Source organism: Falsiroseomonas sp. CW058, from assembly GCF_050563535.1.
In the GTDB taxonomy this organism is placed as follows: Bacteria; Pseudomonadota; Alphaproteobacteria; order Acetobacterales; family Acetobacteraceae; genus Falsiroseomonas.
The window spans coordinates 270,155-318,160 of sequence record NZ_JBNXUO010000002.1 but is presented as its reverse complement, the minus strand read 5'-3'; the positions used below and the strand labels follow the sequence as shown (position 1 = coordinate 318,160).

General features: G+C 74.6%; 42 protein-coding genes (1 of these 42 running past the window's edge). 24 read left to right on the top strand and 18 right to left on the bottom strand.

The genetic code is table 11. The features are described from left to right. The 4 genes from ACK8OX_RS03360 to ACK8OX_RS03345 form a co-directional block, all read right to left on the bottom strand. A partial coding sequence (locus ACK8OX_RS03360; protein ID WP_430662507.1) for a Bug family tripartite tricarboxylate transporter substrate binding protein occupies positions 1 to 833 on the bottom strand: 833 nt, incomplete at its 3' end. Positions 834 to 853: 20 nt separating this feature from the next. Beyond that, positions 854 to 1,654 carry an HpcH/HpaI aldolase family protein gene (locus ACK8OX_RS03355; RefSeq protein ID WP_430662506.1) on the bottom strand — a complete coding sequence of 267 codons (801 nt, stop codon included), beginning with the start codon at positions 1,652 to 1,654 and terminating at the stop codon, positions 854 to 856. Positions 1,655 to 1,696: 42 nt separating this feature from the next. Further along, on the bottom strand, positions 1,697 to 2,239 hold the full coding sequence (locus tag ACK8OX_RS03350; protein WP_430662505.1) for a carboxymuconolactone decarboxylase family protein: 543 nt from the start codon (positions 2,237 to 2,239) through the stop codon (positions 1,697 to 1,699). A 22-nt stretch (positions 2,240 to 2,261) separates the two neighbouring features. Beyond that, the gene (locus ACK8OX_RS03345) at positions 2,262 to 3,428 is read right to left on the bottom strand and encodes an amidohydrolase family protein (RefSeq protein WP_430662504.1); all 1,167 of its coding nucleotides are present in this window, start codon (positions 3,426 to 3,428) and stop codon (positions 2,262 to 2,264) included. Positions 3,429 to 3,535: 107 nt separating this feature from the next. Between ACK8OX_RS03345 and ACK8OX_RS03340 the strand changes: the two genes are divergently transcribed. From ACK8OX_RS03340 to ACK8OX_RS03320, 5 genes are read left to right on the top strand one after another with little or no spacing between them, the layout of a single operon-like run. Then, a complete protein-coding gene (locus ACK8OX_RS03340; protein WP_430662503.1) occupies positions 3,536 to 4,396 on the top strand; it encodes a transporter substrate-binding domain-containing protein in 861 nt (286 codons plus the stop codon). A gap of 22 nt (positions 4,397 to 4,418) precedes the next feature. Further along, entirely contained in the window at positions 4,419 to 5,087 is a 669-nt protein-coding gene (locus ACK8OX_RS03335) for an amino acid ABC transporter permease (RefSeq protein WP_430662502.1), read from the top strand. Next, positions 5,087 to 5,755 (top strand): amino acid ABC transporter permease, encoded by a 669-nt coding sequence (locus ACK8OX_RS03330; RefSeq protein WP_430662501.1) that lies wholly within the window; start codon positions 5,087 to 5,089, stop codon positions 5,753 to 5,755. The genes ACK8OX_RS03335 and ACK8OX_RS03330 overlap by 1 nt, the downstream gene beginning before the upstream one ends. A gap of 2 nt (positions 5,756 to 5,757) precedes the next feature. Continuing rightward, on the top strand, positions 5,758 to 6,528 hold the full coding sequence (locus tag ACK8OX_RS03325) for an amino acid ABC transporter ATP-binding protein (RefSeq protein ID WP_430662500.1): 771 nt from the start codon (positions 5,758 to 5,760) through the stop codon (positions 6,526 to 6,528). A gap of 13 nt (positions 6,529 to 6,541) precedes the next feature. Continuing rightward, the gene (locus tag ACK8OX_RS03320) at positions 6,542 to 7,456 is read left to right on the top strand and encodes an aminotransferase class IV (protein ID WP_430662499.1); all 915 of its coding nucleotides are present in this window, start codon (positions 6,542 to 6,544) and stop codon (positions 7,454 to 7,456) included. Between the two features lie 21 nt (positions 7,457 to 7,477). Here the strand turns inward: ACK8OX_RS03320 and ACK8OX_RS03315 are convergent, their stop codons facing one another. Next, positions 7,478 to 8,455 (bottom strand): Bug family tripartite tricarboxylate transporter substrate binding protein, encoded by a 978-nt coding sequence (locus ACK8OX_RS03315; protein ID WP_430662498.1) that lies wholly within the window; start codon positions 8,453 to 8,455, stop codon positions 7,478 to 7,480. 90 nt (positions 8,456 to 8,545) lie between these two features. Between ACK8OX_RS03315 and ACK8OX_RS03310 the strand changes: the two genes are divergently transcribed. After that, on the top strand, positions 8,546 to 9,613 hold the full coding sequence (locus ACK8OX_RS03310) for a mandelate racemase/muconate lactonizing enzyme family protein (RefSeq protein WP_430662497.1): 1,068 nt from the start codon (positions 8,546 to 8,548) through the stop codon (positions 9,611 to 9,613). Positions 9,614 to 9,731: 118 nt separating this feature from the next. Beyond that, positions 9,732 to 10,751 (top strand): amino acid ABC transporter substrate-binding protein, encoded by a 1,020-nt coding sequence (locus ACK8OX_RS03305; protein ID WP_430662496.1) that lies wholly within the window; start codon positions 9,732 to 9,734, stop codon positions 10,749 to 10,751. 34 nt (positions 10,752 to 10,785) lie between these two features. Here the strand turns inward: ACK8OX_RS03305 and ACK8OX_RS03300 are convergent, their stop codons facing one another. The 5 genes from ACK8OX_RS03300 to ACK8OX_RS03280 are packed head-to-tail and all read right to left on the bottom strand — an operon-like array spanning position 10,786 to position 26,972. Next, the gene (locus tag ACK8OX_RS03300; protein WP_430662495.1) at positions 10,786 to 12,576 is read right to left on the bottom strand and encodes a hypothetical protein; all 1,791 of its coding nucleotides are present in this window, start codon (positions 12,574 to 12,576) and stop codon (positions 10,786 to 10,788) included. Positions 12,577 to 12,579: 3 nt separating this feature from the next. Further along, on the bottom strand, positions 12,580 to 17,328 hold the full coding sequence (locus ACK8OX_RS03295) for a hypothetical protein (protein ID WP_430662494.1): 4,749 nt from the start codon (positions 17,326 to 17,328) through the stop codon (positions 12,580 to 12,582). Between the two features lie 14 nt (positions 17,329 to 17,342). Then, the gene (locus ACK8OX_RS03290) at positions 17,343 to 20,741 is read right to left on the bottom strand and encodes a hypothetical protein (RefSeq protein ID WP_430662493.1); all 3,399 of its coding nucleotides are present in this window, start codon (positions 20,739 to 20,741) and stop codon (positions 17,343 to 17,345) included. Positions 20,742 to 20,748: 7 nt separating this feature from the next. Next, positions 20,749 to 24,282: a DUF6603 domain-containing protein gene (locus tag ACK8OX_RS03285; RefSeq protein ID WP_430662492.1), complete on the bottom strand. Its 3,534-nt coding sequence runs from the start codon at positions 24,280 to 24,282 to the stop codon at positions 20,749 to 20,751. Next, a complete protein-coding gene (locus ACK8OX_RS03280; protein ID WP_430662491.1) occupies positions 24,282 to 26,972 on the bottom strand; it encodes a hypothetical protein in 2,691 nt (896 codons plus the stop codon). The genes ACK8OX_RS03285 and ACK8OX_RS03280 overlap by 1 nt, the downstream gene beginning before the upstream one ends. A 350-nt stretch (positions 26,973 to 27,322) precedes the next feature. On the opposite strand from ACK8OX_RS03280, the gene ACK8OX_RS03275 reads away from it, so the two are divergent. From ACK8OX_RS03275 to ACK8OX_RS03215, 13 genes are all read left to right on the top strand, one after another. Next, complete coding sequence (locus ACK8OX_RS03275) at positions 27,323 to 27,793, top strand: PTS sugar transporter subunit IIA (RefSeq protein WP_430662490.1); 471 nt, start codon at positions 27,323 to 27,325, stop codon at positions 27,791 to 27,793. Positions 27,794 to 27,802: 9 nt separating this feature from the next. Then, the gene (locus tag ACK8OX_RS03270) at positions 27,803 to 30,760 is read left to right on the top strand and encodes a monovalent cation/H+ antiporter subunit A (RefSeq protein ID WP_430662489.1); all 2,958 of its coding nucleotides are present in this window, start codon (positions 27,803 to 27,805) and stop codon (positions 30,758 to 30,760) included. Then, entirely contained in the window at positions 30,760 to 31,104 is a 345-nt protein-coding gene (locus ACK8OX_RS03265; RefSeq protein WP_430662488.1) for a Na+/H+ antiporter subunit C, read from the top strand. The genes ACK8OX_RS03270 and ACK8OX_RS03265 overlap by 1 nt, the downstream gene beginning before the upstream one ends. Further along, positions 31,101 to 32,696: a monovalent cation/H+ antiporter subunit D gene (locus tag ACK8OX_RS03260; RefSeq protein WP_430662487.1), complete on the top strand. Its 1,596-nt coding sequence runs from the start codon at positions 31,101 to 31,103 to the stop codon at positions 32,694 to 32,696. The genes ACK8OX_RS03265 and ACK8OX_RS03260 overlap by 4 nt, the downstream gene beginning before the upstream one ends. After that, positions 32,693 to 33,181 (top strand): Na+/H+ antiporter subunit E, encoded by a 489-nt coding sequence (locus ACK8OX_RS03255; protein WP_430662486.1) that lies wholly within the window; start codon positions 32,693 to 32,695, stop codon positions 33,179 to 33,181. The genes ACK8OX_RS03260 and ACK8OX_RS03255 overlap by 4 nt, the downstream gene beginning before the upstream one ends. Then, positions 33,178 to 33,459: a K+/H+ antiporter subunit F gene (locus tag ACK8OX_RS03250; protein WP_430662485.1), complete on the top strand. Its 282-nt coding sequence runs from the start codon at positions 33,178 to 33,180 to the stop codon at positions 33,457 to 33,459. The genes ACK8OX_RS03255 and ACK8OX_RS03250 overlap by 4 nt, the downstream gene beginning before the upstream one ends. Beyond that, complete coding sequence (mnhG, locus tag ACK8OX_RS03245) at positions 33,456 to 33,833, top strand: monovalent cation/H(+) antiporter subunit G (RefSeq protein WP_430662484.1); 378 nt, start codon at positions 33,456 to 33,458, stop codon at positions 33,831 to 33,833. Before ACK8OX_RS03250 ends, mnhG begins: the two co-directional genes overlap by 4 nt. Positions 33,834 to 33,934: 101 nt before the next feature. After that, the gene (locus tag ACK8OX_RS03240; protein ID WP_430662483.1) at positions 33,935 to 34,354 is read left to right on the top strand and encodes a CopG family transcriptional regulator; all 420 of its coding nucleotides are present in this window, start codon (positions 33,935 to 33,937) and stop codon (positions 34,352 to 34,354) included. A gap of 88 nt (positions 34,355 to 34,442) precedes the next feature. Beyond that, positions 34,443 to 35,585 carry an extracellular catalytic domain type 1 short-chain-length polyhydroxyalkanoate depolymerase gene (locus ACK8OX_RS03235; RefSeq protein WP_430662482.1) on the top strand — a complete coding sequence of 381 codons (1,143 nt, stop codon included), beginning with the start codon at positions 34,443 to 34,445 and terminating at the stop codon, positions 35,583 to 35,585. A 175-nt stretch (positions 35,586 to 35,760) separates the two neighbouring features. Further along, entirely contained in the window at positions 35,761 to 36,129 is a 369-nt protein-coding gene (locus ACK8OX_RS03230; protein WP_430662481.1) for a hypothetical protein, read from the top strand. Positions 36,130 to 36,283: 154 nt separating this feature from the next. Next, positions 36,284 to 37,987: a DUF2491 family protein gene (locus tag ACK8OX_RS03225; protein ID WP_430662480.1), complete on the top strand. Its 1,704-nt coding sequence runs from the start codon at positions 36,284 to 36,286 to the stop codon at positions 37,985 to 37,987. 30 nt (positions 37,988 to 38,017) lie between these two features. Continuing rightward, positions 38,018 to 38,431 (top strand): DUF350 domain-containing protein, encoded by a 414-nt coding sequence (locus tag ACK8OX_RS03220; RefSeq protein ID WP_430662479.1) that lies wholly within the window; start codon positions 38,018 to 38,020, stop codon positions 38,429 to 38,431. 30 nt (positions 38,432 to 38,461) lie between these two features. After that, positions 38,462 to 39,274: a hypothetical protein gene (locus ACK8OX_RS03215; protein ID WP_430662478.1), complete on the top strand. Its 813-nt coding sequence runs from the start codon at positions 38,462 to 38,464 to the stop codon at positions 39,272 to 39,274. Between the two features lie 76 nt (positions 39,275 to 39,350). On the opposite strand, the gene ACK8OX_RS03210 is transcribed toward ACK8OX_RS03215, so the two are convergent. The 3 genes from ACK8OX_RS03210 to ACK8OX_RS03200 are packed head-to-tail and all read right to left on the bottom strand — an operon-like array spanning position 39,351 to position 40,432. Continuing rightward, positions 39,351 to 39,512 carry a hypothetical protein gene (locus ACK8OX_RS03210; protein ID WP_430662477.1) on the bottom strand — a complete coding sequence of 54 codons (162 nt, stop codon included), beginning with the start codon at positions 39,510 to 39,512 and terminating at the stop codon, positions 39,351 to 39,353. A gap of 57 nt (positions 39,513 to 39,569) precedes the next feature. Continuing rightward, complete coding sequence (locus ACK8OX_RS03205; protein WP_430662476.1) at positions 39,570 to 39,824, bottom strand: hypothetical protein; 255 nt, start codon at positions 39,822 to 39,824, stop codon at positions 39,570 to 39,572. Then, a complete protein-coding gene (locus ACK8OX_RS03200) occupies positions 39,818 to 40,432 on the bottom strand; it encodes a sigma-70 family RNA polymerase sigma factor (RefSeq protein WP_430662475.1) in 615 nt (204 codons plus the stop codon). The genes ACK8OX_RS03205 and ACK8OX_RS03200 overlap by 7 nt, the downstream gene beginning before the upstream one ends. 274 nt (positions 40,433 to 40,706) lie before the next feature. On the opposite strand from ACK8OX_RS03200, the gene ACK8OX_RS03195 reads away from it, so the two are divergent. After that, complete coding sequence (locus ACK8OX_RS03195) at positions 40,707 to 40,892, top strand: hypothetical protein (protein ID WP_430662474.1); 186 nt, start codon at positions 40,707 to 40,709, stop codon at positions 40,890 to 40,892. A gap of 34 nt (positions 40,893 to 40,926) precedes the next feature. On the opposite strand, the gene ACK8OX_RS03190 is transcribed toward ACK8OX_RS03195, so the two are convergent. Genes ACK8OX_RS03190 through ACK8OX_RS03170 form a run of 5 tightly spaced genes read right to left on the bottom strand, consistent with a single transcriptional unit; the run spans position 40,927 to position 45,844 of the window. Continuing rightward, on the bottom strand, positions 40,927 to 41,958 hold the full coding sequence (locus ACK8OX_RS03190) for an L-idonate 5-dehydrogenase (RefSeq protein WP_430662473.1): 1,032 nt from the start codon (positions 41,956 to 41,958) through the stop codon (positions 40,927 to 40,929). Positions 41,959 to 41,971: 13 nt separating this feature from the next. Beyond that, positions 41,972 to 42,928, bottom strand: a complete 957-nt coding sequence (locus ACK8OX_RS03185; RefSeq protein ID WP_430662472.1) for a 2-hydroxyacid dehydrogenase — start codon at positions 42,926 to 42,928, stop codon at positions 41,972 to 41,974. 26 nt (positions 42,929 to 42,954) lie between these two features. Continuing rightward, a complete protein-coding gene (locus ACK8OX_RS03180; protein ID WP_430662471.1) occupies positions 42,955 to 43,722 on the bottom strand; it encodes an SDR family oxidoreductase in 768 nt (255 codons plus the stop codon). A 2-nt stretch (positions 43,723 to 43,724) separates the two neighbouring features. Further along, positions 43,725 to 44,588 (bottom strand): isocitrate lyase/PEP mutase family protein, encoded by an 864-nt coding sequence (locus tag ACK8OX_RS03175; protein WP_430662470.1) that lies wholly within the window; start codon positions 44,586 to 44,588, stop codon positions 43,725 to 43,727. Between the two features lie 29 nt (positions 44,589 to 44,617). Continuing rightward, positions 44,618 to 45,844 (bottom strand): aspartate transaminase, encoded by a 1,227-nt coding sequence (locus tag ACK8OX_RS03170; protein ID WP_430662469.1) that lies wholly within the window; start codon positions 45,842 to 45,844, stop codon positions 44,618 to 44,620. Positions 45,845 to 45,979: 135 nt separating this feature from the next. Between ACK8OX_RS03170 and nac the strand changes: the two genes are divergently transcribed. The 3 genes from nac to accC all read left to right on the top strand — a co-directional run. Beyond that, positions 45,980 to 46,915: a nitrogen assimilation transcriptional regulator NAC gene (nac, locus tag ACK8OX_RS03165; RefSeq protein ID WP_430662468.1), complete on the top strand. Its 936-nt coding sequence runs from the start codon at positions 45,980 to 45,982 to the stop codon at positions 46,913 to 46,915. Positions 46,916 to 47,004: 89 nt separating this feature from the next. Further along, positions 47,005 to 47,448 carry an acetyl-CoA carboxylase biotin carboxyl carrier protein gene (locus ACK8OX_RS03160; protein ID WP_430662467.1) on the top strand — a complete coding sequence of 148 codons (444 nt, stop codon included), beginning with the start codon at positions 47,005 to 47,007 and terminating at the stop codon, positions 47,446 to 47,448. 5 nt (positions 47,449 to 47,453) lie between these two features. Further along, positions 47,454 to 48,006, top strand: partial view of an acetyl-CoA carboxylase biotin carboxylase subunit gene (gene accC / locus ACK8OX_RS03155; protein ID WP_430662466.1) — the 5' end (the start) only. 791 nt of this gene lie beyond the right edge of the window; 553 of the gene's 1,344 nt are visible here — the first part of the coding sequence; it begins with the start codon at positions 47,454 to 47,456; its stop codon lies beyond the right edge, outside the window.

Below are 48,006 nucleotides of genomic sequence, written 5' to 3'. Positions count from 1 at the left end.
GCCAGCATGGCGCGGGCCGCCGCATCCAGCCGCTCCACCACCGCCGGCGGCGTGCCGGCCGGCACGAACAGGCCGGTCCATCCGTTCAGCTCGAAGCCGGGCAGCAGTTCCGCCACGGCCGGCAGGTCGGGGAATTCGGGCAGGCGCGTGGGCGAGGTGATGGCGAGCATCCGCAGCCTGCCTTCCCGCACCAGGGCGCGGGTGGCGACCAGCGTGTCCACCATCACCTGCACCTGCCCGCCCGCCAGCGCGACGGTTGCCGCGGTCGGCGCGCGGAAGGGAACGTGGACGATGTCGAGCCCGGCCATGTGCTTCAGCATCTCGGCCGCCAGGTGCGTGGTCGTGCCATGCCCGCCGGAGCCGTAGTTGAGCTCCCCGGGCCTGGCCTTCACATGGGCGATGAACCCCTGCAGGTCCGCGACCGGCAGCGAGGGATGCACCACCACCGCGCTGACCCCGCCCGAAAGCCGCGTCACCGGGATGAAGTCGCGCAGCGGATCATAGGTGAGCCGCGCGCCGTAGAGGGGCACGTTCATCGCATGCGTGCTGATCGTGCCGATCAGCAACGTGTGGCCGTCCGGCGTGCTGCGGGCCGCGCCCTCCACGCCGATGATGCCGGCCGCGCCCGCGCGGTTCTCCACCACGAAGGGCTGGCCGAAGACCTGCGCGAAGCGGTCGGCGAGCAGCCGGCCCATCACGTCGGTCGAGCCCCCGGGCGCGAAGGGCACGATCACCCGCACCGGGCGCGTCGGCCAGTCCCGTCCCTGCGCCAGCGCCGGATGCGCGGCGATTGCCGCGGTGCCGGCCAGGACCAGGTTCCTTCGCGTCGTCATCCGTCCCTCTCCCTTGCCTCTCATCGTGCCAGCGCGTGGACTTCGCGCGCCTTCGCCGCGCAGGCGGCGGCGAGGAAGCCGAGATCGGTCCCGGTCGAGACGTAGCGTGCGCCCATGCGCACGAACTCCGCCACCAGGTCCGGCCGGCCGGCCAGCCCGCCGATGCCGACATGCTTCCCCGCGCCGCGCGCGGCGGCGATGATGCGCGCATAGGCGTCGCGCACGCGCGGATGGTCGTATTCGCCGGGGATGCCCATCTCCGCCGTCAGGTCGTTCGTGCCGACCAGCAGCATGTCGACGCCCTCCACCGCGACGATCTCCTCCACCGCCGCAAGCGCCTCCAGCGTCTCCACCATCGGGACCACCATGGTCGCGGCATCCAGCGCCGGGTTGGCAAGGGCGGCCGGCAGGCTGCGGAAGCCGAACTGCGGCAGGTGCCCGGCGGCGGAGCGGGTGCCGAGCGGCGGGAACTTCGCCATCCGCACCACGCTGCGCGCCTCCTCGGCCGAATGGACATGCGGCGCGATGATGCCGAGCGAGCCGGCATCCAGCACGCGGCCGACGAATTCCGGCGTCAGCGCCGGCACGCGCACCAGCGGCGTGATGCCGGCGGCCAGGGCCGCCATGCAGATCTGGCCGGTGACGTCGATGGTCAGCGGCCCGTGCTCGAGATCGACATAGAGGCTGTCGAAGCCTGCGCTGGCCGCGATCTGCGCCACCTCCACCCCGCGCACCAGCCGCGCGGTCATGGAGGCGACAACCTCGTCGCGGGCCAGCTTCTCCCGCACGCGGTTGCGCAGCAGGGGGGCGTCATCGGCCATGGGTCGGGCTCCGGTCGGCTGGGGCGTGGCGCCGCGCGTCGGTCACGGCAGCGGGTGGGCGTCGAGCATCGGCTGGTAGTCGGGCTCGACCTCGACCTCCAGCGTCGCGAGCAGGCGGACCACGCCGCAGTAGAAGGCGATGGTGGCCACCAGGTCGGTCAGGCATTCGGCGTCGAGATGCGGGCGCAGCGCATCGAAGGTGGCGGCACGCATCGCACCCTCGTACATCTCCCGCGCGCCGCGCAGCACGAGCCGCGCCGCGGGCTCCAGGGCGGAGGCGCCGCCCGCGCTCTCGGTCGCGATGGCGCGGATGTCGGCCTCCGTGCAGCCGCAGTCCAGGCCGATGCGGACATGGTGCGACCACTCGTAGGGGCTGCGCGCCAGCCAGCCGACCTGGAGGATCGCCAGCTGCCGCAACCGGGGGTCGAGCCGGCTGCGGTGGCGGATGAACATCGCGAAGTCCGTCACGGCCCGCGCGGCACCCGGGCTGTTGGCCAGCACGCGGTTCAGCCAGATGTCGCGGGCGAGGACGTCGCGGTGTTCCGGCGCCAGTTCGTCGCGCGTCAGATAGGGCAGCCTGGCCAATCCCGTCTCCCCTCCGTCCGTGTCACGCGATCCGGTAGAAGCGCGCGGCGGTGTCGTGGAACAGCGCCGCGCGTTCCGCCGCGGACCATCCTGCGGTGATACGCTTGAAGGTGTTCCACAGCGTCGTGTAGCCGGTGCCGGCCTTGTCCACCGGGAAGTTGCTCTCGAACATGCAGCGCGCGGGGCCGAAGGCGTCGACGCAGGTCTCCACCATCGGGCGCCACGCCGCGGCCAGCTCCTCCGACCCCGGGGGTGTCGCCCTCTCATGCGCGCCGAAGCCGAACAGCCGCATGCCGAAGCCGCCGATCTTCAGGTACAGGTTCGGGCAGCGCGCCAGGTCCCGCAGCGCCGCGCCCCAGGCCGCGCGCACATGGCGCCCGCGCCCCGCATAGGGCCCGATGCCGATCGCGCCGCCGACATGGTTCAGCACGATCCGCGTGTCGGGGAAGGCATCCGCCAGGTCGCGCAGTTCCGCCAGCTGCGTGTGGTACATCCAGGCGTCGAAGCCGAGGCCGAGCGGCGCGAGCTGCGCGAAGCCCTCGCGGAAGGCGGGGGCGAGCAGCACCATCGGCGCGGGGGTCGCGAGCGACCCGCGCGCCGCCGGGTCCGGGTGCCAGGCGGAGATGAAGCGCACCCCGCGCAGCCGCCCCCGCCCCGCCTCCAGCTGCGCCTCCAGCACCGGGCGGATGGCGGCGCCCACGGCCAGGTCGGCGAAGCCCACGACCGCCGCGGCCACGCGCGGCCCGCCCAGCGCATCGGCCCGTTCGCCGGCGGCGACGGCGAATTCGGTCTCGCCAAGCGGCCGTAACAGCGGGTCCCCGCCGGTCCGGTAATGGGTCCGGCATTCGACGAAGACGCTGGCGCGCAGGTCGTGCCCGCCGCCGGCATCGGCCAGGAAGTCCTCAAGCAGATAGGGCTGGTGCGGGGCGCCCCACAGGTGGTGATGCGCGTCGATGATCGGCAGCGCGGGCTCCAGCGCCGCCTCCCTGCGTTGCGCGAGCCAGTCGGGCCGCACCGGCGGGTGCGGCGGCGGCGCGGGCTGGCCCGGCGGTGCCGGGGGCGTGGCCTCGGTCAGCGTTTCCTCCTTCCCCGTCGCGCGGCGCGGGGTCTCGTTGCGCGAGCCTAGGTCAGCCCCGCCGCGCCTGTCGACGCCCGCCCGCCGCGCGGCGGCGATGCGGCGCGCGGGCACCTTCGCGAATTGACGCGCCCGGGGCCGCACGCGAATGTGCCGCCCCGGCATCGCCCGCGGGCCTTCCCGGCCCCGCCCGGCGCGGCGCCAGGTGGTGGAGGGCGACGATGGCAGCGAAGGATTCCGGCCGGAGGGCCATGCTGGGCGGCGGCGCCGCGATGCTCGCGGCCGCGCCGGCCCTGCCGGCCGCCGCGCAGGGCGCGGGCGCGAACACGCTCCAGGCGATCCGCGACCGCGGCGAGCTGCGGATCGGCGTCGCGCCCGGCGAGCCCTGGTTCTTCCGCGACCAGCGCAGCAACGAATGGCACGGCATCGGCTGGGGCGTCGGCGTCGCCCTCGCCCGTGAACTCGGCGTGCGTCCGGTTCCGGTCGAGACCACCTGGGGCAACGCGGTGGCGGGGCTGCAGGCAAACCAGTTCGACGTGATGTTCGTCCTCGACGCCACGCCGCAGCGCGCGCTGGCGATCGACTTCCCCTCGCAGCCCATGTTCTTCTACGCGCAGGGCCTGCTGGTCCGCCCGGGCCTGACCATCCGCACCTGGGAAGACGCGAACAAGCCGGAGCTGCGCATCGGCGTCGTGCTCGGCACCTCGCCGGACCGGGACGTGACGGCGCGCCTGCCGCGCGCGCAGATCGAACGCTTCCCCTCGGCCGACGAGACGGCGGCGGCGTTCCAGGCCGGGCGGGTCGATGCCATCTCCCTGTTCCACCCGGCGCTGGTCATGCTGCGCGCCCGCGTCCGCCGCGGGACGGTGCTGCTGCCCGAGCCCTTCCGCGCCGCCGCGACCTCTGCCGGCGTGCGGCGAGAGGCCGACAAGTCCTGGCGGGACTGGCTCGGCCTCGCCATGGCGCACATGTACACCACCGGGGAGACGCAGAAGATCTACGAGGACTACCTGACCTTCCGCGGGATCGAGCCGGGCAGCGCGCCTCCGGTCACGCGGGAGACGTGGCAGAACCGCGGCTGATCCCGCGGCGGCGGACCGGGGGATGAGCTACCAGTGGGACTTCTCCCCGGTCTGGCGCGACGCCGGGCCGCTGCTGGAAGGGCTCGGCAATACGCTGTGGCTGTCGGCCTGGTCGATCCTGCTCGGCCTCGGGCTCGGGCTGGCGCTGGCGCTGCTGCGGCTGTCGCGCTCGCGCCTGGTCTCGCTGCCGGCGCTGGCGGTGATCGAGTTCTACCGGAACACGCCGCCGCTGGTGCATTTCTTCTGGTACTTCTTCGGCCTGCCCATCCTGATCGGCGTCAGCATGAGCCCCTTCGCCGCCGCGCTGCTGGCCCTGTCCGTCCAGTCCGGCGCCTTCTTCGCCGAGATCTTCCGCGGCGGCATCGTCTCGGTCGAGCGGGGGCAATGGGAAGCCGGCCGCGCGCTCGGGATGAGCGAGGCGCGGCTGATGCGGCGCATCATACTGCCGCAGGCGGTGCGCCGCATGATCCCGCCGCTGATGGAGCGCAGCTTCGAGCTGGTGAAGACCACCGCGCTTGCCGCAACGCTCGCCTACGGCGAGCTGCTGTACCGCGCGATGGTCATCGCCTCCCGCAGCTTCCGCCCGCTCGAGACCTACACGGCGGTGGCGGTGCTGTTCTTCCTCGTTCTCTTCGCCGCCAGCCTCGGCATGCGCTACGTGGAAGCGGTGCTGCGCCGCGGCCACCGGTGATGGAATACGAGTTCGACTTCGCGGAGATCCTCTCCAACTCCGACCTGCTGCTGCGCGGGGTGCGGCTGACCGCCGCGCTATGGGCCATCGCCTTCGTCATGGCGATGGCCGCGGGCCTGTTCCTCGGCATCGCGCGCGGGTCGCGGCGGCGCTGGCTGAACTGGCCGGCCACCGCCTATATCGAGGTGTTCCGCAACACGCCGGTGCTGGTGCAGCTGGTCTGGTTCTACTACGCCTTCCCGGTGCTGACGGGCATCCAGGTCTCGCCCTTCGTCGCCGCCAGCCTCGGCCTCTGCCTCAACACCACCGCCTACTGCGCGGAGATCTACCGCGGCGGGCTGCAATCCATCACGGCGGGGCAGTGGGAAGCGGGGCGCGCGCTCGGCATGTCCTACTGGACGCTGATGCGGCGCATCATCCTGCCGCAAGCGGTGCGCCGGATGGTGCCCGCCTTCACCAACCGCGCGGTGGAGCTTGCGAAGATGACCTCCATCGCCTCCGTCATCACCGTGCACGAACTGATGCACGAGGCGCGCACGCTCAGCACGCAGAGCTTCCTCCCGCTCGAGACCTTCACGGTTGTGGCGGTGATCTACTTCGTCCTGATCTATCCCGGCACGCTGGCCGCGCTGCTGCTGGAACGCCGCCTGGCCGCGAGGGGAAGCTGACGATGGCCGAGGAGGTGCTGCGGCTGGAGGGCTTGCGGAAAAGCTTCGGCACGCATGAGGTGCTGGCCGGCATCGACCTGACCGTGGCGCGCGGCGAACGCATCGCCATCCTCGGGTCCTCCGGCTCTGGCAAGAGCACGCTGCTCCGCTGCATCAACTTCATGGAGCTGCCGACCGCCGGGCGGGTGGTGCTGGACGGGGAGCCGGTGGGGGAGGCGACGCGCTCCGGCATCCGCTACCGCGAGGCGGCGCTCTGCCGCCTGCGGACGCGGATCGGGATGATCTTCCAGCAGTTCAACCTCTTTCCCCACATGACGGCGGCGGAGAACGTGGCGGAGGGCCCGGTCTCCGTGCTCGGCCTGCCGCGGCGGGAGGCGGCGGAACGTGCCGCGCGGCACCTGTCCAGGGTCGGGCTTGCGGACAAGGCCGGGCAGTATCCCTCCCGCCTCTCCGGCGGCCAGCAGCAGCGCGTCGCCATCGCCCGCGCCCTGGCGATGGAGCCGGAGATGCTTCTGTTCGACGAGCCGACCTCCGCCCTCGACCCCGAGCTGGTGGGCGAGGTGCTGGACGCCATCCTGGCGCTGTCGCGCGAAGGCCGCACCATGCTCCTCGTCACGCATGAGCTGGGCTTCGCCTACCACTTCGCCACGCGCGTCCTGTTCCTGCATGACGGCCGCATCCACGAGGAAGGCACGCCCGAGCAGGTGCTGAAGCATCCGCGGCAGGAACGCACGCGGGCCTTCATCGGCCGCCATTCCACCTTCGCCTTCTGAAAGGACGCAGCCCATGGAGAGCAAGGGCGCGCAGACCCCGGCCGAGGACCCGCGCAACGCGCAGGTCCGCATCTGGCTGAATGGCCGGCTGGTCCCGCGGGAACAGGCCGTCGTCTCCATCTTCGATGCCGGCTTCGGCCTCGGCGACGGCGTGTGGGAGGGGATACGCCTCAGCCACGGGCGGCTCGTCCTCGTCGACGAACACCTGAAGCGGCTCTACGAGGGCGCGCGCGCCATCGCGCTCGACATCGGCGTGGAGCCGGCCGGCATGCGCCGCATCCTGGAGGAGACCTGCGCCGGCAACGGGATGACGCATGGCGCGCATCTCCGCCTGATGGTGACGCGGGGCGAGAAGAAGACGGTCCACCAGGACCCGCGCAACGCGCTCGGCCGCCCGACCATCGTAGTGACGGCCGAGTACAAGATGCCGGACCCCGGGCTGAAGCGCGCGGGGCTGAAGCTGTTCACCTCCACCTTCCGCTGCTCGCAGCCCGACGTCTTCGACCTGCGGCTCAACTCGCACAGCCGCCTCAACCTCATCCAGCCGCTGCTCCAGGCCATCCAGGCCGGCGCGCATGAGGCGCTGATGCTGGACCCGCTGGGCTTCGTGGCGAGCTGCAACAGCACCAATTTCTTCATCGTGCGCGACGGCGCCGTGGTGACCTCGACGGGGCGCTTCAACTTCAAGGGCATCACCCGCGCCAAGGTGATCGCACTCTGCGCCGCCCACGGCATCCCCTGCCGGCAGGAGGACTTCACCCTGGCTGAGGTCTATTCGGCCGAGGAAGCCTTCGTCACCGGCACCTTCGGCGGGGTGACGCGGGTGGCGATGGTGGATGGCCACCGCCTGCCCGGGGATGCCCCGGGCCCGGTCACCGCGCAGCTGTCCGACCTCTACGATCGCAGCTTCCTCGGCGCCCCGGACTGAAGGGGCGGCGGGCGCGGCGCGTCAGTCGGCGGTGATGTTGTTCCGCCGGATCACCTCGCCCCACTTGCGGTTCTCGGCCGCGATGAAGGCGCCGAACTCCTCCGGCGCGTTGCCGCCGGGGATGGCGCCCTGCGCGTCGAGCAGGCGCCGCACCTCGGCATCCTGCAACGCGGCGATGGCGGCGCGGCGCAGCTGGTCGAGCGGGCCGGCCGGCACGCGCGACGAGGTGACGAGCCCGTGCCAGTTGCTCGCATCCACTGAAGGCAGGCCGGCCTCGATGAAGGTCGGCACATCCGGCAGCCAGGACAGGCGCTGCGCGGTGCCGACGGCCAGCGCGCGAAGCGATCCCGCCTGGATGTTCGCCAGCAGCACCGGCAGGTCCGCGAAGCCCAGCTGCACCTCGTTCCGCAGTATCGCGGTGGCGAGCTGCCCGCCGCTGTTGTACGAGACATGCACGATGTCGATCCCGGCCGCGGCGCGCAGCTGTTCCGCCGCCAGGTGCGGCATGCTGCCGTTGCCGGTCGACCCGAAGTTCAGCCCGCCCGGCCGGGCCCGCGCGCCGGCCACCAGGTCCTGCAAGGTCCGGAAGGGGGATGCGGCGGGCACCACCACCGGTTCCGGCACCAGCACGCCGAGCGTGATCGGCGCCAGGTCGCGCAGCGGGTCATAGGGCGTGCCGCGGCCGAGATTGGGCGAGATCGCCAGTGCTCCGGCGCTGCCGATGGCGAAGGTGTAGCCGTCCGGCGCGGCCTTCGCGGTCAGGTCCACGCCGGTGACGCCGCCGGCCCCCGCGCGGTTCTCCACCACGACCGGCTGGCCGAGCGTGGCGGCCATGCGCGGCGCCATGATGCGCGCGACGATGTCGCTCGGCCCGCCCGCGGCGAAGGGCACGACGAAGCGGACCGGCCGGTTCGGGAAGGCGTCCTGCGCGGCGGCGGGCAGCACCGCGAGCGTGGCGAGCAGGCAGGCGGCGGCGATGCGCTTCGGCAGTATCGGCATGGTGTCCCCTCCCCGCCGGCTTCTGCGCGCCGCGCGGCGGTGCCAGTATCGGCGAAGCCGGCGGGCGGCGGAAGCGGAGGGTCGGCACGCATGAGGATCGCGCGCATCGAATGCCGGCTGCACCGCACCGGCTTCCGCCACGCCGCGGGCGCCGCCTCGACTGGCGGCAATCTCGGCCTGCGCGGGATGGAAACGCTGCTCGTCCGCGTCGAGACCGAGGACGGGCTGCATGGCTGGGGCGAGGGCTTCGGCTTCAGCCTGGCCCGCACGACGCAGGACGCGGTGGAACGGCTGGTCGCGCCGGCCTGCATCGGGCAGGATTCGCGCGACATCGACGGCATCGGCCGGATGCTGCGCCGGCGGCTGCACAACTACGGCCGCAACGGGCCGGTGACCTTCGGCATCTCCGCCATCGACATCGCGCTGTGGGACATCGCGGGCCGCCGCGCCGGCCGGCCGCTGCACGCGCTGCTGGGCCGCGCGGCGCGCGGCCGCGTGCCGGCCTATGCCAGCCTGCTGCGCTACGGCGTGGCGGAGGACGTGGCGCGCAACGCGGCCGAGGCGGTGCGCCGCGGCTATCGCGCCATAAAGCTGCACGAGATCGACCCGGACTGCATCCTCGCGGCGCGGCGGGCGGCGCCCGGGTTGCCGCTGATGCTCGACATCAACTGCGCCTGGGACGATCCGGAGGACGCGATCCGCTTCTGCGACTCCGTCGCGCCGCTCGGGATCCGCTGGGTGGAGGAACCGACCTGGCCGCCGGAGGCGTTGGACGGCATGGCACGCGTGCGCGCCGCCGCGCGCTGTCCCATCGCGGCGGGCGAGAACCTCGGCGGGGTCGAGGATTTCCGGCGCCTGTTCGCCGCCGGCGCGGTCGATGTCGCGCAGCCGAGCGCCACCAAGCATGGCGGCGTCTCCGCGCTGGTCGCGGTGGCGGCCCTGGCGCGCGACGCGGGCTGCGCGGTGGTGCCCCATTCCCCCTATTTCGGCCCCGGCCTGCTGGCGACGCTGCACGTCCTGGCCGCGGCGGAGGCGGAGCAACCGATCGAGGTCTATTTCGCCGACCTCGACCACCCGCCCTACGGCACGGCGCTGGCGGTGCGGGACGGCTGCATGGACCTGCCCGCAGGACCGGGCCTCGGGCTCGAGCCGTCCTGACGCGGCACCGACCCGGGGAACGCTGGCGCGGCGACGGACGGGGGCGCTGACGCGCCGGCGCGCGATGCTGTAGCGTCGTCCCAGCCGAACCAACGGCCACCGCTGAAGGAAACCAGACATGTTCCGACGAATGCTCGCCGCCGCGGCCGCGGCGCTCCTGTGCTGGGGCGGCACCGCCCAGGCGGGCGCGACGCTGGACGGCGTGCGCCAGCGCGGCATCCTCGCCTGCGGGGTGAATGTCGGCATCGCCGGCTTCTCCCTGCCGGACAGCCAGGGCGTCTGGCGCGGCATGGACGCCGATCTCTGCCGCGCCGTCGCCGCGGCCGTGCTGGGCGACGCCAACAAGGTGCGCTTCGTGCCGCTGACCGCGGTGCAGCGCTTCACCGCGCTGCAATCGGGCGAGATCGACGTGCTGATCCGCCAGACCACCCTGACCATGACGCGCGACACCAATATCGGCCTGCGCATGGTGGGCGTGAACCTGTACGACGGCCACGGCTTCATGGTGCGGCGCGATGCCGGCGTGCGCGACCTGCGCGGGATGGACGGCATGACCGTCTGCCTGTCGCCCGGCACCACGAACGAGCTGGTGACGACGGACGCATTCCGCGCCGCCGGCATCCGCTTCACGCCGGTCCTGCAGGAGAGGATGCAGGACAACGCGCAGGCCCTGCAGGCCGGCCGCTGCGACGCCATCGGCACCGACGCCACGCAGCTCGCCGCGCTGCGCAGCCAGTTCGCCAGCCCGAACGACTACGTGATCCTGGAGCAGCGCTTCTCGAAGGAGCCCTACGGCCCCGTCGTGCGGCGCGACGACCAGGAATGGTTCGACGTGGTGCGCTGGGTGCTGTTCGGCCTGATCGAGGCGGAGGAGCTCGGCGTCACCAGCCAGAACGCCGAGCAGCTGCGCGCCACCAGCCAGAACCCGCAGATCCGCCGCCTGCTCGGCACGATCCCGGATCTCGGCCAGGCCATCAAGCTCCAGCCGAGCTGGCTCTACGACGCGATCCGCGCTGTCGGCAACTATGGCGAGCTCTATGAGCGCACCATCGGCCCGAACACGCCGATCGGCCTGCCGCGCGGCGCGAACGACCTCTGGACCCGCGGCGGCCTGATGTATTCCTGGCCGCTGCGCTGAGCCGCCGGGGCGGCGGGATGCGGGCGCGGCGCCTTCATCCCGCCGGCCGGCGCACGGGGTCGAGCAGGTCGAAGGCCAGCCCGCTCGCCCCCTCACCCCGGCCGGTGCGCCTGCGCCGGCCGAGCCACAGGAAGCGCGCACCATCCGGCCCGCGCGCGTACTGGAAGGACCGCGTCAGGATCAGGCCGGCGCGCGGCACTTCCTGTTCCGGCAGCGCGAAGCCGCCCTCCTCCCCCCGCAGCAGGGCGGCGCGCGGCGTCTCCTCGTTCACGCGCAGCAGCAGGGCGCGTTCCGCATCCGGCCCGGCGGCATCGGACGGCGCCGCCACCACCCGGCGCAGCCTGCGCAGCCGCAGCAGGACGCCGCCGCCGCGTTCGGGGTCCGCTTCCGGCACCAGCGGGAACCAGCGCAGCGGCACCGGGCTCTGCAGGCGATAGATCGCGGCCGCCTCCAGCTCCGCCTCTCCCTCCGGCCGCTGCCACAGCAGCGCGCCTTCCGGCGCCGCCAGCGCCTTGCCGTCGAGCGGCACCGCGGTGAGGCCCGGCAGCCTGCGCTCCACCGCCCAGGCAAGGTTCGCCGCCTCGTCACGGAACAGCGTCACCTCCTCGATCGGGTCGCCTTCCAGCGTGCCGGCAGTGACAGAGGGCAGCAGGAACAGGGGCTCCTCCGCGCCGTCCCGCAGCGTCGGGTCGAACATCGCCCAGCCGCCGGTGCCCGTCCCTGCCCGGCCGACCGCCTGGACGATGCCGAAGCAGTCGGTGACGGTCAGGCCGGTGACGCGGCAGGCGGTGCCATAGGGCAGGCGCAGCGGCAGCTGGAACCAGTCATTGCCGGAGATCAGCATGAATTCCAGTGCCAGCATCGTCGCGATGCCGGCCGGGCCGGCCGACACGCCCGAAAGCGGCGCGCCGCCCAGCTCCATCTCCCAGTAGCGGTCGGCCGGCATCCCCGCGAAGGTCACCGGCGCCGGCAGCCGTGTGACGCTGCGCGCCGCCGCACCGCCGCCGCCGGCGCCGGCCGCCTGGTCGAAGGACCACCAGTCCAGCCGGCCATCCGCATAGGCATCGGCCGGCAACGGCGTGACCCGGCCATCCGGCTCGGTCGTCTCCAGCGCGAAGCGATAGGCCAGGGCCGCCGCTTCCCAGCGCGCGGTCCCGTCCGGGTCGACGAACAGCGTCGCCCAATGGGCGCGCCAGGCGGTGGCGGCGCGCAGCACCGCGTTCTGCATCCCGTCCGGCAGCGTCACCGCCGCGGGCAGCGCCGGGCCGCCCGCGCCTGCCTCGGCCTCGGCCAGTGCCGCCGCCAGCAGCGCGCCGTCCAGCGCCCCGCCCGCCGCCAGGGCGCGGAAGCGCCGCCCCGCCAGGTCCCGCGCCCCGGCCTCGCCGGGGTCTGGCAACGCGAAGGGGAATGCGGCGCGGAAGAGCGGCAGCACCTCCGCCGCGCCTTCCAGCGCCAGGGCGCGGCCGAAATCGATCCCCGCCTCCGCCGCCAGCGCGGCATAGGCGGCGCGCGCCGGCTCGGCCTCCACCCGCGGCTCGATGGGTGCAGCCCCGTCCACCGCGCCCCCGCCCGCGACCGACAGCGGCCCCGACTGCCAGGCGAGGGTCGCCGATACCGGCGTGCCCGCGTCGTTGCCCAGCAGCTCCGCGAACTGCCACTGCCGGCCAACCATCCAGAGCGGGTCGGCGATCCGCGCATCGAGGCCCGGCGCCATGTCCAGGGCGGCGGGCGACACCTCCAGCCGCTGCCAACGGGTGATGCTGGGCTCGATCGCGAACAGCCGTGCATCCACCACCGCCTCGGTGGCGGCGACCCAGACCGGCATGGCTCAGTCCCTCCCCGCGATGAAGGCGGCCTGCGCGGCCGAGATGTGCCCGAGCTTCGTCACGAGGTCTGAGGAGGCCGACTGCCCCGCCAGGTTGCGCGGCACCAGCGTGGTCGGCAGCACCGCGCCGTGCCCGGCGATGTCCTCCGGCATCAGCAGCCGCAGCCGGGCCAGGTCGAACGCTTCCCGCACCGCGGCCAGCAGCGCCTCGGTGGACCAGCCGGCGGCGCCGAGCCCGGGGTCGAGCGCCAGCAGCACCGATTGCGGCGGGCGCGCGCCGGGCGCGTCGTGGTGGAAGGCGACGGAGGTGGTGACGCGCCGCTCCGGCACCGCCTCCACCCAGGAATCGATGGACACCCCCGCGAGCGGCGCGCCGAGCGGTGGCGCGGTGCCGAGCAGCACGGCCGCCAGCAGCGTGGCGCGCGGCGGCCGGTCCGGGTCGGCGAAGGGCAGCGCGACCCATCGCTGCCCGGGCTGCAAGGGCAGTTGCACCACCGCCGCGCCCGCCCCCGCCTCGTGCCCCGTCAGGCTCGCGCCGTCGAGCGCGGCGACAAGCGCGCGGATGCGAGGGCGCACCATCGCCATCGCGCGCTGCCAGCGCACCACCTCGAAGCCGCCGCCGGGCCCGAGCAGCTCGGCGCGGGCGCCGAGACTCGCCTCGCAGGCCGCGGCGTCGGCGGGCGGCAGGACGAAGGGCGGCAGCACGGGGAAGCCGGCGCCGAAGACGTGGCGGATCGTCTCCGCATCCGCCGCCAGCGCCTCGGCGTCGGAGCCATCGGCGGGCGGCGCGGCGCAGCGCCGGCGCAGAGACTCGAGCGAGGCGCGCGCCGCCGCGGCGGCGGTCGCCACCGCCTCGTCCGGCATGCGCGCCGGCGGGGGATCGGCATGGACCAGCGCCGGCACCTCGGCGAGTGCGGAGGCGCCGCGCAGCGCCTCCAGCATCGCCGCGCGGTCCGCCGCGGCGTCGATCGCGCCGATCGCCGCGGCCAGCCGCGCCTCCAGCGCCGCGATCCGCGGTCGCAGCGCATCCCGCGCCGCGCCATCCGCCACGGGCCCGCGCGGCGGCACCAGGTCCCGGCAGGTGGCGGCCGGGCGGTCGTGCAGCGCCTCGCGCACGGCGGTCAGCAGCGCGAGCAGCGGATCGAGGCCCAGCGCCTCGGCCCCGGCGGGCGGGCCGGGCAGCAGGCGCAGGCGGCCCGTGGCCGGCAGCAGGCCCGCTTCCGTCGCGCGGCGCTCCAGCACCGCCGCCACCCGCGCCTCCAGCCGCGACATGGCGCCACCCGGCTCCTCCTCCGCCAGGCGCAGCAGCGCCAGCGGCGACAGGCCGAGTTCGGTCGGCGGCAGGCCCGGCAGCGGCGTCGCCGCGCCGTCATCCCCCACCACCTCCCCGCCGAGGAGGAAACGGCCGGGCGGGCCGATGAGGTCGGCGGCGATGGCGTTGCCGACCGGCTCGGCCTCCGCCGCCACATCCAGCGGCCACCCCTCGGCCACCGCATCGGCGGGGCGAAGCCAGAGCAGCTTCTGCGTGTAGCCCCAGGCCTCCCGCGGGGTCCGCACGGCCTGGGCCTCCGGCGGGGCCGCCTGGCGGTCGGTCACCGCCATCGCGGCCGCGGCGCGGTCGAGGTTGCCGGAGGCGAGGTGGTGCACCGCCTCGAAGGACCACAGGTCGGCGAAGCCGTCGGCCAGGCCCAGCAGCGCGTCGAGATGCGTGCCGAGCGCGGCGAGGTCCGGGCCGCTGGGCTCGAAGCCGGCATGGGGGCGCAGCTTCGCGTGGAAGGCGGCGTCGGTGCCGCGATCCTGCCACAGCATCGCGAGGGCGAGGCCATCCACCACCCCCGCGGGCGGGATCGCCTCCGTCGCCTCCGGCACCGGCGCGACGACGGGCGGGGCGCCGGGAAGCGGGCAGAGCCGGCGCAGCGGGCCGATGAACTTCGCCCGGGGCCTGTCCTGCAGCAGCCGCTTCTCCAGCCGGTAGCCGAGCAGCGCGCCGGGCGGCTGCCCCTGCGCCACGCCCTCGGACAGGGCGATCGCGTCGCGCACCCGCGCGGAGTCGAGCCGCACCGCGAAGGCCTCCGGCTCGTCGTCGCGGTTGGCCATGTGCGCCGCGCGCATCACCGCCGCCGCCGCCCCGTGGCGCAGGGTCGGCACCTGGACGAAGCCCTCGCTCGCCTCGCCAGCCGGGTCCGGGCGCAGGTCGTGCACGATGCCCCAGCCGCCCAGGTGCAGCCCGCCCGGTGCCGCGCGGCGCTGCGCGTCGAGGCGGCGCGCGGCGAGCGAGGTGATCCAGGCATCCAGCCGGTGCGACCCGCAGTCGAGCAGCCCGCGCATCGCATGGTCCACCTCCGCTGCCGGCCGGGCGCCGAGCAGCGTCGCGGCGACGCGCTGCGCATGGAGGTCGCGGAACCCCGACTCCGGCGCGACATCGAGCACCGGCAGGTCGCGCAGGACCTCCAGCTCCGCATGGACGTCCTGCGCGAAGCTCGTCGCCGCCCCGGCCCGCCTGAGGCCGAGCGCCTGCGACGGCGTCTCGACCATCAGCGCGCGCGCCATCGCAGGCTGGGCTTCCATCCCCGCCATCTCGGCCGCGAAGCGCCCGCCCCCGCCGCCCGCCGCCGGCGCGGGCATGCGCAGCAGCAGCTTCAGGATCACCTCCTCCACCTCATGCGCGGCGGAGACGAGCAGCAGCGATTCGTAGAGCGTGTCCACCTCGTCCGCCGCCTCGGCGAGCACCGTGCGGATCGCCTCCTCGTTGCCGAAATGCAGGCGGCCGAGCCGGGCGGCGAGCCTTTCCGCCGCGCGCTTCGGCACGTCCGACCCGGCGAGGTCGGCAGCGACCCAGGGCAGTCCCCGCATCGGCGTCGCCCGGCGCTCCGGCAGGATGCGCGGCAGGGTGGTGCGTTCCGACACCATCAGCCGTTCCTGCGACAGGCCGAGATGCGCGAAGATGGCGCCCACCATCGCCGCGTGATGCCGCGCAGCCTCGGTCCTGGCGGCCGTGGAATGCAGGCGGCTCCATTCGCCGATGGTCAGGCGGATCGCGCCGGACGCGGCCAGCGGCCCCTGCTTCAGGATGCGCGCCAGGATGTCGGGCGTGTCCTCGCCCCGCGGCACCGCCGCCATGCAGGGCAGCGCGTCCAGCGGGGCGGTGCCCGCGGCGCCGGGCAGCGACGGCGCCTCCACCCAGGCGCGGATGCGGCCCAGCATGCGCCCCAGCCCCGCCTCGAAGGCCGGCCAGGCGGCGAAGGACGCCTCCCCCTCCCGGCGAAGCGGCAGGCCGAGGACCGGCAGCACGCCATAGGGCTGCCGCCCGATGCGCAGCGCCGGCAGCGGCCCCGCAGGGCGCAGGTGGTCGCGCACATGCCACCGCAGCGCGTCCAGCATCGGCGGCGGGACCATGCCATCGACCAGTTCGGCGAAGAAGAAGCCGAAGACGGCGCCCCACAGCGCGGTGTTCAACTCCCGCGCCGTGACCTCGCGGTCCGCGAGGCCGCCCGGAAAGCGCGCGAGCGCCGTCCCCGCCGCGGTGCCGAGGCCGAGCGCGGCGGCAAGCCGCGCGGCGTCCGTCTCCGCGCCCGGCGCGCCGCCCGCCAGCGCCGCCGGATCGGCCGGGAAGGCCTTCGCGCGTTCCGCGCGGCCTTCCAGCCCGCCGCTGCGGGCGTTGGTTGGCGTGCCTGGCGCGAGGAATTCCAGCCCCTGCGCGAAGCCCTGCGCGCACAACTGGTCCGCCAGGCGTCCCGCCGCTTCCTCCGGCCCCATCGTCCAGTCCACGCCGAGGACGACCAGCCGCGGCACGCCCGCACCGAGATCGCGCCCGCCAAGCTCGGCGCGCCGGATGGTCACCGCCATGCCGGCCGCCTCCGCGCGCGCGAAGTCCGTCACCCAGGCGAAATCCTCCGCATCGCCCGGCCCGGCCCCGTCCTCCCCGGCGGCGGGCGCCTCGTCGTCGCCGTCCTCCGGGTCGGGCGCCTCCGCCTCCCCGGGCTCCAGCATGGCGTCGCCGAAGGGGGCGACGGCGAGGCTGTCGGGGATCGGCTCGCCCCAGCACCGGTGGAACTCCCGCCACTCGGCGTCGAACAGCGCGACGAGCCAGCGCGTCGGCAGCAGGCGCGCCTGGGCCGGGGCCGGCCCGGCGGCGGCGATCTCCTCCACCTCCGGGAAGTCCGGGGCGTCGGGCGCGGCGTTGCGCGGCCGCAGCGCATCCGCGACGAAGGCCGCGCGCTCCGGCGTGGCGGCGGCATCGACCAGCGCGTCCCAGGCCTCGGCCGGGGCGCCCGGGTTGGCGCGCAGCGCCGTCCAGTATGCCCGGCCCGCGGCGGCTTCGGCCGGGGTCAGAAAGGGGCGGTGCTGGTGCAGGTGGATCTGGTCGGGGAAGATGCGGACCCGGAGCGCCTCCACCGCGCCCGCTGCGTCGCGGTCGAACCGCGTCTCGATCCGCACCGGCAGCAGCGCGACGGGATGCGCGGCCGACAGCGTGCCGACCAGCAGTTCCGCCTGGCGCTCCATCCCGCCGAGCAGGCCCGCCACCTCGGCGCCATGTTCCGCGCGCAGGCGGATCGCCTCCGCGCGGCGGGCACGCAGCTCCGCCGCCTCCCGCTCCCGCGCCTCGGCGCCCGCGGCGTCGCCTGCCGCGCGCGCGCGCAGCGCGGCGCGTTCGGCCGCGGCGGCCCGCAGGCCGGACGCCTCCGCCTCCCGCGTGGCGGCGGCGGCGGCCTCGCGGGCGGTGCGGAAGCTATCGAGCTCGAGCGGCGGCATGGCGGCTCCTGCGGTCAGCTCTTGGGAAGCAGGGTGGCGGCGGGGATCAGCACGCGCACGGGGCGCTGCAGCAGCAGGTTGGCCAGCCCCGCCGCGCTGCCCTCCACCCCGCCCCCCGGCACGCGCAGCGGGTCGAGATGGGCGCCCGGCTCCGTGCCGGTCTGGGTCCAGTTCAGGTCGTTGGCCACCGCCTGGCCGCGGAAGCCGCGCCGGCGCCCGCCGCGCGGCGTCTCCGGCGCGTCCAGCCCGAAGCGCGGCTCGGTGACGGGTTCCTGCAGCACGAAGTGCCAGCGCGGATCGGCGTCGAGGTCGGCTTCCGTGATGTCGAGGCCGACGACGGTGATGTCGGGCTCGATGCGGAGCCTGAACAGGGTTCCGCGCGGCGCATCGGCCGGGCGGGCCGGGTCCACCGGCATCGGCTTGCCGCCCTCCACCTTCCAGGCCAGCACCTGCGTGCCGGGATAGCGCCGCAGCAGGTTGCCCCGCAGCACCAGCGCGATGCGCGCCCCGCCGGAGGAGAGCCGCGCCGAGAGCGGCCCGGCGGCGGGCCAGGCGTGGATCGGGCCGCAGTCGTTACGCGCCGGGTCGCGCCAGTTCCAGAACCGCGTGAGCGCGGTGGCCCGCCCGTCGGTCGGGTAGGTCCGCCACAGCAGTTCCCGGTTCATCTCGTGGTTCGCGCCGACCATGAAGGCGGCGATGAAGCGCGGGTTGGTCTTCAGCGCCGCCACCCCGTCCGGCGGCAGCGTCAGCTCCCGCGGGAGCATCTGGTCCGGCGCGAAGGCGGACAGCATGTCGGCCAGCGGCGCGCGCAGCTCCGGCGCGGCCATGATGGGGTCGAGCGGGGCTCGGCCGCCGCCGAGCCAGGGCGGGATGTCGATCTGCGCGCCGAGCCGGCGGCCGATCACCCGCGGCGGGTGGATCGCGGCGCGCAGCTGCGCGGCCAGCGCCGGCAGCCCGTCCCGCGGTGTCACCAGCACCGCCGTGGGGGCGAGCGGCGGCAGCGCGAGCCGGTCGAAGGCAAGCTCCACCCGCGCGACCATCGCCGGGTCGCGGTCCGGCAGGGCCAGCACCGCGCTGAACAGCGGCGTCGCATCCGTGCCGAGGTCGAGCACCGGCGGGTCGGCCCGCGCCTCCACGCCGCGCCCGCGCGGGACGGTGTCGGACGCCCCTCCCCATGGGATCGTCACGTCCCGCGTGCGGGACCGCAGGCGCGTGCGGAACAGGTCGCGCCCCTCGTTGCGGGCCTGGGGCGCCGGCGGGTCGGTCAGGCGAAGCCGCAGCACCGCCTGGCCGCCCTCCAAGCGCTCCGCCACGGTGGCGCGGCGCCCCTGCCGCACGGCGTCGAGCAGGCCGCGCGTCGCGCCGCGCGCCAGATCCACCGCCTGCCCCACGTCGCGAAGGCCGGCGCCCGCCGCGGTCAGCAGGTCCTGCCGCCGTCCCGCCCCGTCGACGATCGACAGCACCGTCCCGCCGGGCGCCTCGGTCGCCTCCAGCGCCACCAGCCGCCGCGTGCCGCCTTCGTCCTGCAGCGCCACCGCGGCGGCGCGCGGCGCCGCGGCGCGCATCGCCTCCACCTGCGCCACCGCCTCCGCCAGCCCGGTGCCCTGTGCGGCGGCGAAGCGCTGCACGTCGCCGATGCGGCTTTCCGGCAGCGCGCCGACCTGCGCGAGATCCGCCCGCGGCCGGTCGGCGCGGTCCAGCACGCCCGCGCCGACGCCGAGCCGGTCGAGCGCGATGCTGTCCTGCCCGATCCGCACTTCCCCGATGCCCTGCCGCAGCGCGTCCTCGGCGGGGCGGAAGCCGGTGATGCCGTCGCGCCCGCGCAGCGACGGGTCGGCGGCGGCCTCGCTGCGCAGCATCGCGCCGGCCAGCCCGCGCGCCGCGGCATGGCGCACGCCGTCCGTGCCCAGGTTGCGCGCGGCGAGCGACCGCGCGGTGACGCGCATCAGCCGCCCGACGGGGCTGGCCAGGCGGCGCGCGGCCGCGTCGAAGGCGCGGTCGGGCAGGCTGCTCGCCGCGATCTCGCCCGCGACGGTCAGGCCCCCCCGCTCGCCCGCGCGGTCGGGGAAGGTGCGCGCATGCAGGACGGAGGTGATGGCGAGCACGCGTTCCGGCTGCAGCCGGCGCAGATGGCGGTCCACCGCGCGGGTGTTCACCAGCGCCGCCAGCCGCCCGCGGTCCAGCTGCGCATTCGCCGCCAGCACCTCCCCCACCTGTTCCCAGGCGGCCTGCATCAGGTCCTCCTGGTAGCGGCGGACGGTGTCGGCGCCGAGCCGCGCGGCGATGCGCGTGCGCGGGTCCAGGTTCAGCTCGTCGAACCAGTCGGAGCCCATCCGGGCGGGGTCCGGCCGGTCGCGCCGGGCATGGCCGGCGCCGTGCAGCGGCGGCAGCAGCTCGGCCGGCTCGCCGGGCGCCGGGTCGGCGGGGGTGGTCGCGCGGCGGATCGCCTCGGTGAAGGCGGCCGGCACATCCTCCAGCCGGGCGACGCGGCGGGGCGCCTCCAGCGGCGCCTCCTGCCGGATCTCGGCACCCGGCCCGCCGGGCGGCAGCGCCGCCAGGGTGTCCGCCCGGCCATCCGCGGCGCCAAGCCAGACCAGCCCGCGCCGTGCCTCCGGGCTGCCGGGGGGCGGGATGGTCGCCGGCGCCGGGCCGAGCCGGCGGGCGAGCACCTCGAAGTCGCCATCCTCGCCGGTCTCGAACTCCCAGTGGTGATAGACCGGCAGCGTCATCGCCTGGCCCGGGCTCCAGGCGTCGGACAGCGTCGCGGGGGGATCGGCCGCGGTCTCGCCGAGGCCGGCGCGCACACCGGCATCCCAGGCCGGCACCACGCAGGCCAGCCACCGCCGGTCGGGCGCGAGCCGCCGCGGGCAGACCAGGCGGGAGACGTTCAGCTCGGGCCGGCGCGCCATCTCCGCCGCATCGTCGCCGCCCTCCTCCGCGACCAGGCGCTGCGCATGCGCCCAGGCCCAGGACTGCGAAAGGGCTGGCAGTTCCCCCGCCGGCACCTCGACGAAGGGCAGCGGGCGGCCGGGCGCGACGCGCGGGCCCCGCACGCGGTCCCGGTCCAGCACGACGAGGACGAGCCAGGGCCGCAGCCTCTCGCCCTCCGGCGGCGTGGTCGCCACCAGCCAGGGCAGGTCCGGCGGGTCGAATTCGATGGCGGCGAGCATGTTCGGCTCGAAGTCGCGCGTCCCGGGGCGCGGCTCCTGCCGGACGATCAGCCGGGGGTCGAGGCCGAGCACGTCGCCCGGCCCGAGCATCAGGAAGGTGCGGACCGCCGCCAGGTTGTCGGCGCCGAGGCTGATGCCGATGCCGACCTCCGCCCGGCCATGCGCCGGCACCCCGCCCGCCGCGGGCGCGAGCGCGGCGCCGAGACCGCGGCGCACCCAGGAGAAGAAGTGGTGGCGCTGCATCGCCGCCTCACCCCGCCAGCTCGAAGGTCTCGACCAGCAGCGCGCCCGCGGGCACCGCCCCCATCCCGCGCAGCGCCGCGGGCGAGGCCGCGGCCCAGGCCGGCGCGCCCGAGGCACGGGGCGCGAGCGTGCCGGCCTCCGCCACCGACCAGTCGCCCGCCTTGACGCGCACCGCTGCCGGCTTCGGCACCGCGAAGCGCGCCGCGCGCCGCAGGTCCGGCCGTGCCGCCAGCGCATCCGCGAGCAGGTCGAGCAGCGCGAGCCCTTCCGGCACGAAGGCGGTGGCCAGGCCCCCTTCGCCGCCGAGCGGCACATCCTCGTACTCGACCGTCACCGCCTGCGGCGCGGGGCAGCGGAAGCCGCCGCCGCCCGCCGCCTGCACGCCCGCCGCCATGCGCTGGAAGCCCGGGCGGGTAAGGCTCTCGTTCTCCGGCACGTCGAGGTACTCGGCCACCGGGAAGAACTCGGTCAGCGTCTCCGCACCCGGCAGCGCCGCCCCGTTCACCGACAGCACCGGCAGGCCGAGCCGCGGCGCGCCTTCCACCGGCGACCTCCCCAGCCGGCGCAGCTGGATGCCGAGCGGCAGGCGACGCTGCACGAAGCCGGGATGCGCGAAGGGATGCGCCACGATCTCGCCCGGCGCGGGGGCGGGACCGGCGCCGAAGGTCAGCACCGTGGGCGTGCCGGCGGGCAGCGCCACCACCCAGTTCTCCCGCGCCGCCATGTCGCCTTCCAGCCGCGCCCTGACCTCGGCGAGCGCGATGACGGGGGGCTGGGGCGCCGGCTCGTCGCCCCAGCTCTCGTCGATCGGCACCTCGACGGTGAAGAACAGGATCTTCGCCTCGGCGTAGCCCTTCAGCCGCCAGCGGCCGGGGCCGGAGAGCGTGGCGTCGAAGGCGACGCCCAGCAGCCGGCGGCCGCGGAAGCTGATGTCGGCCGCGCCGCGCACCGACACCTCGAAGCGGAAGGCGGGGCTGGTGTGGATCAGCGCGTCGAGCGCGAAGCTCGCCCCCATCGCGATGGGGCCGAACTTGTAGCGGATGCCGAATTCCGCGCCGAACTGCAGCGTGCCCGCCGCCACGGCGAAGTAGCCGCGCACCCAGGCCTTCACCAGGCCGATGTCGTAGGTGGCGCCGATGCGGTCCATCGGCGGCAGCCAGTCCGGCTTCGGCTCGAAGCGCGGATGGAAGCCGCCGATCGAGACGAGGAGATGCGCGTTCTCCCCGAAGCCGAAGGACAGCGCGGCCGAGCCCTGGATGGCGATGGGCCCGAGCCGGCTGTCCCGCAGCTGCCCGTACAGCCTGACCCGCGCGGGGGAGAACTCGATCTCCCCCACGATGTCCGCCTTGATCGAGAAGCGGATCGGGTCCGGCAGGCTGCGGAAGCACTCGATGGCGAGCCGGCCGAGCAGGATGATGCGGTCGAGCGAGGTGCGCCGGTCGCCGCCCCAGTTGTCGAAGGGCAGGATGATGCCGAGCCGTACGGAGGAGAGCTGGTCCGACCCCCAGCCGAGTTCCGCCATCAGCCCGATCGTCATCGCGTCCCGCCGGACCGGGAAGACGGTCCTGAGGGTGGAGATGATGCGCGGCGCGTCGCCCACCGGGTTCTCGGGGAACAGCACGTCGTCCATCGCGCCGCTCGGCAGTGCGGCGAGCAGCGCGGCGTGGTCGAAGCCGTGGTGCAGCCCGATCATGCCGCCGACGGCGTTGAGCGTGAGCCGCAGGAACAGCTCCAGCCCGCCGGGGAAGCGGGCATGGACCAGCGCGAAGAAGGCGTAGGGCGGCGGGTCCTCCCCGAAGGTGGAACCCGGCCGGCGCGTGGACAGGATGACGATCGCCTTCACCGCGATCCAGCCGCAGAGCGTGAGGTCGAGCGCGCCCGCGAATTCCCCCCGCTCGAAATCGAGCAGGAGGTAGCCGCCGCCGCTGACCAGGCCGAGGTCGAGCGACACGCCGATGCCCTTCGGCGGCTGCAGCTTCAGCGCGGTCCCGTCCTTGCCGGCGAATTCGACATCGAAGCCGAAGCGGTCGAGGCTAGCGCCGACATGGCCGAGCGCCGGCGGCCCAAGGCGGAAGCCGCCCGCCGAGCGGATGCCGAGCGCGACGCCCCCCTTCTTGCCCGGACCCAGTTCGAGGTCGATGTACTCCGCGCGGATGGCCGCGACCGACCCCGCGCCGCCCAGGCCGAGGCCGGAGGCGAGCCGGATCTTCAGCCCCGCCGCGCCGTCGAGCAGGAAGCCACGCTTCGCATCCAGGCGGAATTCCACCGTCACCCGCGCCGTGAGCTTGCCCGCGCCGAGCGCCCCGAAGATGTCGCCCACCAGCCCGGGTGCATCGCCGGGCTGCAGGACGAGCTCCGCTTCCTCGACCTTCAGGAACAGCGCGGTGCCGCCCTTCCCCGCCCGCCCGCCGAGCGCGACGCTGCGGAGGTCGAGCCGGGACTTGCCGGCCTTGCCGATGCGGAAGGCCGGCGCATCCGGCAGGCCCTCCGCACGGACCGACAATTCGATGTCCGGGTCCCCGCCCTCGGCCGAGAAATCGACCGTGTTGTCATCCGTGCGCCACAGCAGCGTCGCGCCCGAACCCTCCTGCGCCTTCAGCTTCAGCTTGCGCTTGGCCAGGCTGCCCTCGGGCTTCGGCAGCTCCAGCTCGCCACTCGCCTTCAGCTTGCCGATGCGGAACAGCACGCCCGGCCCGCCATCCGCGGCGTCGAGCGGAAGGGCGCCGAGGACGAATTCCAGTTCGGTCGTGGAAGCCGGTCCGTCCTTGCCCTTGACGTGCAGCGCCCCGGCGAAGGCGGCGCTGAGCGCGCGCGACAGCAGCTCCGCCACCTCCGCATCGGCCGGGGTGGCTGCCGGCGCCGGTTCCCACCCACTCGCGAAGGAGATCCCGCCCGTGGCGCCGGGGGAGAGGTAGACGGCGCCCGCCGGCAGCGCCGCCACATCCGCGGGGCCCCGCGCGGTGCGCGCCGCAGCCTGCCGAAGCACCGCAAGCAGCGCCGGCCCGGCGATGCCGAAGATCGCGTCGGTGCCGCCGAAGCGCCGCAGCCCCTCGCGCTCCGACCGGCCGGACAGGCGGTTGAAGATCGCGACGGGATCGAGCCGCGGCGCCTCCTCCACCCTCTCGTAGCCGAGCATCAGCAGCCGCAGCGCGGCATGCAGCAGCGGCATTTCCGCGCGCACCGTCTCCGCCGCCAGCAGCGTGCAGAGCGCATAGACCGTGTCCGCCGCCTTGTCGCCGAGATCGCCGGCGCCGAGCAGCCGTTCCGCCAGGCGCCGCACCTCGCCCAAGCCCTGCAGCATCTCCGCGAGGGCGTCGTCGAGGGCCGCGTCCTCGGCCTCCGTCAGCTTTTTCTCCTGCAGGCGTATGTCGTCGAGCAGAGAAGCCGTGTCGGGCGGCGGGCCGGCCTGGAAGCCGAGTTCGCGGCGGACATGGGCGAGCAGCGCGGGGCTTTCCGCCGCGCGGCGCATCGCGTCCAGCGCCAGCCGCGTCCAGGCGCGCAGCGCGCCGACGGGCCCGGGAACCTGCGTCGGCGCGGGCATCAGGGCGCCCCCGGCGGCAGTGTCGGCCGCGTGCCCGCGACGCCGAGGGGGACGGCGAAGCGGGTATGGGGATGGCCCTTCGACAGGTCGGCGGCGAAGCCGAAGGGCCGCTCGGCCGGGATGGGCGTGACCTTGTCCTCCGGGTAGTCGCGGCGCGTGGAGGAGAGGAGGTCGTGCAGCACCGCCACCGGCTCCCCCGCATCGTTCACCTGGAAGGCGATGATGCCGACATTGTTCGTCAGCACCGCCTCGCGCAGCGGCATGAAGCGGTCGGCGAGCGCGGCGGCATGCGCCCCAGCGACCCGCTTCGCGCGGTCGAGGCCCCGCGGCGCCTCGGCCGCCTTCCCCGCCGCGGCGGCGATCCGCGCCGCCGCCTCCTCCAGCGCGGGGCCGCGTTCGGCGTCGGGACGGCCATCGCGCGCCGTGGTCAGGCGCCAGGCCCAGTCGGGCGGGGTCGCCGGGTCCTCCGCCACGCCAGGCGGCCAGCCCGCGGCGCGCAGCAGCCCCGGCTCCTCCTCCAGCCGGCGCCGTTGCAGGACCGAGAGGTCGGCGCCGTCCGGCAGGCGCAGCTTCGGCCGGCCCTTCCAGCCCAGCCCCTCCAGCCCCGCCGGCGCCATGCAGAGGTTCAGCCAGTGCCAGCCGCGATAGATCGCCTCCGCCGCCGGCAGCAGCGCGTTGCGCGCCGCGGAGGAGGTGAGCTGGACGATGCGCGCGGCCTCCCACGCGCCGTCCTTGCGGCCCCAGCGGTCCATCGCCAGCGAAAGGCCGTAATGCACGTCCCCCCCCAGCACCACGACCCGCGGATGGTTCGCCAGCCGGCCGAGCAGCGCGTGCAGCGCCGCCTCGTTGGAGGGCCAGGTCTCGGTGTCGGCGAAGAAGTCGCCGCGCGTGCGCCCGGTGGCGAAGGCCAGCGCCGACCCGGCCGGCTTGCCGTCCCGCGGCTGCGCATCCGCATCCTCCGCCACCCCCTTCCAGGCGCGCGCCACGTCGAAGCCGCGGACGGCCAGCGGCTGGATGATGCGCTCCATGATCTCCGGCCCCAGCACCGGGGTCGAGGAGATCACCAGCAGCACCTCCGCGGCGTTGCGGGCGGGGGCGTCTGGCACCTGGTCCTCCAGCGTGTCGCCGAGCAGGCTCGCGGGCTCCACGCCGCCGGCGGGGAAGGTGCGGCGGGTGCGGCTGTCCAGCACGCGCACGACATGGACGCCGCCGGGGGCCTGGTAGTGGAAGGCCGCGCGCCCCTCCTTCGCCTCCGGCCGGCGGGACGCGGCGGTCAGGCCGAGCAGCGCGTCCAGCTCATCCTGTCGCGCGGCGTCGCGGCCGCGCGTGGTGGCGAGCCACGCGGTCGCGGCCTCCAGCAGCCTGCGGTTCGGCGCGCCCTCCTTCTCGAAGGACGGCCAGTCGGAGCCCCAGGCCTGGAAGAAGGTGTAGGCCACCAGCGCGTTCCGCATCACGGCGACACCGAGCGGCTTGGCCAGCACGCGGCGTTCCCAGGCCGCGTTGATGTTCCAGTCGTCAGTCACGTCGTGGTCGTCGAAGATCATGCAGACCGGGATGTTGGCCAGCACGCGCGCGACCTTGCCGAGCGTCGCGGCGAAGACGCGCAGCCGCTGGCGCTCCGCCTCGAAATCGGGGCCGAGCGTCGCCTCGATGCGTCCCGGAAGGCCGGGCCCGCCCTTGGGCGGAAGCAGGGCGTCGAGGTCGGTCAGCGGGAAGGGGCCGGGCGGCGTCGCTGCCTCGGCCGCGCAGGTCGCCAGCGTGGGGACCGGGCGCCAGGCCAGCGGCGACCAGGCCAGCAGGTACATGGCCGCGTATTCACCGAAGGTCAGCAGGTGGTTCTGCGCCTCGACCGAGGTGAAGCCGCCCTCCCCGCGGATCAGCACCGTGCGGCGCAGCGGCGGCGCGGTGGCGGGGGTGACGTCGCCCGGTGCGCCCGCCCGCGTCGGCAGTTGCTCCGCCCCGCCCATCAGATCCGCCGCAAGGTCCTGGATCATGTGCAGCAGCGCGGTCGGCACGTCGTCGGCGTAGATCTGGTCGCCGGTCAGGAAAAGCTGGTGCGGACGGCCGAGCGCGACCGGCGGGTCGCCGACCTTGCCCGACAGCGCATCGTCCAGCCAGGACAACGCATCGGTGCCGGACCCGTGCGGCTTGCGGCAGCTGGCATGGGCGATGCGGAGTTCGCCGAGCGCGAGGGGCGGCGCGACGAAGCCCGGCAGCTTCCCCCCGCCGCCGCCGAGCGCCAGGTGGCGGGGGGCGAGCGGCGAGACGCCGGCGATCTTGCGCGGGTCGCCGTCGCCCTTCGGGTCATCCTCCAGCAGGCCGAGCGTCAGCAGGCTCTCCACCGCGCCGCCGCCCTGCGGCTGCAGGGCGACGTCGTAGCTGTAGCGTGCGCCGGGCCGCAGGTGGCCGTGCTGCAGCGGCGGCGTCTCCGGCGCCGCGGGCGCGTCCGCCGGCCGGCCGGCGCGGACGAGTGCGACATGCAGCCTGTCGCCGAGGCGCCGCGTCGTGGCGATGCCGCCGCCGACCGCGGCCGCGCCGTCGGCCTGGCCGGGCGCCGAGGAGGTGGCCTCGCCCTCGAACAGGCTGAGGCTGACGAGGCAGGGTTCGCGACAAGCGACCCAGACGGTGACGGTCCCGGCATCCAGCCGCCGCAGGATCGGCCCGGCGAGGAGGAGAGGAAGGTCACCCATCGCCCGCCCCCGGCATCCGGGCGACCGCGAGACATCCCTGCGCAGCCACGATGCCAGCCAAGTCGCGGCACCCCCACGCTGTCCGGAGCTGATATGACCATGCGGGACCGGACTTTCGTCCACCGTCTCGTGATCAAGCCTTCGTGCGTGAGGCACGGGGAGGATTCGTGCGTGAGGCGCGGGGAGGATTCATGCGTGAGGCGCGGGATGCCGGTTTGCGGGACGCGCGGGCGGCGTGCGACGCCGGGCTGGATTGCTGCGCGGTAATCAGCTTGCTAAGCGAGGGCATCGCCGGTCCGCGGTGCATGCGGCCCCCGGGCGCCGGCGCCACGCCGGGTCTGGAGGAGAAGATGCCGATCAGCGACCGCATGTCCGCCGGCGACGTCATCCTCGGCTGGGATGCCGCCAGCAAGCGCGACCTCCTCGACGGCCTCGCCGCCGAGGCGTCGCGGCGGCTCGGCCGGCCGCAGGCGGAGATCCTGGAGGCGTTGCGGGACCGCGAGGCGCTGGGCTCCACCGCTCTCGGCCGCGGCGTGGCGTTGCCGCATGCGCGCCTGGCGGGCGACAGCCCGCCCCTGATGCTGCTGGCCCGGCTGCGCCGCGCGATCGACTACGAGGCGAGGGACGAGGAGCCGGTTGACCTCGTCATCCTCGTGCTGTGGCCGGAGGCGGAGGCGCAGGGCTTCCTGCCCGCCCTTGCCGAGACCTGCCGCGCGCTGCGCGAGCCGCAGGCGCTGCGCCGTCTCCGCGCCGCCTCCTCGGCCGAGGAGGCGGTGTCGTTGCTCGACCGCTACGGCCGCGCGGCCGAGGATGCGGGATGAGCGGCGGCAATGCGTGACGGACTTCTCCTCCTCGCGCTGGTCGGGCTGCCCTTCGCCGGCGCCCTCGTGGCCGGGCTGCTGCCGACCGCCGCGCGCAACGCGGCCGCCGCCCTTGCGGGCGGGGTCGCGCTCGTGGCGCTCGGCCTCGTCTGGGCGGCCTACCCGACCGTCGCGGCGGGCGGCGTGCTGCGCGCGGAGGTCGCCTGGATGCCCTCGGTCGGGCTGAACCTCGTGCTGCGGATGGACGGGCTGGGCTGGCTGTTCGCCGGGATGGTGACGGGGATCGGCGCGCTCGTCGTGCTGTATGCGCGCTACTACATGGCGGCCGAGGACCCGGTGCCGCGCTTCTTCGCCTTCCTGCTCGCCTTCATGGGGTCGATGACGGGGGTCGTGCTGTCGGGCAACCTGGTGCAGCTGGTCTTCTTCTGGGAATTGACGAGCCTCCTCTCCTTCCTGCTGATCGGCTACTGGCACCACGCGGCGGCCGCGCGGGACGGGGCGCGGATGGCGCTGACCGTCACGGCGACAGGCGGGCTGGCGCTGTTCGCGGGCGTGCTGGTGCTGGGCCACATCGTCGGCAGCTACGACCTCGACGTCGTGCTGGCGGCGGGCGACCGCATCCGCGCGCATCCGCTCTACCTGCCCGCCCTCGTGCTGGTCCTGCTCGGCGCGCTGACGAAAAGCGCGCAGTTCCCGTTCCACTTCTGGCTTCCCCAGGCGATGGCGGCGCCGACGCCGGTCTCGGCCTACCTGCATTCGGCCACGCTGGTGAAGGCGGGCGTGTTCCTGCTGGTGCGGCTGTGGCCGGCGCTGGGGGGCACCGACGCCTGGTCGCTGCTGGTCGGCACGGCGGGGCTGGTGACCCTGCTGGTCGGCGCCTACATCGCCATCTTCCAGCACGACCTGAAGGGGCTGCTGGCCTATTCGACGATCAGCCATCTCGGCCTGATCACGCTGCTGCTCGGGCTCGACAGCGAACTCGCGCTCGTCGCGGCGGTGTTCCACATCATGAACCACGCCGCCTTCAAGGCATCGCTGTTCATGGCTGCCGGCATCATCGACCACGAGACGGGCACGCGCGACATCCGCCGCCTGTCGGGCCTCAACCGGTCGATGCCCTTCACCGCGCGGCTCGCGCTCGTCGCCGCCGCGGCGATGGCCGGAGTGCCGCTGCTGAACGGCTTCCTGTCGAAGGAGATGTTCTTCGCCGAGGCGCTGTCGGCCGACGCGCCGCTGCCCGGGCTGCTCAACATCCTGCCCTTCGCCGCCATGCTCGGCAGCGCCTTCAGCGTCGCCTATTCGCTGCGCTTCATCCACGGCGCCTTCTTCGGCCCGGACCCCGTCGACCTGCCGCGCTCCCCGCACGAGCCGGCGACCTGGATGCGGTTCCCGGTCGAGATCCTGGTGCTGACCTGCATCATGGTGGGCGTGCTGCCTGCGGCGACGGTCGGTCCCTTCCTCGACATCGCCGTGCGGTCGGTGCTCGGCGCCGACGTGCCGGCCTACAGCCTGGCCGTCTGGCACGGCTTCAACCTGCCGCTGCTGATGAGCGTGCTGGCGCTGGCCGGCGGCGTCGCGCTGTACCTGCTGCTCCAGCGGCGGCTGCTGAGCGGGGTGGAAGGGCCGCCGCTGCTGCGCCGGGTCGAGGCGCGGCGCATCTTCGAACGCGCGATGGTCTTCCTGTCCTGGCGGGTCGCCCGCGGGGCCGAACGCCTGGCGGGCACGCGGCGGCTGCAGCCGCAGCTTCGCCTCATCGTCGCGGCCGCCTTCCTTGCGGGTGGCGCGGCGGTGTGGCTGCGCGGCTTCGGCCCGGGCAACCTGCCGCCTTCCCCGGTCGACCCGGTGCTGGCGCTGGTCTGGGCGGTGGGCGCGGCCTGCGCCCTGGGGGCGGCCTGGGTCGCCAAGTACCAGCGGCTTGCGGCGCTGATGCTGGTGGGCGGCGCGGGGCTTGTGGTGTGCGTCACCTTCGTCTGGTTCTCGGCGCCCGACCTCGCGCTCACGCAGCTGACGGTGGAGGTGGTGACCACCGTCCTGCTGCTGCTCGGCCTCCGCTGGCTGCCGAAGCGCCTGCCGGCCGCGGGGGAGCGCGAGCAGGATGTGCTGACCCGCACGCGCCGGGCCCGCGACCTCGCCATCGCCATCGGCGCGGGCGGCGGGCTCGCGGCCCTGTCCTATGCCGTGATGACCCGCACGCCGCCCGACCTGCTGGCGCGCGACTTCCTCGCACGCGCCTACACCGAAGGCGGCGGCACCAATGCGGTGAACGTCATCCTGGTGGATTTCCGCGGCTTCGACACGCTGGGCGAGATCTTCGTGGTCGCGGCGGTGGCGCTGACCACCTATGCGCTGCTGCGCCGCTTCCGCCCCGCGCCGGACAGCCTCGGCATCCCCGAGCAGCAGCGCGACCAGGGCGAGCGCGCGGCCGGCGCCGCCGTGACCGGGCCGGACGATTCCCGACCCGGCGCGGATTGGCTGCAGGTGCCCTTCACGCTGACGCGGCTGCTGTTCCCGGTGATGCTGGTCGTCGCGGCCTTCCTGCTGCTGCGCGGGCACGACCTGCCTGGGGGCGGCTTCTCGGCCGGGATGGTCGTCGCGATCGCGATCATCCTGCAATACATGGTCGGCGGCACCGACTGGACCGAGGAACGCCTGCGCTTCATCCGCCCGCGGCTGTGGATGGGCGCGGGCCTGCTTGTGGCCAGCGGGACCGGGCTTGCGGCCCTGGCCTTCGGGCGGCCCTTCATGACCTCCTACTTCGGCTATGCCGACCTGCCCGTGGTCGGCAAGGTCCCGACAGCGAGCGCGCTGGTCTTCGACATCGGCGTGTTCATGCTGGTGGTCGGCGCCACGCTGCTGATGCTCGTCGCCCTCGCGCACCAGTCGGTGCGCGGCCACCGGGCGACGCCACCCGCCCCGGCCCTGCCGGAGGCGGCGCGCGCGCCGGCGACCGCGGCGGGGGAAGGCTGATGGAACTGATCCTGTCGGCCGCGATCGGCGTGCTCGCCGGGTCCGGCGTGTGGCTGCTGCTGCGGCCGCGCACCTTCCAGGTCATCATCGGGCTGTCGCTGCTGTCCTATGCGGTGAACCTGTTCATCTTTTCGACCGGCGGGCTGCGGACCGGCGCCGCCGCCATCCTGGAACGCGGCGAGGCCGGCTCGCTGGCGACCCATGCCGACCCGCTTCCGCAGGCCCTGGTGCTGACGGCCATCGTCATCGGCTTCGCCACGACGGCGCTGCTGCTGGTGGTGCTGCTGGCCGCGCGCGGCCTGACCGGGACCGACCATGTCGACGGGCGGGAGCGCGGGCGGTGACCGGCTGGGCCGACCACCTGGTGATCGCGCCCATCGTCGTGCCGATGCTGGCGGGCGCGGCGATGGTCCTGGCGGGGGACCGTTGGCGGGGGGCGACGGTCGCGCTCGGCCTCGGCTCGGCGCTGCTGCTGGCGGCGCTGGCGGTCGCGCTGCTGCTCGCGGCGGACGTGCCGGACGTGCGGGTCTATCGCCTCGGCGACTGGCCGGCGCGGTTCGGGATCGTGCTGGTGCTGGACCGGCTCTCGGCGCTCATGCTGGTGCTGGTGGCGGCGGTCGGACTCGCGGCGCTGCTGTTCTCCCTGGCGCGGTGGCACCGGGCGGGGGCGCATTTCCATCCGCTGCTGCAATTCCAGCTCATGGGGCTGAACGGCGCCTTCCTGACCGGCGACCTGTTCAACCTGTTCGTCTTCTTCGAGGTGATGCTCGCCGCGTCCTACGGGATGGCGCTGCACGGGACCGGCACGGCGCGGGTGCGGGCGGGGCTGCACTACATCGTCGTCAACCTCGTCGCGTCGCTGCTGTTCCTGATCGGCGTCAGCGTCGTCTATGGCATCGCGGGCACGCTCAACATGGCCGACCTGGCGGCGCGGATGCGCGGCGTGGCGGCCGCCGACCGCGCCCTGCTGGAAGCGGGGCTGGCCGTGATGGGGGTGGCGTTCCTGGTCAAGGCGGCGATATGGCCGCTCGGCTTCTGGCTGCAGGGCAGCTATGCCGCGGCGGCCGCGCCGGCGGCGGCGATCCTCTCGGTCCTCAGCAAGGTCGGCGTCTATGCCGTGCTGCGCGTCTGGCTGCTGCTGTTCGGCGCGGAGGGCGGGGCCTCGGCCGGCTTCGGGGCCGAGGCGCTTCTGGCGGGCGGGCTGCTGACCATCGCCTTCGGGTCGGTCGCCGCGCTCGGCACGCAGGACCTGCCGCGGCTGGCGGGGGCGAGCGTGCTGGTCTCCTCCGGCACGCTGCTCACCGCGATCGGCGCCGGGCAGGCGGCGGTGACCGGCGGCGCGCTGTTCTACATGGCGAGCTCCGTCCTCGCGATCGGCGCCTTCTTCCTGCTGATCGAGCTGGTCGAGCGTGGGCGCGAGGTGGGGGCCGACGTGCTGGCCGTGACGCGCGAGGCCTTCGCGGGCGGCGATGAGGCGGAGGCGGAGGAAGCCGGCGTCGCCTTCCCCGGCACGGTCGCGATCCTCGGCCTCGGCTTCCTGGCGTCGGCGCTGCTGCTGGCGGGGCTGCCGCCGCTGTCCGGCTTCCTCGCGAAATTCGCCATCCTCGCGCCGCTGCTCGGCACGGGCGGGGCGGAGGCGCCAGGCACGACCTGGCTGGTCGTGGCGGCGCTGGTGCTCTCCGGCCTCGCGACCGTCATCGCCATGGTGCGGGCGGGGATCGAGGTGTTCTGGGCGGCGCCCGCCGCCCGTGCGCCGCGCGTGGCGCTGGTGGAGATCGCGCCCGTCGCCCTGCTGCTCGCACTCTGCGCCGGGCTGGCGGTCGGCGCCGGGCCGGCGATGGACTACATGCTGGCGGCGGCCGAGGCGCTGCACGCCCCGGCCGGCTACCTGCGCGGCGTGATGGACGTGCCCGAGGCGGCGGGGTACGCGCGATGACCCGGTGGCTGCCCTATCCGGTCCTGGCGCTGTCGCTGCTGCTGCTCTGGCTGCTGCTGCAGACCGGCGCATCGCCCGCCTCGCTGCTGCTCGGCGCCGTGCTCGCCCTCGCGGGGGGCGGCGCGGCGGCGGCGCTGCGCCTGCCGGGGGCAAGGCTGCGCCGGCTTGCCGTCATCCCCGGCCTGCTGCGGGACGTGCTGGCGGAGGTGCTGCGGTCCAACCTCGCCGTGTCGCGGATCATCCTGGGGCCCGCCACCGCTGGGCGGCGGTCGGGCTTCGTCCGCATCCCGCTCGACCTGCGCAGCCCGCACGGGCTGGCCGCGCTGGCCTGCATCCTGACCGCAACCCCGGGCACGGTCTGGGTGGACTACGACGCCAGTGCGCGCACCATGCTGCTGCATGTGCTCGACCTGGTGGACGAGGAGGAGTGGGTCCGCATCGTCAAGGAGAAATGGGAGCGGCGGCTGATGGAGATCTTCGAATGACCGCGGCGCTGCTCGGCGGCGCCGTGCTGGTGGCGCAACTGCTGCTGGCGGCGGCGATGGGCTGCGCGGGCTGGCGCGTGCTGCGCGGGCCGCGCGCGCAGGACCGCGTCCTCGCGCTCGATGCGCTCTACGTCAACGCGGCGATGCTGCTGTTGGTCTTCGGCATCCGCACCGGCAGCACCCACTACTTCGAGGCGGCGCTGCTGATGACGCTGCTCGGCTTCGTCGCCACGGCGGCGCTGTCGAAGTTCCTGATGCGCGGCGAGGTCATCGAGTGACGGCGGGCGCGGACCTCCCCGCCTGGGCGGCGCTTCCGGTCGCAGCCCTGCTGCTGGCGGGCGCGGGGCTGGCGCTGGTGGGCTCGGTCGGGCTGCTGCGGCTGCGGAGCTTCCACGAACGCATGCACGCCCCCACCCTCGGCACCACCCTCGGCATCGGCGCCGTGCTGCTGGCCTCGATGCTGTTCTTCTCGGTGCAGCAATCCCGCTTCGTGCTGCACGAGATCCTGATCGCGGCCTTCATGGTGGTCACCACCCCCGTCACGCTGATGCTGCTGGCGCGCGCCGCGCTCTACCGCGACCGTCAGGAGGGCAATCCGGACGTGCCGCCGGCACCCGAACCCCGGCCGGGCGTGACGACGCCCGGCGACTGAACCGGCCCGGCACGAGCGATCACGAAGCCGTCGGCGCCCCTGGCCATCCGAACCTCCAGCTTATACACCATCCACATGGATGGTGAGGGGATGGCAGTTGGATGGGCGAGAATATCCGGGAGTTGCGGCCCAGGGCGCCGGAAGCCGAGAAGATCACGATCAACCTCGGCCATGTCGATCTCGGCCATATCGACCTGCTCGTGCAGGACGGCTTCTATTCGAACCGCACCGACTTCATCCGAACCGCCATCCGCAACCAGGTCGAGCGCCATGCCGAGTCGACGCGGCAATCCACCGCGCGCCGGAGCCTCGATGTCGGGCTGCGGCACTACGGGCGCGAGGACCTGGAGGCCGCGCGCGCGGCGGGGCGGATGCTCGACATCCGCGTGCTCGGCCTCGCCAGCATCGCCGCCGACGTGACGCCCGAACTCGCCCGCGCGGCGATCGCCTCGGTCACGGTGCTCGGCGCCCTCCAGGCGAGCGCCGCGGTGAAGGCCGCGCTGGCCGACCGCATGCGCTGACGCCGCCGCGCAGCCCCCTTCCCCGCCGACCCGCCCGACGCCCCGAGACCCGGGGCGACCGGGCGAGGACGGCCTTCGAAAGACCCCCATGTCCCCCTTCCCGAATGCCGAGATGACCGAAGCCGCCCGGCTGACCCGCCAGGGCCGGCTTGCCGAGGCGACCGCCCTAATCCGGCGGGCGCTCGGCCAGGCGCCGGCCGCGCCGCCACGGCAACCCGCGCCGTCGCGGGCGTCGCGCATCGTCGATGTCGATCCTGCCACCGGCGAACCCGTCGCCCCGGCGGGCACCGCCCTGCCGGAGGCGCTGCGGGCCGCGCTCGGGCGCATCGGCGCCCATGCGCCGCGCCCGGCGCCGGGCATGCGGGTGCCGGACCCGCTGCCCCCGGGCGCGCGCTTCCTCGCCGGGTCCCACGCGGTGCAGGGCGGCGGCCGCCGCGACTACCGGCTCTACATCCCGGCGGCGCTGCCGGCCGGCGCGGCGCCGCCGCTGCTGGTGATGCTGCATGGCTGCACCCAGACGCCGGAGGATTTCGCGGCCGGCACGCGCATGAACGCCCTCGCCGAGGAGCACGGCCTGCTGGTGGCCTGGCCCGCGCAGTCCCAGGCCGCCAACGCCCAGCGATGCTGGAACTGGTTCAACCCCGATGATCAGCGCCGCGACGGCGGGGAGCCTGCGCTGATCGCCGGCATCACCCGGCAGGTGATCCGCGACCACGGGGCGGATGGGCGGCGCGTCTACGTCGCGGGGCTGTCGGCCGGCGGCGCCAAGGCGGCGATCATGGGCATGGCCTATCCGGACCTCTATGCCGCGGTGGGCGTGCATTCGGGCCTGGCCTGCGGCGCGGCGCGCGACATCCCCTCGGCCTTCGCGGCGATGCGCCAGGGGGCGGCGGCACCGGCCGCGCCGGGCGGGCGCGTGGTGCCGACCATCGTCTTCCACGCCGACCGCGACACGACGGTCCACCCGGTCAATGGCGACCAGGTCATCGCCCAGTCCGGGGCCGCCGGGCTGCGGCGCGAGGAGGAGACGGGCCGGCAGCCGGGCGGCCATGCCTGGCGCCGCACGCTGCACCGGGATGCCGATGGGCGGGTGCTGCTCGAGCAATGGCTGGTGCAGGGCGGCGGCCATGCCTGGTCGGGTGGCAGCCCCGCGGGCAGCTACACCGACCCGCGCGGCCCCGACGCATCCCGCGCCATGCTGCGCTTCTTCCTCGACCACCGTCGCGCCTGAGGCGCGGGACGCGCTTCTGCTCCTGATCCGGGAGACTGGCTGTCCGCCCGGACCCTTTTGCCTCCGTGGTTCAGGCGCCGGTGGCGCCCGCGGGATCGACATGGGCCGGCGGGCGTTGCCTGCCGGCGGGGGGCACCGCCCCGGCCCGCCACGACAACCCGCAGCGGAGACGCAGGTGACCCTGACACTCGTTCCGTCCAGCGCCGAACCGGCGCTCGCCATCCGCGACCACCTGGTCCCCCTGGTGCGGCAGCAAGGCACGATCGAGGTGCAGCGCGACGCCGTGCGGCTGGTGGTGCTGCGGCGCGGCGAATGGAGGATCGAGCACTGGACGCCCTTCAACGACCTCGCGCCCGGGGACGCGGCCTCGCCCGGATACCGGCACGCGCTGTCGCAGCAGCGGGGACTGCCCGACCTCGCCTATGGGCTCGACCTCTGGCACGGGGGGGCGCGGGTGCTGCGCGTGCTCTGGTCCGACAGCGGCGCCTTCGAACTGGCCGAGTTCGCGCGCGGCGCGTGGGAGGCCGAGGCGCTGACGCTGTAGCCACCGCGATGCCGTCTGCACGGCACATCCGCCGGCTTCACAATGACCGGGATCGTGAACTTCGCGCGCGTCCCTGCGTCCGGGCTGTCGATGTCCCGATGACGGACCGGAGGCGATGGGCGAAGGCGCGGCGGCGGATGGGAAGGGGAACGCCGTGACCGGCCCGCGGCCGCGCCCTCATGGGCGCGGGCGGGCGGGTCTGCGCGCGGGGCTGATCGCCTTCCTCCTGCTCTGGTCCGTGCCGGCGGGCCTTCCCGCCGCACTGGTCGGCACCGCCTTCGTCGCCACCGAGGCAGCGGCCCAGGCACGGTCGAGCGGCGGCTATTCACGGCCGCGTTCCTCCGGCGGCTACGGGCGCACGCCCTCCACGGCCGGGCCGCGGGTCACGCCGCGCACGCCCTCCACCAGCGGCGGCTATGGCCGGCCGCGGCTGGAAACCCCGGCGCCGGCGCGCCGCCCCTCGGTGGTGGTGCCCTCCGCCCCGCGCTCCTCGGCCGGCGACCGCGGCTATTCGCGCGAGGAATCGGCCGGCGCGCTGGCGCGCTGGCGCGAGCGCCAGGACGCCGCCCGCAGGCAGGCCGAGGCGGCCGCCCGCCCACCGGTGCCGGCGCCCTCCCCCGCGCCGGGCGGCGGCTGGGGCCTGCCCTTCCCGCGCCGCGGCTACGAGACGGCGCCCGGCGCGGGCCGTCCCCCGCGGCCGGACTGGTACCGCGACCGGGGCTGGCAGCCCTCGGGCGGCATCCTCGGCGCGCGCCGCAACTTCGGGATCTGGGACGGGATCTTCCTGTGGTTCCTGCTGGACAATCTCGGCCGGGCGGGGTCCATCGACTTCTTCCGCAACCACCGCGACGACCCCGGCCTGAGGGAATGGCGCGCCGAGGCCGACCGGCTCGCCCGCGACAACGCCGATCTCCGCCGCCGGCTGGACCAGTTGGACGCGGATCTCGCGCGGCAGCCCGATGCGGTGCCCGACCCGGACTACCTGCCCCCGGGTGTCCCGGCGGAGGTCGCGATCGCGCCACGCGGCGATGTCCGTACGCCCGGGACCGGCGCCACGGAGGAAGGCGGGATCGGGCTGTGGCCGGTCGCGCTGATTGGCGGCGCCGGCCTCGTCTTCCTCGCCTGGCGGCGCCGGCGCCTGGCCGCGCCGGGCGGCACCCCGGCACAGGGAGACGGACGCATGATGCCCCCGGGCAGCCCCCTCGGCTCCGCCGGCGCGATGCTGCGCCACAAGCTGTCCGGCGAAGGCTATGCGCCGTCGCTGTTCCGCGTCGGCATGACGATCGGGGCGGACCCGACGCCCTTCATCCTGGCCGCCGGCGTCACCAAGGTGCCGGCGCCCGAGGGCGGCGGCGGCAACCTGCTGGTGAACGTGCAGGAGGTCGGCCGCGTGGAGGGCGGGGCCGCCGGCCTCATCCGGCTTCGCCTGCCCGATGGGCGCAGCATGTTCCAGCTGCACCTGGATGCGGAGGGACGCCCCGACGAATGCCGGTTCTTCGGCCTGATCGACGAGGTGACGCCCGCCGACGACGCCGAATGGGATGTCTGGCTGAACCGCGAGGAGGGCCTGATCGGCTGGCCCGAGTTCCAGACGAAGGACGGCAAGGTCTATGCCCGGGCCTGGGCGCCCGGCGAGACGCGCATCGCGCCGCGCGAGCTGACGGAGACGATCGAGGGCCTGGGCGGCACGCGCCGGGTCCGCAGCCAGGCGATGCTCTACGCCGCCCCCACCGGCGCGCCCGCGCCGGCGCCGGAGACCGAATACATCCTCGTCGCCGCGGTCGAGGCGCCGGGCCAGGCCTGGGTCGAGATCCATGCCGGCATCGACATCAACCCCGCCGCCCTCTCCCTCGCCTGACGCGGCCACCGACACCCGAGGACACGACCCATGGACACCATCGTCGAGACGCTGACCACGGGCCTGCCGGTGCTGCTGCTGCAGTTCGCGGTGACGCTGGCGCTGCACGGGCTCGGCGTCGCGCTCTACATGCTGCTGACGCCGTTCCACGAATTCCGCCTCGTGCGTGCCGGCAACGTCGCGGCCGGCATCGCGCTGGCGGGCACGCTGGTGGCCATCGCCATCCCGCTCGCCGCGACGCTCGCCAGCAGCCTCGTCACGCTCGACATCCTGCTCTGGGGGCTCGTGGCGCTCGCCCTCCAGCTGCTCGCCTTCATCGTCGCCTCGCGCCTGATCCCGGGGCTGCGCGGGATGATCGAGGCGGACAACCCCGCCGCCGCCTGCGTTCTCGTCGGCGTCCAGCTCGCGGTCGCGCTGCTGAACGCCGGCGCGATGGCCGGCTGACCCCTCATCCCAACGGACGGAGACGATCCCATGCTGGCTTTCATCCGCAACCTCGTCGGCGTGAAGACCGACCAGGCCGTCACCCAGGCGGTCGAGGCGATCGTGCGCTGGGACCCCAAATCCGCCACCGAGGCGGAGCTGCGCACCATGGAGCAGCACCTGGACCAGCTCGGCCGGCAGGTGGCCGAGGCACGGATGGCCTATGACCGCGAGAGGCGGGAGGCCGAGGCGATCCAGGCGCTTTCGGCGCAGCGCATGGCCGCGGCCGAGCAGCTGGAGCGCGGCATGGCCGCGGAGGGCGACGCGGCGCGCAAGGCCGGGCTCGAACGCAGCCTCGCCACCCTCGTCGGCATGCTGGAGCAGATGGCGCCGGAGGTGGAGCGGGAGAGGCAGGATGCGACGGATGCCGAGGAATTCCTCCGCATGCTGGAGGAGACCTATGCCCAGGCCGGCCAGAAGCTGAAATCCGCGCGTGACGAGCTGGCCCGCGCGCAACGCGACATGGGCCGGGCCGAGCAGCAGCGCGACATCGCGGCCCGCCGCGCCGAGGCTGCCCGCCAGGCCGCGGGCCTTTCCGGCGCGACCAGCGGGCTCAGCGTCGCGCTGAAGGCGATGCAGGACAACGCGGCTCGCAACCTGGCCGAGGCGGAGGCGGCGAATGCGAAGGCGCGGCTGCTGCAGCCGACGCAGCCGGAGCGCGACGACCCGAACATCGCGGCCGCGATGCAGGCGGCTTCCGGCGCGCCGCCCGCGCCGACGGGCCTTTCCGAACGTCTTGCGGCCCTGCGCGGCCGCCAGCCCGCCGGGGCACCGCGGCAGATCGGCGGGCCCGGCGCGGGCTGAGCGAGGGCGGGACCACGCGGCGCGCGCCGAAGCGCGCAGCGCGGTGCCGCACAGGGCCATCCCGGCCGCCGGCGCCCTATGCGGGCGTCGGCACCGCCGTGCCCCAGGGCGGGCCGAGGCCGATGGTGGCGTGGATGACGACCACCATCAGCCCAAGCACCAGCACGCAGGCGCCGAGCACGATGCGGAACCGATGGTCGGAGACGAAGCCGACGAAGCCCCGGGGCAGCGCGTTCATGACAGCCGCGCTCCTGACCGGGACGTGGCCGCGCGGCCGCACCGCGGATGTTCCCGGTCACTCACGATCGGATGCCAGCGCACGGTCCAGTTCCCCCGGATCGACGGCGAGCGCCTGCAACAGCGCCCCGGGCTGCCGCGCCCTTGGCGTCATCACCGTCGCGACGCGGCGATAGGCCGGGAACGACAGGCCTTCCAGCAGTTCCTCCTCCGTCTCCACGTCGTAGGTCCCGGCGGGCTGCGGGCGGTCGAAGCCGGCCAGCATGAAGGGTCGCCGGAATACGACCGTCGTGCGGTGGCTGCGCGTCAGCATGGCGCGTCCCTCCCCGCCGCGATCAGGTCGGGGTGCCGCAGCTTCGGCGCCCCGGCGCGGCGCGCCGCCGCATGGGGCTCGCCGCCCTGCGCGGCCTGCTGCGCCGTGCCGGCGGGCCGGGTCGTGCCCGTGAGGGCGAGCTGCATCTGCTGTCGTGCGCGGAAGACCCGGCTTTTCGCGGTGCCGACAGCGCAGCCGGTCGCTTCCGCCGCCTGCTCGTACGACATGCCCTGCAGGACCACCATGAACAGCGTCTCCCGCTGCAGCGGCGGAAGGTCGCCGAGCGCGCGATGCAGCTCTTTCAGCACGAGGCTGTCCTCATGCGCCGCGGGCGTCGCCAGCGCGGCCTGCGGGACGTCGTCGATGTCGGTGGTCGGCCGGCGCTTGCGCGTGTCGCTGATGAAGCGGTTGCGCAGGATGCGGTGCATCCAGGCAGCGAAATTGGTGCCGGGCGTGAAGCTGCCGCGGGCGGCGAGCGCGTTGGTGACGGCATCCTGCACCAGGTCGCGCGCGGTGGTCGGGTTGCGGGTGAGGGCCACGGCCTGGACCCGCAGCCGCGGCAACAGGGAGATCAGCTGGCGGTCGAAATCGTCCTGGTGATTCTTCATGTTTTTTGTATACGATGCTTCGAGGCGCCGCGGTCGCTCTCATTCGTCCCCGCCGCGCACGCCTGCGCGAGGCCGCATCGCCCCCCGCCGGGCTGGCGGACACACGGGTTCGTCATCCTCGGGCGGTGGAACGACCGGCGGCGCCGGTCCCTTCCTCCACCTTGCATCCCGCTCGGCCCACCCGCTTCGCGCTTCGCGGGCGAAGCCCCGGGCGTGGTGCCGACCAGGCCAGGGGATTCACGATGGCCATTCCGACCACGCGGGCGGCGCCTTGATGCTCGGCTTCCTGCGGCGCATCGCCGCGCGCATCCGCCTTCGCCGCCGCTATCGCCACCGCTGGGGCGCAGCCGAGGCTGCCGCGCGTGCCAAGGCGGACAACGCGACCTCACGGCATGAAAGCCAGCCGGCGGCCAAGGGCCGCCGCGGATCCTCCCCGGCGAAGCCGCCGCGGCCGCGCTGAACAGCCGCCCGCGCGGAGCCGGGTCCGCCGCGGCCTAGAAGGCCAGTTGCACCTTCATCGCCCGCGACCGGTCGCTCGCCAGGTCGAAGGCGCGCCGGGCGTCGGCCAGCGGCACGACCTCGGTCAGCAGCGGCGCGACGTCGATGCGGCCGGAGGCGAGCGCCTCCACCGCCCAGCGGAACTCCTCGTGGAAGCGGAAGGTGCCGCGCAGCGTGATCTCCTTCGCGACCAGGACATTCACCGGCAGCGGAACCTCCCCGCCGAGGCCGAGCTGCACCACCGTCGCACCGGGCCGCGCCGCGGCGAGCGCGCCGGCAAGCGCCGCGCCCGAGCCCGAAGCCTCGAACACGGCGTCGAAGGTCCCCTTCTCCGCGCACCACGGCTCCAGCGCGGCGGGATCGCTGCGCGTGTTCAGCGCGGCATCGGCGCCGAGCCGCCGTGCCAGGGCAAGCGGAGCGTCGGAGACGTCGGTGCACACCACCTCCCGCGCGCCGGCGTGACGCGCGACGAGCAGCGCCAGCGCGCCGATCGGCCCGGTGCCGGTCACCAGCACGCGCGCCCCCATCAGCGGCCCGGCCTGGCGTGCGGCATGCAGGCAGACCGCCAGCGGCTCGGCGAAGGCCGCACGTTCCAGCGGCACCCCATCCGGCACCCGGACGGCCTGCGCCTCCTCGCAGACCAGCACCTCCCGGAAGGCGCCCTGCACATGCGGAAAGCGCATCGCCGAGCCGTAGAAGCGCATGTCGAGGCAGTGGTTCGGCGCACCCGCCAGGCAATACCGGCAGGCGCCGCAGGGCAGCGAGGGACTGACCGCCACCCGGTCGCCCGGGCGCAGGCTCGTCACCTCGCGCCCGACCTCGGCCACCTCGCCGGCGACCTCGTGGCCGAGCACCATCGGCTCCCGCAGGCGGACCGTGCCGAAGCCTCCCTGGTGGTAGTAGTGCAGGTCCGAGCCGCAGATCCCGCCCGCGCGCACCCGCACCGCGACCTGGCGCGGTCCGGGGCTGGCCTCGGCGACCTCGTCCACGCGAAGGTCGTGTGGGCCATGGATGACAAGCGCCTTCATGATCGGCCTTCCCTCAGGCAACCGGTGTCGGCAGCGGGGCGCCGGTGACATGGGCCACCAGGTTCTCCCGCACCAGCGCGCCCATCGCGGCGCGGGTCTCCACCGTGCCGCTGGCATGGTGCGGCTGCAGCACGACATTCTCCAGCGTGAAGAAGGCCTCGTCGATCCGTGGCTCGTTCAGGAAGACGTCGAGGCCGGCCGCTGCGAGGCCGCCCGTGCGCAGGGCGTGCAGCAGCGCCGCCTCGTCCACCACGCTGCCACGCGCGATGTTGACGAGGATGCCGCCCGGCCCGAGCGCCTCCAGCACCGCGGCGCCGACCAGGCCCTGCGTCCCTGCGCCCCCGGCGGTGCAGATCATCAGCATGTCGGATTCCCGCGCCAGCGGGACGGGGTCCGCGTGCCAGGGAAGGTCCACATCCGCCTGCCGCGTGCGGCCGCTGTAGGCGACCGCCATCCCGAAGCCCTGCGCGCGGCGCGCGACGGCCCGCCCGATCCGGCCGAGGCCGACAATGCCGAGCCGCTTGCCCCAGACGCGCGTGGTCAACGCCATCGGCCCACGCGCCGCCCAGGCGCCGGAGCGGACATGCGCATCGCCGGCCGGGATGCGCCGCGCCGCCGCGAGCAGCAGCCCCCAGCCGAGATCGGCCACGTCCTCGGTCAGCACGTCCGGCGTGTTCGTCACGCGGATGCCGCGGCTGCGGGCATGGGCGAGGTCGATCGCATCCGTGCCGACGCCGAAGCAGGCGACGATCTCGAGCGCCGGCAGCATCGCCATCAGCGCCGCGCTCGCCCCGATCTCGCCGCGCGTGCCGACCGCGCGGATCCCGGGCGCGACCCCGCGGATGAAGGCGTCGCGGTCCGCCGCCTCCCACAGACGATGCACGGTGAAGTGCTGGGCGAGCGCGGCCAGTTCCTCCTCCGCGTAGGGGCCGAGGACCAGCAGGCCGGGCTTGCCGGTGGCGTCGTTCATCGTGGCGTTCCCTGGTGCTGGCGCTGCTAGACCACTGCCGTCATGCCGCCGTCCACGAACAGCACCTGCCCGTTGACGAAGCTCGATGCGTCGGAGGCGAGGAAGACCGCGGCACCGCCGAGTTCCTCCACATTGCCCCAGCGCCCGGCCGGGGTGCGCTTGCCCACCCAGTCGGAAAAGGCAGCGTCGTCCACCAGCGCGCGGTTCATCTCGGTGGCGAAGTAGCCGGGCGCGATCGCGTTGACCTGCAGGCCGAGCCGCGCCCAGTCGGCGCACATGCCGCGCGTCAGCATCCGCACCGCGCCCTTGCTGGCGGCATAGGGCGCGATGCCGGGCCGGCCGAGCTCGCTCTGCACCGACCCGATGTTGATGATCTTGCCGCGTCCGCGCGCGATCATGTGCCGCGCCACCGCCTTCGCCACGTAGAACACCGCGTCGAGGTTGGTGCGCATCAGCTCGCGCCAGGTCTCCTCGGGGAAGTCCTGCAGCGGCGTGCGGCGCTGGATGCCGGCGTTGTTGACGAGGATGTCGAGGTCGCCGCGCGACAGCACCCCGGCGACGCCCGTCACGACCGCCTCGGGGTCGGTCACGTCGAAGGGCGCGATCTCGGCCGCGTGGCCTTCCGCCGCCAGCGCGGCCGCGGCCGCCTCCAGCTTCGCCGCCGTGCGGCCGTTCAGCACCACCGCGGCACCAGCCTCGGCCAGCGCGCGCGCCAGCGCCAGCCCGATCCCCTGCCCGCCGCCGGTGACCAGCGCGCGGCGGCCGGAAAGGTCGAAGGCCCTCGGAAGCGTCATCCTCAGCCCTCCGACTTGAACCGCTTCGCCTGCCGTTCGTAGTCGCCATAGCCGAGGACGTCGCGGAGCTGGCTGCCCGGGATGGCGGCGGGCGATTCCGACCGGCCGGCGGCGATGGCGTCGAGCGCGCCCTGGATCGCGCCGATGACGGGCGAGAGCATCCCCGTCGGGAAGGTCCCGATCTTCAGGCCGAGTTCCGCCGCGCGCGCCTGGGTCGGCGTCTCGCGCGGGGCGCCGGGCGAGAGCACGGCGAAATGCGGCCGGCCCTTCGAGGCCGCGACCGCCGCGCGCACCTCCGCCTCGTCCTTCGGGCTGTCGAGGAACAGGATGTCCGCCCCCTCCTCGACATACATCGCGATCCGCGCCAGCGCCTCCTCGATGCCGGCCGTCGGGCGGCAATCCGTGCGCGCCATCACCAGGATGCCGCTGTCCTTCGCGGCCTCCACCGCCGCGCGGATCTTCATCCGCATCTCCTCGCGCGGCATGCAGGGCTTGCCGTCGGAGGTCAGCGCCCGCGGGGTGATCTTGTCCTCGATCAGCACCGCCGCCGCGCCGGCGCGGCCATAGGCGCGGACGGTGCGCTGCACGTTCATCGCATTGCCGTAGCCGTGGTCGCCATCGGCAAGGATCAGCAGGTCCGGCGCGGCGCCGCGCACCATCTCCAGGCTGTCCAGCATCTCCGCGAAGGAGACGATGTCGAGGTCGGGCGCGCCGAGCCGGGCGGCAGCGACGCAGGACCCGGACAGGAAGGCGGTCCCGAACCCCGCGGCCTGGGTCATCTTCGCGGTCAGGCCGTCCCAGACCGCCGGCATGGCGACGAAACCGGGCGCCGCCAGCAGGGCGCGCATTCTGTCGGGCGGGGTCATCGGCATTCTCGGATCCTGGACAGCGGGCTTCAGCGGAGGGCGGCGACGGCGCGGGCGATGCGGTCCGCGCCTTCGTCGAGATTGGCGGTCGAGGTCGCGATCGACAGCCTGAAATAGGGTGACAGCCCATAGGCCGCGCCGGGCACGAGCGCCACCCCTGCGCTCTCCAGCAGATGCATGACCACGTCGTCGTCGGTCGCGAGCCGCCGGCCATCCGGCGTGAGGCGCCCGAGCAGGCCCGCGCAGTTCACGTAGAGATAGAAGGCGCCCTCCGGCGGCGTGCAGGCCAGCCCGGGAATCGCGTTGATCCGGGCCACCATCCGGTCGCGCCGGGCGCGATAGGTGGCCACGCTCTCGGCGACGAAGCCCTGGTCGCCCTCCAGCGCCTCCACCGCCGCCGCCTGGCTGACCGAGCACGCATTGCCCGAAGCCTGGGAGAGCAGCGTGCCCAGCGCCTCGACCAGGTCGCGCGGTCCCGCCGCCCAGCCGATCCGCCAGCCCGTCATCGCATAGGTCTTGGACACCCCGTTGATGGCGAGCGTCCGGTCCCGCAGTTCCGGCGCGGCGGTGAGCAGGTGCGGGGCAGGGCCGTCCCCGGCGAAGCGGATGTGCTCGTAGATGTCGTCCGTCATCACCAGCACCTGCGGATGCCCGCGCAGCACCTCCGCCAGCGCGCGCCACTCCGCCTGGGTGTAGGTCGCGCCGGTCGGGTTGCTCGGCGAGTTGACGACCAGCCAGCGCGTGCGCGGCGTGATCGCCGCGGCAAGCCGCGCGGGCGCGAGCTTGAAGCCCTGCGCCTCCGGGCAGGCGACCATCACCGGCTTCGCGCCGCAGGCCAGCGCCATGTCGGGGTAGGACACCCAGCAGGGGGTGGGGATCACCACCTCGTCGCCCGGCTCCAGCGTCGCCTCGAAGGCGCTGTAGATCGCGCTCTTGCAGCCATTGGTGACGATGATGTCGTCCGGGCCGTAGTCCAGCGCGTTCTCGCGCGCGAGCTTGGCCGCGATGGCGCGCCGAAGCTCCGGCGTGCCGGCTAGGGTGGTGTAGCGGGTCGCGCCCCTGTCCATCGCCGCCGCGGCGGCGCGGCGGATGTTCGCGGGGGTGTCGAAGTCCGGCTCCCCCACGACGAGGCTCACGATGCTGCGGCCTTCGCGGCGCAGCGCGGCGGCCCGGTCGGCCGCCGCGGAACTCGGCGATGGCTTGATCCGGCGGACCCGCTCCGCGACGCGGGGTGCTGCGGTCGTGGCGGCGGACATCTCGGCGAAGCGCTCCTCGGGCGACGGAGCGGCGACGCTAGACGTGCCGGGCCGGGCTGGCCAACAGGAGTTCAAACTGGCACCATAGGCAATACTTATCGCATACCTCGTTGCAAATCGCGTGCGGGCACGGGCGTGAATCTCCGGCGGCTGCAGTATTTCGTGAAGATCGTGGACACGGGCAGCCTGACCCGCGCCGCCGACGTGCTGCGCATCGCCCAGCCCGCGCTGAGCCAGCAGCTCGCGACGCTGGAGAGCGAGGCCGGGCAGCGGCTGCTGATGCGCACCAAGCGCGGCGTGGTGCCCACCGAGGCGGGCAAGGTGCTCTACCGCCACGCGCAGCTCATCCTGCGGCAATGCGAGCAGGCGCGGGTGGACATGCAGGCCGCGGCGCAGGAGCTGACCGGCGCGGTCGCGGTCGGGCTCGCGCCCGGCACGGCGGCCGCGGGCCTCGCGCTGCCGCTGCTGCGGACGGTGCGCGCCCTGCACCCCGGCATCGTGCTCTACCTGAACGAGACCTATGGCAGCACGCTGTCCGAACTCGTCATGAACGGCCGGATGGACTTCGCCGTGCTCTATGCCGGCAAGACGGCGGTGCACGGCCTTGGCTTCGTGCCACTGCTGAAGGAGCGTCTCTGCTTCGTGGCGCCGGACCGCATGCCCGCCCCCGCCGCAGACGTCCCGGTCCGCGACCTGGCCGGGGTCGACCTGTTCATGGCCCGCCCCTACAACGTGGTGCGGCGCATGGTGGACGAGGCCTTCGCCGCCAACGGGATGACCCCGCGCGTGGTGGCCGAGATCGAATCCGACAGCACGCTGACCCGGGTGATCGCGGAAGGCCTGGGCGCGACCATCCTGCCCGAATCCATGGCTCGGCAGGTCGTCGCCTCCTGCGCGGCATGGCAGCGCCGCATCGTGGAGCCGGCGATCGAGGCGCCGCTGGCGCTCTGCCTCTCCGACCACCTTCCCCTGTCGGAGCCCGCCCAGGCCGTGAGGCGCATCGTGCTGGACCTGATCGGGGCGGCCGCCCCGGCGCCGAACGGGCCCGTCGAGGTCCGACGGGCAACATAAGCAGGCCTTATCGCGACAAACCCATTCCGTCTTGGCCAGGCGGTCGGGGCTGGCGATAGCCTCCTGCCTCGATCATTGGCCGGCGACGCATGGACCCCGACAAGCTGAAGACATTCATCGATGCGATGGCGGCCTCCGACCTCGCCGAGATGACGTTCAGCGAGGGCGGCTGGACGCTGCGCCTGAGCCGCGGCGCCCTGCGCCCCGCCGGGGCGGCGCCTTCTGCCGGGCCGCAGCGCGCCGCCGGCCCCGACCATCCCCCGCCGGTCCCGCCGCGGCCGAGGCGGGCTGCGCCGAACGGCGCGGAGATCCGCGCGCCGATGCCCGGCGTCGTCCACCTCCGGCCCGCGCCCGACCGGCCGGAATTCGTCTCGGCCGGCTCCAGCGTCGCGGCGGGCGCGGTGGTCTGCCTGGTCGAGGCGATGAAGACCTTCCTCGAGGTCCGCGCCCAGCGCGGCGGCCTGGTGGATGCCGTCCTCGTCGCATCGGGCGACGAGGTGGAATCCGGGCAGCCCCTGATGCGGATCGGGTGAGCGCGATGTTCGACACCGTCCTCATCGCGAACCGCGGCGAGATCGCGCTGCGCGTGCTGCGCGCCTGCAAGGCGCTCGGCCTGCGGACCGTCGCGGTCTTCTCCGAGGCCGACCGCGACCTGCCGCATGTCGCCCTCGCCGACACGGCGCTCTGCATCGGCCCGGCCCCGGCCGCGCGCAGCTATCTCGACCAGGCGGCGATCCTGTTCGCGGCCAGGGCCGCCGGCGCGGGCGCGATCCACCCCGGCTACGGCTTCCTGTCCGAGAACGCGGCCTTCGCCGGGCGGGTGGAGGCGGCGGGCCTCGTCTTCATCGGCCCGCGGCCCGACAGCATCCGTCTGATGGGCGACAAGATCGCCGCCAAGCGCGCGATGCGAGAGGCCGGCGTGCCCTGCGTGCCGGGCCGCGACGAGGCGCTCTCCGGCGAGTTGGAGGAGGCGCAACGCGCGGCGGCGGAGATCGGCTATCCCGTCATGCTCAAGGCCGCCGGCGGCGGCGGCGGGCGCGGCATGCGGGTGGTCGCCGCCGTGGGCGAGATGGCCGACGCGCTCGCCGTGA

Excerpts from the sequence above, each read along its gene's own strand:
- ACK8OX_RS03235 (WP_430662482.1), top strand. The coding sequence starts at position 34,443 with ATGTCCCCCTTCCCGAATGCCGAGATGACCGAAGCCGCCCGGCTGACC.
- ACK8OX_RS03285 (WP_430662492.1), bottom strand. The coding sequence starts at position 24,282 with ATGCCCGCGCCGACGCAGGTTCCCGGGCCCGTCGGCGCGCTGCGCGCC.
- ACK8OX_RS03210 (WP_430662477.1), bottom strand. The coding sequence starts at position 39,512 with ATGAACGCGCTGCCCCGGGGCTTCGTCGGCTTCGTCTCCGACCATCGG.
- ACK8OX_RS03240 (WP_430662483.1), top strand. The coding sequence starts at position 33,935 with ATGGGCGAGAATATCCGGGAGTTGCGGCCCAGGGCGCCGGAAGCCGAG.
- ACK8OX_RS03205 (WP_430662476.1), bottom strand. The coding sequence starts at position 39,824 with ATGCTGACGCGCAGCCACCGCACGACGGTCGTATTCCGGCGACCCTTC.
- ACK8OX_RS03325 (WP_430662500.1), top strand. The coding sequence starts at position 5,758 with ATGGCCGAGGAGGTGCTGCGGCTGGAGGGCTTGCGGAAAAGCTTCGGC.
- ACK8OX_RS03275 (WP_430662490.1), top strand. The coding sequence starts at position 27,323 with ATGCCGATCAGCGACCGCATGTCCGCCGGCGACGTCATCCTCGGCTGG.
- ACK8OX_RS03195 (WP_430662474.1), top strand. The coding sequence starts at position 40,707 with ATGCTCGGCTTCCTGCGGCGCATCGCCGCGCGCATCCGCCTTCGCCGC.
- ACK8OX_RS03305 (WP_430662496.1), top strand. The coding sequence starts at position 9,732 with ATGTTCCGACGAATGCTCGCCGCCGCGGCCGCGGCGCTCCTGTGCTGG.
- ACK8OX_RS03200 (WP_430662475.1), bottom strand. The coding sequence starts at position 40,432 with ATGAAGAATCACCAGGACGATTTCGACCGCCAGCTGATCTCCCTGTTG.
- ACK8OX_RS03295 (WP_430662494.1), bottom strand. The coding sequence starts at position 17,328 with ATGCCGCCGCTCGAGCTCGATAGCTTCCGCACCGCCCGCGAGGCCGCC.
- ACK8OX_RS03185 (WP_430662472.1), bottom strand. The coding sequence starts at position 42,928 with ATGAACGACGCCACCGGCAAGCCCGGCCTGCTGGTCCTCGGCCCCTAC.
- ACK8OX_RS03220 (WP_430662479.1), top strand. The coding sequence starts at position 38,018 with ATGGACACCATCGTCGAGACGCTGACCACGGGCCTGCCGGTGCTGCTG.
- ACK8OX_RS03320 (WP_430662499.1), top strand. The coding sequence starts at position 6,542 with ATGGAGAGCAAGGGCGCGCAGACCCCGGCCGAGGACCCGCGCAACGCG.
- ACK8OX_RS03255 (WP_430662486.1), top strand. The coding sequence starts at position 32,693 with ATGACCCGGTGGCTGCCCTATCCGGTCCTGGCGCTGTCGCTGCTGCTG.
- ACK8OX_RS03280 (WP_430662491.1), bottom strand. The coding sequence starts at position 26,972 with ATGGGTGACCTTCCTCTCCTCCTCGCCGGGCCGATCCTGCGGCGGCTG.
- ACK8OX_RS03310 (WP_430662497.1), top strand. The coding sequence starts at position 8,546 with ATGAGGATCGCGCGCATCGAATGCCGGCTGCACCGCACCGGCTTCCGC.
- ACK8OX_RS03180 (WP_430662471.1), bottom strand. The coding sequence starts at position 43,722 with ATGACGCTTCCGAGGGCCTTCGACCTTTCCGGCCGCCGCGCGCTGGTC.
- ACK8OX_RS03190 (WP_430662473.1), bottom strand. The coding sequence starts at position 41,958 with ATGAAGGCGCTTGTCATCCATGGCCCACACGACCTTCGCGTGGACGAG.
- ACK8OX_RS03330 (WP_430662501.1), top strand. The coding sequence starts at position 5,087 with ATGGAATACGAGTTCGACTTCGCGGAGATCCTCTCCAACTCCGACCTG.
- ACK8OX_RS03340 (WP_430662503.1), top strand. The coding sequence starts at position 3,536 with ATGGCAGCGAAGGATTCCGGCCGGAGGGCCATGCTGGGCGGCGGCGCC.
- ACK8OX_RS03300 (WP_430662495.1), bottom strand. The coding sequence starts at position 12,576 with ATGCCGGTCTGGGTCGCCGCCACCGAGGCGGTGGTGGATGCACGGCTG.
- ACK8OX_RS03270 (WP_430662489.1), top strand. The coding sequence starts at position 27,803 with ATGCGTGACGGACTTCTCCTCCTCGCGCTGGTCGGGCTGCCCTTCGCC.
- ACK8OX_RS03265 (WP_430662488.1), top strand. The coding sequence starts at position 30,760 with ATGGAACTGATCCTGTCGGCCGCGATCGGCGTGCTCGCCGGGTCCGGC.
- ACK8OX_RS03175 (WP_430662470.1), bottom strand. The coding sequence starts at position 44,588 with ATGACCCCGCCCGACAGAATGCGCGCCCTGCTGGCGGCGCCCGGTTTC.
- ACK8OX_RS03355 (WP_430662506.1), bottom strand. The coding sequence starts at position 1,654 with ATGGCCGATGACGCCCCCCTGCTGCGCAACCGCGTGCGGGAGAAGCTG.
- ACK8OX_RS03160 (WP_430662467.1), top strand. The coding sequence starts at position 47,005 with ATGGACCCCGACAAGCTGAAGACATTCATCGATGCGATGGCGGCCTCC.
- ACK8OX_RS03215 (WP_430662478.1), top strand. The coding sequence starts at position 38,462 with ATGCTGGCTTTCATCCGCAACCTCGTCGGCGTGAAGACCGACCAGGCC.
- ACK8OX_RS03290 (WP_430662493.1), bottom strand. The coding sequence starts at position 20,741 with ATGCAGCGCCACCACTTCTTCTCCTGGGTGCGCCGCGGTCTCGGCGCC.
- ACK8OX_RS03335 (WP_430662502.1), top strand. The coding sequence starts at position 4,419 with ATGAGCTACCAGTGGGACTTCTCCCCGGTCTGGCGCGACGCCGGGCCG.
- ACK8OX_RS03170 (WP_430662469.1), bottom strand. The coding sequence starts at position 45,844 with ATGTCCGCCGCCACGACCGCAGCACCCCGCGTCGCGGAGCGGGTCCGC.
- ACK8OX_RS03315 (WP_430662498.1), bottom strand. The coding sequence starts at position 8,455 with ATGCCGATACTGCCGAAGCGCATCGCCGCCGCCTGCCTGCTCGCCACG.
- ACK8OX_RS03250 (WP_430662485.1), top strand. The coding sequence starts at position 33,178 with ATGACCGCGGCGCTGCTCGGCGGCGCCGTGCTGGTGGCGCAACTGCTG.